The organism is Rhodovulum euryhalinum, from assembly GCF_004342445.1.
GTDB classification, from domain to species: Bacteria; Pseudomonadota; Alphaproteobacteria; order Rhodobacterales; family Rhodobacteraceae; genus Rhodovulum; species Rhodovulum euryhalinum.
The window spans coordinates 1-52,656 of sequence record NZ_SLWW01000008.1 but is presented as its reverse complement, the minus strand read 5'-3'; the positions used below and the strand labels follow the sequence as shown (position 1 = coordinate 52,656).

The 52,656-nt window shown below is 69.0% G+C and carries 47 protein-coding genes; 34 read left to right on the top strand and 13 right to left on the bottom strand.

What is annotated here, in order from left to right; translation table 11 throughout:
• Positions 1–123 precede the first annotated feature (123 nt).
• From EV655_RS10855 to EV655_RS10845, 3 genes are read right to left on the bottom strand one after another with little or no spacing between them, the layout of a single operon-like run.
• Positions 124–1,188, bottom strand: coding sequence for a TRAP transporter substrate-binding protein (locus tag EV655_RS10855; protein WP_132544714.1), 1,065 nt, complete (start codon positions 1,186–1,188; stop codon positions 124–126).
• A 17-nt stretch (positions 1,189–1,205) separates the two neighbouring features.
• The gene (locus EV655_RS10850; protein ID WP_132544712.1) at positions 1,206–2,747 is read right to left on the bottom strand and encodes a TRAP transporter large permease; all 1,542 of its coding nucleotides are present in this window, start codon (positions 2,745–2,747) and stop codon (positions 1,206–1,208) included.
• Positions 2,744–3,250, bottom strand: a complete 507-nt coding sequence (locus tag EV655_RS10845) for a TRAP transporter small permease subunit (protein WP_243645054.1) — start codon at positions 3,248–3,250, stop codon at positions 2,744–2,746. The genes EV655_RS10850 and EV655_RS10845 overlap by 4 nt, the downstream gene beginning before the upstream one ends.
• Before the next feature lie 112 nt (positions 3,251–3,362).
• On the opposite strand from EV655_RS10845, the gene EV655_RS10840 reads away from it, so the two are divergent.
• Positions 3,363–4,979, top strand: coding sequence for an FAD-dependent oxidoreductase (locus EV655_RS10840; RefSeq protein WP_132544710.1), 1,617 nt, complete (start codon positions 3,363–3,365; stop codon positions 4,977–4,979).
• Positions 4,980–4,983: 4 nt separating this feature from the next.
• Here EV655_RS10840 and EV655_RS10835 read toward each other — a convergent pair whose 3' ends face one another.
• The 5 genes from EV655_RS10835 to EV655_RS10815 all read right to left on the bottom strand — a co-directional run bounded on the left by EV655_RS10835 (position 4,984) and on the right by EV655_RS10815 (position 9,730).
• On the bottom strand, positions 4,984–5,622 hold the full coding sequence (locus tag EV655_RS10835) for an aspartate/glutamate racemase family protein (protein WP_132544708.1): 639 nt from the start codon (positions 5,620–5,622) through the stop codon (positions 4,984–4,986).
• A gap of 5 nt (positions 5,623–5,627) precedes the next feature.
• The gene (locus tag EV655_RS10830) at positions 5,628–6,467 is read right to left on the bottom strand and encodes an ABC transporter permease (protein WP_132544706.1); all 840 of its coding nucleotides are present in this window, start codon (positions 6,465–6,467) and stop codon (positions 5,628–5,630) included.
• A 2-nt stretch (positions 6,468–6,469) separates the two neighbouring features.
• Positions 6,470–7,333 (bottom strand): ABC transporter permease, encoded by an 864-nt coding sequence (locus tag EV655_RS10825; RefSeq protein WP_132544704.1) that lies wholly within the window; start codon positions 7,331–7,333, stop codon positions 6,470–6,472.
• Positions 7,334–7,440: 107 nt separating this feature from the next.
• Positions 7,441–8,715, bottom strand: a complete 1,275-nt coding sequence (locus tag EV655_RS10820) for an ABC transporter substrate-binding protein (RefSeq protein WP_132544702.1) — start codon at positions 8,713–8,715, stop codon at positions 7,441–7,443.
• 31 nt (positions 8,716–8,746) lie between these two features.
• Positions 8,747–9,730 (bottom strand): ABC transporter ATP-binding protein, encoded by a 984-nt coding sequence (locus EV655_RS10815; RefSeq protein ID WP_132544700.1) that lies wholly within the window; start codon positions 9,728–9,730, stop codon positions 8,747–8,749.
• A 257-nt stretch (positions 9,731–9,987) separates the two neighbouring features.
• On the opposite strand from EV655_RS10815, the gene EV655_RS10810 reads away from it, so the two are divergent.
• Positions 9,988–10,680 (top strand): GntR family transcriptional regulator, encoded by a 693-nt coding sequence (locus EV655_RS10810; protein WP_424511315.1) that lies wholly within the window; start codon positions 9,988–9,990, stop codon positions 10,678–10,680.
• Complete coding sequence (locus tag EV655_RS10805; protein ID WP_132544696.1) at positions 10,677–11,504, top strand: GNAT family N-acetyltransferase; 828 nt, start codon at positions 10,677–10,679, stop codon at positions 11,502–11,504. The genes EV655_RS10810 and EV655_RS10805 overlap by 4 nt, the downstream gene beginning before the upstream one ends.
• Positions 11,505–11,645: 141 nt before the next feature.
• Here the strand turns inward: EV655_RS10805 and EV655_RS10800 are convergent, their stop codons facing one another.
• Entirely contained in the window at positions 11,646–12,899 is a 1,254-nt protein-coding gene (locus EV655_RS10800; RefSeq protein WP_132544694.1) for a urate hydroxylase PuuD, read from the bottom strand.
• Positions 12,900–13,003: 104 nt separating this feature from the next.
• On the opposite strand from EV655_RS10800, the gene EV655_RS10795 reads away from it, so the two are divergent.
• Positions 13,004–13,936 (top strand): LysR family transcriptional regulator, encoded by a 933-nt coding sequence (locus EV655_RS10795; protein ID WP_132544692.1) that lies wholly within the window; start codon positions 13,004–13,006, stop codon positions 13,934–13,936.
• On the opposite strand, the gene uraH is transcribed toward EV655_RS10795, so the two are convergent.
• On the bottom strand, positions 13,921–14,265 hold the full coding sequence (gene uraH, locus EV655_RS10790) for a hydroxyisourate hydrolase (protein ID WP_132544690.1): 345 nt from the start codon (positions 14,263–14,265) through the stop codon (positions 13,921–13,923). The two genes, EV655_RS10795 and uraH, sit on opposite strands and share 16 nt — an antisense overlap.
• Before the next feature lie 146 nt (positions 14,266–14,411).
• Between uraH and puuE the strand changes: the two genes are divergently transcribed.
• The 10 genes from puuE to EV655_RS10740 all read left to right on the top strand — a co-directional run bounded on the left by puuE (position 14,412) and on the right by EV655_RS10740 (position 25,957).
• Complete coding sequence (gene puuE / locus EV655_RS10785; RefSeq protein WP_132544688.1) at positions 14,412–15,830, top strand: allantoinase PuuE; 1,419 nt, start codon at positions 14,412–14,414, stop codon at positions 15,828–15,830.
• A complete protein-coding gene (locus tag EV655_RS10780) occupies positions 15,827–16,657 on the top strand; it encodes a bifunctional allantoicase/(S)-ureidoglycine aminohydrolase (RefSeq protein ID WP_132544686.1) in 831 nt (276 codons plus the stop codon). The genes puuE and EV655_RS10780 overlap by 4 nt, the downstream gene beginning before the upstream one ends.
• On the top strand, positions 16,654–17,133 hold the full coding sequence (locus tag EV655_RS10775) for an ureidoglycolate lyase (protein WP_132544684.1): 480 nt from the start codon (positions 16,654–16,656) through the stop codon (positions 17,131–17,133). Before EV655_RS10780 ends, EV655_RS10775 begins: the two co-directional genes overlap by 4 nt.
• 31 nt (positions 17,134–17,164) lie before the next feature.
• Positions 17,165–18,598 (top strand): uracil-xanthine permease family protein, encoded by a 1,434-nt coding sequence (locus EV655_RS10770; RefSeq protein ID WP_132544682.1) that lies wholly within the window; start codon positions 17,165–17,167, stop codon positions 18,596–18,598.
• A gap of 128 nt (positions 18,599–18,726) precedes the next feature.
• Entirely contained in the window at positions 18,727–19,539 is an 813-nt protein-coding gene (locus tag EV655_RS10765) for a hypothetical protein (RefSeq protein WP_132544680.1), read from the top strand.
• 117 nt (positions 19,540–19,656) lie between these two features.
• Positions 19,657–21,567, top strand: coding sequence for a trypsin-like serine protease (locus tag EV655_RS10760; RefSeq protein ID WP_207901954.1), 1,911 nt, complete (start codon positions 19,657–19,659; stop codon positions 21,565–21,567).
• Positions 21,568–21,572: 5 nt separating this feature from the next.
• Positions 21,573–22,496 (top strand): S1 family peptidase, encoded by a 924-nt coding sequence (locus tag EV655_RS10755; protein WP_132544678.1) that lies wholly within the window; start codon positions 21,573–21,575, stop codon positions 22,494–22,496.
• The gene (locus EV655_RS10750) at positions 22,489–24,261 is read left to right on the top strand and encodes a S1 family peptidase (protein ID WP_165905325.1); all 1,773 of its coding nucleotides are present in this window, start codon (positions 22,489–22,491) and stop codon (positions 24,259–24,261) included. Before EV655_RS10755 ends, EV655_RS10750 begins: the two co-directional genes overlap by 8 nt.
• Positions 24,240–25,715 carry a peptidoglycan-binding domain-containing protein gene (locus EV655_RS10745; protein WP_207901953.1) on the top strand — a complete coding sequence of 492 codons (1,476 nt, stop codon included), beginning with the start codon at positions 24,240–24,242 and terminating at the stop codon, positions 25,713–25,715. The genes EV655_RS10750 and EV655_RS10745 overlap by 22 nt, the downstream gene beginning before the upstream one ends.
• Before the next feature lie 44 nt (positions 25,716–25,759).
• Positions 25,760–25,957 carry a hypothetical protein gene (locus tag EV655_RS10740; RefSeq protein WP_132544674.1) on the top strand — a complete coding sequence of 66 codons (198 nt, stop codon included), beginning with the start codon at positions 25,760–25,762 and terminating at the stop codon, positions 25,955–25,957.
• On the opposite strand, the gene EV655_RS10735 is transcribed toward EV655_RS10740, so the two are convergent.
• Together EV655_RS10735 and EV655_RS10730 are read right to left on the bottom strand one after the other, a co-directional pair.
• Entirely contained in the window at positions 25,954–27,723 is a 1,770-nt protein-coding gene (locus tag EV655_RS10735) for a hydantoinase B/oxoprolinase family protein (RefSeq protein WP_132544672.1), read from the bottom strand. The two genes, EV655_RS10740 and EV655_RS10735, sit on opposite strands and share 4 nt — an antisense overlap.
• Positions 27,716–29,779, bottom strand: a complete 2,064-nt coding sequence (locus tag EV655_RS10730; protein WP_132544670.1) for a hydantoinase/oxoprolinase family protein — start codon at positions 29,777–29,779, stop codon at positions 27,716–27,718. The genes EV655_RS10735 and EV655_RS10730 overlap by 8 nt, the downstream gene beginning before the upstream one ends.
• A gap of 225 nt (positions 29,780–30,004) precedes the next feature.
• Between EV655_RS10730 and EV655_RS10725 the strand changes: the two genes are divergently transcribed.
• From EV655_RS10725 to EV655_RS10700, 6 genes are all read left to right on the top strand, one after another.
• A complete protein-coding gene (locus EV655_RS10725; protein WP_132544668.1) occupies positions 30,005–31,375 on the top strand; it encodes a hypothetical protein in 1,371 nt (456 codons plus the stop codon).
• A 91-nt stretch (positions 31,376–31,466) separates the two neighbouring features.
• Positions 31,467–32,768 (top strand): ABC transporter substrate-binding protein, encoded by a 1,302-nt coding sequence (locus EV655_RS10720; RefSeq protein WP_132544666.1) that lies wholly within the window; start codon positions 31,467–31,469, stop codon positions 32,766–32,768.
• 53 nt (positions 32,769–32,821) lie between these two features.
• On the top strand, positions 32,822–33,745 hold the full coding sequence (locus EV655_RS10715) for a branched-chain amino acid ABC transporter permease (protein WP_132544664.1): 924 nt from the start codon (positions 32,822–32,824) through the stop codon (positions 33,743–33,745).
• On the top strand, positions 33,742–34,680 hold the full coding sequence (locus tag EV655_RS10710; RefSeq protein WP_132544662.1) for a branched-chain amino acid ABC transporter permease: 939 nt from the start codon (positions 33,742–33,744) through the stop codon (positions 34,678–34,680). The genes EV655_RS10715 and EV655_RS10710 overlap by 4 nt, the downstream gene beginning before the upstream one ends.
• Complete coding sequence (locus EV655_RS10705) at positions 34,677–35,402, top strand: ABC transporter ATP-binding protein (RefSeq protein ID WP_132544660.1); 726 nt, start codon at positions 34,677–34,679, stop codon at positions 35,400–35,402. The genes EV655_RS10710 and EV655_RS10705 overlap by 4 nt, the downstream gene beginning before the upstream one ends.
• On the top strand, positions 35,395–36,090 hold the full coding sequence (locus EV655_RS10700; protein WP_132544658.1) for an ABC transporter ATP-binding protein: 696 nt from the start codon (positions 35,395–35,397) through the stop codon (positions 36,088–36,090). Before EV655_RS10705 ends, EV655_RS10700 begins: the two co-directional genes overlap by 8 nt.
• A 3-nt stretch (positions 36,091–36,093) precedes the next feature.
• On the opposite strand, the gene EV655_RS10695 is transcribed toward EV655_RS10700, so the two are convergent.
• Entirely contained in the window at positions 36,094–36,519 is a 426-nt protein-coding gene (locus tag EV655_RS10695; protein WP_132544656.1) for a MarR family winged helix-turn-helix transcriptional regulator, read from the bottom strand.
• A gap of 104 nt (positions 36,520–36,623) precedes the next feature.
• Between EV655_RS10695 and EV655_RS10690 the strand changes: the two genes are divergently transcribed.
• The 14 genes from EV655_RS10690 to EV655_RS10625 all read left to right on the top strand — a co-directional run.
• Positions 36,624–37,475, top strand: coding sequence for an FAD binding domain-containing protein (locus tag EV655_RS10690; RefSeq protein ID WP_132544654.1), 852 nt, complete (start codon positions 36,624–36,626; stop codon positions 37,473–37,475).
• Positions 37,472–40,204 (top strand): molybdopterin-dependent oxidoreductase, encoded by a 2,733-nt coding sequence (locus EV655_RS10685; protein WP_132544652.1) that lies wholly within the window; start codon positions 37,472–37,474, stop codon positions 40,202–40,204. The genes EV655_RS10690 and EV655_RS10685 overlap by 4 nt, the downstream gene beginning before the upstream one ends.
• Positions 40,201–41,658, top strand: a complete 1,458-nt coding sequence (locus tag EV655_RS10680) for a 6-hydroxynicotinate reductase (RefSeq protein ID WP_132544650.1) — start codon at positions 40,201–40,203, stop codon at positions 41,656–41,658. The genes EV655_RS10685 and EV655_RS10680 overlap by 4 nt, the downstream gene beginning before the upstream one ends.
• Positions 41,655–42,491, top strand: a complete 837-nt coding sequence (locus tag EV655_RS10675) for a UPF0280 family protein (protein WP_132544648.1) — start codon at positions 41,655–41,657, stop codon at positions 42,489–42,491. The genes EV655_RS10680 and EV655_RS10675 overlap by 4 nt, the downstream gene beginning before the upstream one ends.
• On the top strand, positions 42,484–43,065 hold the full coding sequence (locus EV655_RS10670; RefSeq protein ID WP_132544646.1) for an amino acid synthesis family protein: 582 nt from the start codon (positions 42,484–42,486) through the stop codon (positions 43,063–43,065). The genes EV655_RS10675 and EV655_RS10670 overlap by 8 nt, the downstream gene beginning before the upstream one ends.
• Positions 43,066–43,273: 208 nt before the next feature.
• Positions 43,274–45,298 (top strand): methyl-accepting chemotaxis protein, encoded by a 2,025-nt coding sequence (locus EV655_RS10665; RefSeq protein ID WP_165905324.1) that lies wholly within the window; start codon positions 43,274–43,276, stop codon positions 45,296–45,298.
• Between the two features lie 673 nt (positions 45,299–45,971).
• Complete coding sequence (locus EV655_RS10660) at positions 45,972–46,262, top strand: hypothetical protein (RefSeq protein WP_132544642.1); 291 nt, start codon at positions 45,972–45,974, stop codon at positions 46,260–46,262.
• Positions 46,262–46,630 (top strand): response regulator, encoded by a 369-nt coding sequence (locus EV655_RS10655; protein ID WP_132544640.1) that lies wholly within the window; start codon positions 46,262–46,264, stop codon positions 46,628–46,630. The genes EV655_RS10660 and EV655_RS10655 overlap by 1 nt, the downstream gene beginning before the upstream one ends.
• A gap of 2 nt (positions 46,631–46,632) precedes the next feature.
• Positions 46,633–48,867: a chemotaxis protein CheA gene (locus tag EV655_RS10650; RefSeq protein WP_132544638.1), complete on the top strand. Its 2,235-nt coding sequence runs from the start codon at positions 46,633–46,635 to the stop codon at positions 48,865–48,867.
• Positions 48,842–49,309 (top strand): chemotaxis protein CheW, encoded by a 468-nt coding sequence (locus tag EV655_RS10645; RefSeq protein ID WP_132544636.1) that lies wholly within the window; start codon positions 48,842–48,844, stop codon positions 49,307–49,309. The genes EV655_RS10650 and EV655_RS10645 overlap by 26 nt, the downstream gene beginning before the upstream one ends.
• Positions 49,306–50,208, top strand: a complete 903-nt coding sequence (locus EV655_RS10640) for a CheR family methyltransferase (protein WP_132544634.1) — start codon at positions 49,306–49,308, stop codon at positions 50,206–50,208. Before EV655_RS10645 ends, EV655_RS10640 begins: the two co-directional genes overlap by 4 nt.
• Before the next feature lie 2 nt (positions 50,209–50,210).
• Complete coding sequence (locus EV655_RS10635; RefSeq protein ID WP_132544632.1) at positions 50,211–50,597, top strand: response regulator; 387 nt, start codon at positions 50,211–50,213, stop codon at positions 50,595–50,597.
• A complete protein-coding gene (locus EV655_RS10630; RefSeq protein ID WP_132544630.1) occupies positions 50,594–50,971 on the top strand; it encodes a hypothetical protein in 378 nt (125 codons plus the stop codon). Before EV655_RS10635 ends, EV655_RS10630 begins: the two co-directional genes overlap by 4 nt.
• 121 nt (positions 50,972–51,092) lie before the next feature.
• Positions 51,093–52,656: HAMP domain-containing protein (locus EV655_RS10625; protein ID WP_132544628.1), on the top strand; the 1,564-nt coding region annotated here is incomplete at its 3' end.

The following is a 52,656-nucleotide window of genomic DNA, read 5'->3' as shown; positions in this document are numbered from 1 at the left end:
GCGCGCGCGCCCCCTCCTCCCGCCGGCGCCCCCCCCCCGCCCCCCCCCCCCCCCCCCCCCCCCCCCCCCCCCCCCCCCCCCCCACGCCCCCCCCCCCCCCCCCGCCCCCCCGAAACCGGGGCCTTACAGCCGTCCCGCCAGCAGCGGCAGCGTCATCGCCCCGGCATAGTCGCGGGCCTGCGCCAGATAGGCGTCATAGCTCCCGCGCACGGTCGCCACGTCCGGGTTCGCCGCGGTCAGCTCGTCCTGCACCTCTCCCCATGCCCCCTTCAGCGCTGCGATCACGTCGTCGGGGAAGGGCAGGAACCGCACGCCCTGCGCCGTCAGGTCCGCCATGGCGCGCGCGTTGAAATAGTCGAACTGCGCCTGCGCCTCGAGGGCCGCGGCATAGGCGGCGGCCTCGCAGATCGCCTGCAGGTCCGGGGACAGCTCCGCCCAGGCGGCGTCGTTGAACACCACCGCCAGACCCGCGCCCGGTTCGTTGAACGCGGGCACATGGCAGATGTTGGTCAGTTTCTGCAGCCCGAAGGCCTGGTCCAGCATCGGCCCGACCCATTCGGCCGCGTCGATCGCGCCCGATTGCAGCGCCTGGAAGATCTCGGGCGGCGGCATCAGCACCGCGTTCACGCCGAGCTTGCGGTAGATCTCGCCGCCCAGCCCGGCGATGCGCATGTTCAGCCCAGACAGGTCCGCGACCGAGCCGATCTCGCGCTTGAACCAGCCGCCCGACTGGGTGTTGGAATTGCCCGAGTAGAAGGGTTTCAGCCCCCGCTGGGCATAGATCGCGTCCCAGATCTCCTGCCCGCCGCCCCAGCGGAGCCAGGCGAAATGCTCGTTCGAGGTCATCCCGAAGGGCACGCCCGTGAACCAGTGCAGCGCGGGGTTCTTGCCCGCCGCATAATAGGTCGGCCCGTGCCCCACCGGCGCGTTTCCGGCCTGCACCGCGTCCTCGACGCCGAAGGGCGGCACCAGTTCGCCCGCGCCGTAGATCGTGAAGCTCAGCCGCCCGTCCGACATCGCGGCGACGCGGGCGGCGAAGGTCTGCACGTTGGTCCCCACGCCCGGCGCGTTCTTCGGAAACGCGGTGGGCAGGTTCCAGGTGATCCTGCCCTGCGCGATGGCGGGACTTGCGAGCGCGCCGGCGGCGGTCACGCCCGCGCCGGTCTTGAGGAATCGTCTGCGGTCCATCTCGGTCCTCGTGTGTCTCAGCGGAAAATCAGGTCCGGCAGCCAGGTGGCCAGCCCGGGCACGGCGATCAGAACCCCAAGCGCGGCCAACTGCAACAGGACAAAGGGGACGACGCCGCGATAGGTGTCGAGCGTGGTGATGTCGGGCGGCGCGACCGAGCGGAAGTAGAACAGCGCGAATCCGAAGGGCGGCGTCAGGAACGAGGTTTGCAGGTTCATCGCGATCAGGATCGCGAACCACACCGGCGAGATGTCGGTGCCCAGGATCGGCGGGCCCAGCAGCGGGACCACGATATAGATGATCTCGACCGCCTCGAGGAGGAAGCCCATCAGGAAGATCAGCGCCATCACCAGCGCGATCGCGCCGTAGGTGCCGCCCGGCAGCGCGGCCATCCACGCCTCGACCAGGTGGTCGCCGCCGAAGCCGCGGAACACCAGCGACAACAGCGAGGCCGCGACCACGATGCCGAAGACCATCCCCGAGATGCGCACCGTGTCCGCCATCGCGCCCTGCAACAGGCCGACACGCCAGAGCCGCCCCCCGGCCCAGAGCGTGCCCGCCCCGATCAGCGCCGCGGCGGCCAGCGCGGCGATCCCGGCCGCACTGCCCGGTGCCGCCCGCCCCATCCCGGCCATGCCCAGGCCCACCAGCACCAGCGCGGCAAGCCCTGCCGCGGCGATCAGCCAGCGCCCCGCGCGCAGGGGTTCGGCCGCATGGGCGGCCAGCAGGGCCGCACCGACCGCGCCCAACCCCGCGGCCTCGGTCGTGGTGGCGACACCCGCAAGGATCGAGCCCAGCACCGCAAGGATCAGCAGGACCGGCGGCAGGAAGGTGAACAGCACCTCGCCCGCGGGAACCGGGTCGCGCGGGGACGGGGCGGGGCCGGGCGCGGGTTTCAGCCGCAGCGCCACGTAGACGGCGTAAAAGGCCACCAGCACCAGCCCGGGGATCAGCGCGCCGGCGAAGAGATCGCCCACCGACACCGCGTCGGGGGCGAAATTGCCCGCCCGTTGCTGCGCCTCCAGGTAGACATTGCCGATCTGGTCGCCCAGAAGGACGAGAACGATCGAGGGCGGGATCACCTGGCCCAGCGTTCCCGAGGCGCAGATCAGCCCCGCCGCCAGCCGCTTGTCGACCCCGGCTTTCCGCATCGCGGGCAGGCCGATCAGCACCAGCATGACAACGGTCGCCCCGATGATGCCGGTCGAGGCCGCGATCAGCGTGGAAAAGGCCAGCACGCTCAGCGCCATGCCCCGGGCCGACCCGCCGGTCATCCGCGCCAGCACGCCCAGCATCCGCTCGGCCAGCCGGGCGCGCTCCAGCAGCACCCCCATCAGGATGAACAGCGGTACCGCCATCAGCAGGCGGTTCGACATCACGCCCCAGACCCGCGCCGGGAAGAAGTTGAGAAAGGCGAGGTCGAAGACCCCGAAGGCCGCGCCGATCAGCGCGGTCACCAGCGGCACGCCCGCGATCGCCAGCATCGCCGGGATGCCGCTGAGGATGCCCGCGAACAGGCCAAGGCCCATCGCCAGCAGGAACCCCTCGGCCCCGGTCATTCGCCCGCCCTCGGCCCGAGAACCTGCGCCACGCCTTGCAGGATCATCATCGCCGCGGCCACCGGCAGCGCCGTCTTGACGAGGTAGAGCCCGCCCAGGCCCCCGGTTTCCACCGATCCCTCGCGGATCGACCAGGCATAGGCGAGGTCGGGCCAGAACGCGCGGATCAGCAGCCCGAAGACGGGGACCAGGAACAGCACCAGCGCGACCGCGTCGGCCGTGCGCAGATAGGTCCGCGGCAACCGCTCGGACAACACCTCGACCCGGACATGGCCGCCGCGCGCCAACGTCACCGGCAGGCTGAAGGCCATGAGCACCGCAAAGGCATAGCCGGCCGCGTCCTGCAACTGGATGAAGCCCGCGCCAAAGCCGTAGCGCAGCACCACGATCGCCAGCACCGCGCCCGTCAGGAACAGCCCCGCGGCGACGCACAGCGCCAGCGCCGCGCGGTCGAGCCAGCGGCAGAGCACAAGAAAGGCGGAAAGGGCGCGCGGCATCTGCATGGGCGGGGCCTTGCCACAGCCGTGCGATGGGCGCAATCGTGCCTTGCGCCGATTGGCGCTGGCCCATGGCAGGCCATGCGCTATGCTGCGCCGCAGCAAGAAGGAGATCGCCATGGCAGATCGGATCGTCGTCCTCGGGGGCGGCTTCGGGGGCATGTATGCGGCCCGCGCGCTGAAGACACGGCTGGGCAAGGCGGCCGAGATCGAACTGATCAATGCCGACAACTACTTCGTCTTCCAGCCCCTTTTGCCCGAGGTCGGAGCGGGGTCGATCACGCCCGGCCACGCGGTCTCGCCGCTGCGGTTCCTGCTGAAGGGTGTGTTCGTGCGCAAGGCGGTGGTCGACAGTGTCGATTTCGACCGCCGCATCGTCACCGTGTTCCAGGGCATCCAGCGCCGTCCGACCGAGGTGCCCTATGACCACCTGGTGATAGCGCTGGGGCAAGGGGTGGACCTGTCCCGCATGCCGGGTCTGGAAGAGCACGCGCTGAAGATGAAGGGGCTGGAGGATGCAAGGCGCCTGCGTGAGCATGTGATCGAACAACTGGAACATGCCCAGGTCAGCCAGGTGCCCGAGACCAAGCGCGGCGCGCTGACCTTCACGGTGATCGGCGGCGGGTTCTCGGGGGTCGAGACCGTGGGCGAGATGAAGGAACTGATCGACCGGTCACTGAAGTTCTATCCCAAGATCGACCCCGCCGAAGTGCGGGTGATGCTGGTGGAATTCGCCCCCCGCATCCTGAACGAGATGCCCGAGCGGCTGGCGCGCTATGCCGCCGATCACCTGACCCGCCACGGGGTCGAGTTGAAGCTGAACACCGGGGTGGCCAGCGCCACCGGCACGCAGCTTGTCACCACCACCGGCGAGGTGATCGACACCCGCACCATCGTCGCGACCATCGGCAACGCGCCGCTGCCGGTGGTCGCCCGCATGGGTCTGCCCAGCCAGCATGGCCGGATCGCGGTCGATCGCATGCTGCGGGTCAAGGGGCATGACAATGTCTGGGCGCTGGGCGACTGCGCGCTGATCCCGCTGAAGGAGAGTGCCGAGGCCCGCGGCGATTTCGCGCCGCCGACCGCGCAGTTCGCCGTGCGCGAGGCCAAGCGCATCGCCCGGAACATCGCGGCCGCCGTGCGGGGCAAGCCGGTGCAGCCCTTTGCCTATCGCTCGCGCGGGGCGCTGGCCTCGCTGGGGGCGCATCGGGGCGTGGCCGAGGTGTTCGGGGTGCAACTGACCGGCTTTCCGGCCTGGGTCCTGTGGCGGTCCTATTACCTGGCGCTGCTGCCGGGGATGGGCACGCGGATCAAGGTGATGGTGAACTGGACGATGGACATGCTGGGCGCGCGCAGCGTGGTGCAGATCCGGGCCCTGCCGCGCGCGCCGATGCGCTATGTCCATTTCCGCGCCGGTGATCTGGTCTACGAGGCCGGGCACCGGTCCGACGGGTTCTATTCGGTCATCTCGGGCGCGGTCGAGATGGAGCGGACAGATCCCGAAACCGGCCAGCACCATGTGCGCCGCATCGGCCCGGGCGGGCATTTCGGCGAGCGGCTGATCCTCGGCGCGACGCGGCGCAAGACCACCGTGCGCGCGGTCGAGGATACCCGCATGCTGGTGCTGAACCGCGAGGAGTTCCTGATGCTGGCCGAGGGCTTCCCCGCCCTGCGCGAGTATTTCCGTCCCTATATGGAGGCCCGCGGCGCCGAGTGGCCGCCCAGGAGCGGTTGACCCCTCAGAGCGCCGCGATCAGCCGCGCGGCGCTTTCCACGCCGTCGATCACCGGCACCGGCAGCGTGGCGCGCAGATGCCCGGTCAGCCGCGCCATGCCCGCGCAGCCCGGGATTATGGCCCTGATCCCGTCCTCGGCCACGGCGCGCTGCGCCTCTTCGGCGATGCGCGCGCAGGCCGCGTCGGGATCTTCCTCCAGCGCCAGCACCGGCACCTCGCTGGCGCGCACCCGGGCCAGCATGGGACCAAAGCCGTAGGTCCGGATATTGCCCTCGATGATCGGGACGGACACGGCCAGCGTGGTCACGACCGAGAACCGCCAGCCGCGCAGGGCGGCCACGTGGAACGCCGCCTGCCCGATGCCAAGGACGGGGCAGGCCGCCCGGCGCCGCGCCTCGTCCAGCCCGGTATCGTCGAAGCAGCCGATCACGATGCCCCGCGCGCCCCGATCGCTGGCCCGCACGACCAGGTCCAGCAAGGGGCCGGTGGCCGCCTCGCCATCCGCCGCGCCCTGGATCGCGGGCGGGCCGTTCATTGAGGTCCAGCCCTCGAAGACGGCGCGGGGCATCGCGGTTTCGGCCGCGGCGAGGATGGAATTGGTCATCGCCGCGGTCGAGTTGGGGTTGATGATGACATAGCTCATGCCGCTCAGACCATGCCCTGCCCGGCATCCGAGCCGGCCCGCGACCGGCGCCGGTTCAGCGCCCAGACGGTCAGCAGGAAGACCGCGATCACCAGGAAGGAAAACACCGTCGTCAGCGTGCCGAGCGCAAAGATCACCGGGGTCGTCACGTTGGTGGTCATGCCGTAGATCTCCAGCGGCAGGGTGTTGTAGCTGCCCGCGGTCAGCAGGGTGCGGGCGAACTCGTCGTAGGACAGGGTAAAGCCGAACAGCGCCACGCCGATCAGCGAGGGCGCGATGATCGGCAGCACGACGTGGCGGATCGTCTGCCAGGGGCTGGCGCCCTGGTCGCGCGCGGCCTCTTCATAGCTCTTGTCGAAGCGGTTGAAGACCGCGAACATGATCAGCAGGCCGAAGGGCAGGGTCCATGTCAGTTGCGACCCGAACCCGGAACTGGCCCAATGCACGTCCAGCCCCGACTGGCTGAAGATCAGCCCCACCCCCAGCGACACCAGGATCGAGGGGATCACCAGCGAGGTGATGACAAGGTAGAACAGCACGCCCGAGCCCGCGAACCGCTTGCGGAAGGCAAGCCCGCCCATGACCGAGACCACGACCGTGGTGACCATCACCATCAGCCCCAGGGTGAAGGACCGTCCGAAACTGCCCCAGATGTCGCCCACCGCCTGCTGTTCGAACAGGTCGCGGAACCAGTGCAGCGAGACGCCCCGCATCGGGAAGGTCAGGCCCCCGGTCGGCCCCTGGAAGCTGAGGATGCCGATGGTGATGATCGGCCCGTAGAGGAACAGCAGGAACAGCCCGAAGACGGCGGCCAGCACATAGAAGGCGCGGGAACGCTTTTCCATCGTCAAAGCTCCTTCCGGATGTCGACGAAGCGCAACAGGATCGCGATCACGATCAGCACCGTGACCAGCAGCACCACCGCCGTCGCCGCCGCCGAGGGGTATTGCAGCAGGCCGATGTCATTGGAAATCAGCCGGCCGACATTCGCCGATTGCGACCCCGACATGAAGCGCACGGTGATGAAATCGCCCATCACCAGCGTGACCACGAAGATCGACCCGATCATGATCCCCGGCTTGCACAGCGGGATGATCACGTTGGTCAGCGTCTGGAAACCGGTCGCCCCCGCGTCATAGGCGGCCTCGATCAGCGAGCGGTCGATCCGCATCATGGTGTTGAAGATCGGCACCACCATGAACAGCGTGTAGAGGTGGACAAAGGCCAGGATCACCGAGAAATCCGAGAACAAGAGCCAGTCCAGCGGTTCGTCGATCACCCCCCAGGAGATCAGCGTGGAATTGGCGATGCCGTTGCGGCCCAGGAACGGGATCCAGGAAATCATCCGGATGATGTTCGAGGTCCAGAACGGGATCGTGCAGAGCAGGAACAGCGCGATCTGCCAGGTCAGGCTGCGCACATGGAAAGCCAGGAAATAGGCGACGGTAAAGCCGATCACGAGGGTGAAGGCCCAGGTGATCGCCGCATACTTGAAGGTGTTCAGGAACACCGAATAGGTCACGGGTGACCCGAACAGGAATTCGTAATTGTCGAACTGGAACGCCGGGTAGATCGAGAATTCCGTGGCACCCCAGAAGCTGACGATCACGATCATCGCGATCGGCAGCACCAGGAACAGGCCCAGCACCAGCGCCAGCGGCGAGGCGAGCAGCCAGCCCGTCAGATGTCGGTTCTTGCGCAGCGTTGCCATGGCACATCCTGTTCCGGAGGAAGGCCCCTTCCCGCGGACGGGAAGGGGCAACAGGCCAGAGGGCGCAAGGGTCAGAAGCCCCGTCCGGCCCGGTGGCTGTCACGCCGTCAGGCGGCGATGAACTCGTTCCACTTGCGGACCATGTACTGGTTCTCGTCCATCACCGCGTTCCAGCAGGCCACGGCACCCATCCGGTCCTGGAACGATCCGCCGTCGCGGGTCTCGCCCGCCTGCGCCATGGCCTGGCCCTGCGGGTTGGTGATGGTGTCGGTGGCGGGCTTGCCCTCGAACCAGTAGCCCCATTCGTTCTCGGTCATGAAGTTCTTGGACGTCTCTGGCACCGCCGAGTAATAGCCCTGCCGCATCAGGAAGCCGCCGACCCAGCCCGAGAGATACCAGTTGATGTACTCATAGGCCGCATCCAGCGCGAGACCCGACAGGTTCGCGGACAGCCCGATCCCGCCGCCCCAGGACCGATAGCCCTCCTTCAGCGGCTGGTAGACGCAGGGGATGCCGCGCGACTTGACGGCCGTGATCGCGGGCGACCACATCGACTGGATCACCACCTCGCCCGAGGCCATCAGGTTCACGCTTTCGTCGAAGGTCTTCCAGAAGGCGCGGAACTGGCCCGCCTTCTTGGCCTCGGTGAAGATCGCCATGGTCTTGTCGATCTCTTCCCGGGTCATGTTGCCCTTGTCGCCGTACTGCACCTCGCCCATCGCCTCGCAGACCATCGCGGCGTCCATGATGCCGATCGAGCTGATATCCAGGATCGAGGCCTTGCCCTTGAACTCGGGGTTCAGCAGTTCCGTCCAGCTTTCGATCGGCCGGCCGATCAGGTCGGGGCGGATGCCCAGCGTGTCGGCGTTGTAGATCGTCGGGATCAGCGTCATCCAGCCCGATTCCTCGGCCACGAAATCGGTGCCGCCGGGGCCGGAGGTGAAGCCCACGGTATGGGGCGCGGTGCCCTGCGCGATGGTCGAGTCGGGGGTCAGCTTGCCGTCGCGGAAGATGCCCACGATCTTGTCGTAGTTGGCAATTTTCGAGGTATCCATCGCCTGAAGGTTGCCGGTGGGCCAGACCTTCTTGCAGATCCAGTATTCGATATCGGCGATGTCGAAGGACTTGGGCTGGGTCGCGGCGCGCTGGGTCACGGCGTCGCTGTCCAGCGCGGTCATCTCCAGCGTGAAGCCCAGATCCTCCTTCACCTTCTGCGCCACCTCGTTGAGGTTGCTGACACCCGTGCCGAACTGGCGCAGCGTGATGTCCTTGATGTTCTGCGCCCAGATCATCGGCGCGGGGAAGGCGCTGGCGGCGACGCCTGCGGCGGCCCCCTTCAGCAGGCTGCGGCGGCTGAGGCCGGCGGCGGTCTTGTCGGTCATTCGTGGTCTCCCGTGTTGGACGTGAATTGTGTCAGGCGGACAGGGCGTGCAGGTTCTGTTCGTCCCAGCTCAGCCCCACGCCGTCGCCGGGCTGGATGGGTTTGGCGAAATACCGGTCCTCGGGCAGGACGGCGGTGATTTCCTGGTCGCCGGCGCACAGCAACGTCAGCGCGACGCTGGCGCCCTGGTACTCGATGCCGGTCACCCGGCCGTCGATCTGGCCCGCTTGCGGCGCGGTCACCGTCACCTGGTCCGAGCGGATCGCGAAATGGCCGCGGGGCAGGGCGATCACGTTGTGCCCCCCCATGAAGCGGGCGACGAATTCGGTTCTGGGCGCGTTGAACACCTCGCGCGCGGGCCCGGCCTGTTCGATCCGGGCCTTGTTCATCACCACGATCTCGTCGGCCAGCGCCAGCGCCTCGTCCTGGCCGTGGGTCACGTGGACGAAGGTGATGCCAAGTTCGCGTTGCAGCCGTTTCAATTCGCCGCGCATGCGGATGCGCAGGAACGGGTCAAGCGCCGAGAGCGGCTCGTCCAGCAGCAGCACCTGCGGATCGGTGATCAGCGCGCGGGCCAGCGCCACGCGCTGTTGCTGGCCGCCCGAAAGCTGCGCGGGCAGGCGCCCGGCGAATTCGGTCATGTGGACCAGATCCAGCATCTCGCCGGCCTTGCGGCGGCGCGTGTCGCGGTCGACCCCCTTCATCTTGAGGCTGAAGGCCACGTTGTCGATCACCGACAGGTGCGGGAACAGCGCGTAGTTCTGGAACATCATCGCGGTGCCGCGGCGCGCGGGCGGCAGCTGCGAGATGTCGTGCCCGGCCAGGACGATGGCGCCGTCGCTCACCTCTTCGTGGCCCGCGATCATCCGCAGCGTCGAGGACTTGCCGCAGCCCGAGGGGCCCAGCAGGCAGGTATAGCTGCCCGCGTGGAACAGGTGGTGGATACTGTCCACCGCCACGGTCTGGCCGTAGCGCTTGGTCAGGGCGACGAGTTCAAGATCGAGGTCTGTCCGCATGCCTGTTTCCCCAGCAGCCGTCCCCACGTTTCGCCCGGACCCGGCCCGAGGGAATGCGCCGCAGCGCGGCCGGACGCGGATTCCGTCGAACTGCCCAAGGATTGAGCAGGCGTGAACAGAGTTGTCTCACGATCAATCATCTATTGTATACGATCTTGTTGCCGCCCGGATCGGATTTTTCCGAATCTTGAGAAGCGGCGAGAGTTCCGCCAGAACGGGCCCGGATACGGAGTGCTGGTGTGAACGAGGTCAGGACCATTGCCGGAAAGAACGGACGGCGCGCGCCCCGCGCCCGCGAGGTGGCCGACAGCCTGACCCGTGCGATCCATGAACACCGCCTGGGACCCGGCATGAAGCTGAGCGAGGACGAGGTGGGCGAGATCTTCGGCGTCAGCCGGACCATCGTGCGCGCCGCGCTCCAGCAGCTTTCCCACGACCAGCTGGTGATGATCGAGCCGCACCGCGGCGCCTTCGTCGCGCAGCCTTCGGTGCGCGAGGCGCGCGAGGTGTTCGAGGCGCGCGCGCTGCTGGAACCGCGTACTGCCCGGTCCGCGGCCGAGCGTGCCACGCCCGCGGACATCGCGATCCTGCGCCGCCACATCGCCGAGGAACACGCGGCGCTGGCCGAAGGGCGCGACGGGCAGGCGCTGCGCCTTTCGGGGCAGTTTCACCTGGATATCGCGCGGATCGCCGACCAGGCCACCATCGCCGAGTTCATCGGGCAACTGGTGTCGCGTTCCTCGCTGGTGATCGCGCTGTACTGGCGGCGCCGCAATGCGCTGTGCGAAAGCCACGCCCATGACGCGTTGGTCAAGGCGCTGGCCGAGGGCGACGGGCCCCTGGCCGAAGACCTGATGAAGGGGCACCTGCTGGACCTGCTGTCCTCGCTCGACCTGCGCGAGGCACCGGCCCAGCCGCGTTCACTGAAGGAGGCGCTGGGCGGCGAATGAAGATGCGGCAGATGACCCGGGACGAGCTTGACCGCGTTCTTGGCTGGGCGGCGGACGAGGGCTGGAACCCGGGGCTGGAGGATGCCGGCCCGTTCCACGCCACCGACCCCGCGGGGTTCTTTGTGGCCGAGGCGGACGGACAGGTGGTCGCCGCGATCTCGGTGGTGAACCACACCGATGCGGTGGCCTTTCTGGGGCTTTACATCTGCCACCCCGACCATCGCGGGCGGGGGATCGGCCATGCGCTGTGGCGCCACGCACTGGACCATGCCGGGACGCGTACCGTGGGTCTGGACGGGGTGGCGGCGCAGCAGGCCAACTACGCCAGGTCCGGCTTTGCGCGGGCCGGCTGCACGACGCGCCACGCGGGCGTCCTGCCCGGCGCGTTCCATGCCGGGATCGGTCCGGCGGCGGCGCGCGACCGGCCCGCGCTGATCGCGCTGGAGGCGCGCGCGACGGGCTATGAAAAGCCGCGTTTCCTGGGCGCCTGGCTGGCCGATACGTCGACGCGCAAGACACTGGTTGCGCGCAAGGATGGCGAGATCGCGGGCCTTGTCACCGTCCGCACATGCCGCGAGGGGGTCAAGATCGGCCCGCTGGTCGCCCGGACCGAGCCCGTCGCCGCGGCGCTGATCGAGGCGGCGGGCGTCCTGGCCGGAGAGGCCCGCGCGATGATCGACGTGCCCGAGGGTGACCGCTGGCTTGCCGCCCATTGCGCGGCCCTGGGCCTGTCACCGGTTTTCGAGACCGCCCGGATGTACAAGGGGCCTGCGCCGGTGGGGGGCGGCGTGGTCTCGGCGGTGGCGACGCTGGAACTGGGCTAGGGGGCGGGTTTCGCCCCGGCTGACGCCGGGGCGACCGGCCGGGGGCTCTGCCCGTCGCCATTGTCGCTTGGACCAATGGCGCGCCAATGGCTACCCTTGGAGTATTTGGACCAAGAAGAAGGGCGGATACGCGCTGCGGCCCTACTCCGCCCGCGCCATCTGCCGGGCGGTGCCGATCTCGCGATACCATGCGACGATCCGGGCGCGCTCGGCCTGCTCGATCATCATGATGTTGCCGGGGGGCATGGCATGGGTGACGCCCGCCTGCAGGTAGATACGTTTGGCCTCGGCCGCGATCTCGGCATCGGTTTCAAGCTGTACCCGTTTCGGCGCGGTGGCCAGCCCGGGCCAGAGCGGCTCGGCCGCGTGGCACATCGCGCAGCGGGTGGCCACGATCTCGCGCACCTCGTCGAAGCCTGCGGCGGCGACGGCGGGCGCGAGGTGGGCGGGCAGGGCGGCCTCTTCGGCGGGTTCTGCGGTTGTGAGCATTGGCGCGGCCGACAGCGCCACGATCGCGAGGAACACCGCCGCGGTGGCGCCCCAGGTCCAGTTCGGGCGGCCCTGGCGGGCGTGCATCGTGTTGAAATAGTGCCGGATCGTGACGCCCATCAGGAAGACGAGGCTGGCGATGATCCAGTTGTAGTCGGTGGCGAAGGCCAGCGGGTAGTGGTTCGACAGCATCAGGAAGATCACCGGCAGCGTCAGGTAGTTGTTGTGCATCGACCGCAGCTTGGCGATTTCCCCGTATTTCGGGTCCGGGGTGCGGCCGGCCTTGAGGTCGGCCACCACCACGCGCTGGTTCGGCATGATGACGAGGAAGACGTTGGCCACCATGATCGTGCCGGTGAAGGCGCCGAGGTGCAAAAGCGCCGCGCGCCCCGTGAAGACCTGGGTGTAAGCCCATGACATCGAGACCAGAATGGCGAAGAGGATCAGCATGAGCGTGGTGGGCTGCTTGCCCAGCGGACTGCGGCAGAGCAGGTCGTAGAGCACCCAGCCCAGCGCCAGCGAGGCGGCCGAGATGGCGATCGCTTGCCACTGCGTCAGCTCCATCCTGGTGTAGTCGATGAGGTAAAGCTCGGCGCCGACCCAGTAGACCAGCGCCAGCAGCGCGAAGCCCGAGATCCAGGTCCAGTAGGCCTCCCATTTGAACCAGGTCAGGTGCTCGGGCATGTGGTCGGGGGCCACGGTGTATTTCCGGATGTGGTAGAAGCCGCCGCCATGCACCTGCCATTCCTCGCCGAGAACGCCCCGGGGCATGTTGGCGGCCTTCGTCAGGCCGAGGTCGAGCGCGATGAAATAGAAGGACGAGCCGATCCAGGCGATGCCGGTGATGACATGCAGCCAGCGGACGGCGAATTCCAGCCAGTCGAGGATCATCGCGGTGTCGAACATCTCGGGTCTCCTTGCGGTCCTTCGGGCAAGCTATACGGGCCCCGGGCTTTCTGATAATTCCTGAAACCGCCGATCAGTTTCAAAAAGACCCGAACAATCCGGCCATGACCAGTCTCAACAATATCCGCATGTTCGTGCGCGTCTACGAACTGGAGAACATGTCGGCGGCGGCGCGCGATCTGCAGGTGTCGGCGGCGGTGGCCTCCTCGCGCATTGCCGAACTGGAGCGGCACCTGGGGATCCGGCTGTTCACCCGCACCACGCGGTCGATCCAGCCCACGGAACAGGGGCGGATCTACTATCCCAAGGCGGTGAAGGTGCTGGAGGCGCTGGAAGAGGCCGAGGCGGCGGTGCACGAGGTGACGCTGAACCCGCGAGGCTCGATCTTCGTCTCGGCGCCCCTGGGGGTGGGGCGGCGGCTGATCGCGCCCAACGTGACGCAGTTCCACGAGAAGTACCCCGACGTGCATGTGCGGTTGCGGCTGTCCGACCGCCGGGTGGATGTCACGGGCGAAGGGCTGGACGTCAGTTTCGCGCTGGGCGATCTGCCGGATTCGGGGCTGCGGGTGCGGATGCTGGGCGATTGCCCGCGGGTGCTGTGCGCGGCACCCGCCTATGTCGCGCGCCGGGGCATGCCGCGGACGGGGGCGGACCTGGTGGCCGAGGCGCATGACTGCCTGCTGTTGCGCTTTCCCGGCTCGACCGAATTCCGCTGGACCCTGCGCACGCCCGAGGGGGCGCAGAAGTTCGACGTGAAGGGGCCCTATGCCTGCGACGATGGCGATGTGCTGACCGAATGGGCGCTGGACGGGCGCGGGATCGTGATGAAGCCGGTGTTCGACGTGGCCGAGCACCTGGCCTCGGGCGCGTTGGTGCCGGTCTGCGAATCGACCCCGCCCCCCGACGCGCACCTGGCCTGCCTGTTCCCGCACAAGCGCAACCAGGACCCGAAAAGCCGCCTGTTCATCGAGTTCATGGCCGACCGGATCAAGGCCGCGTTGCGCGCGCGCGAGCAGGTCTATCAGCTGCCGCGGTAGGTCGAATAGCCGTAGGGCGAGAGCAGCAGCGGCACGTGGTAGTGGTCGGCCTCGGCCATGGTGAACCGAAGCGGGATCACGTCGAGGAAATCGGCGGCCAGACCAATCCCGCGCAGGTAGTCGCCCGCATGGAACACCAGTTCATAGGTGCCGGGCGCGAAGTCGCCCTGCGGCAGGATCGGCGCATCGGTCCGTCCGTCGGCATTGGTGCGCGTCTCGGCCAGCCGCGTCCGGGCCTCGCCCGCCAGCCGGAAAAGCTCGATCCGCAGCCCCTCGGCCGGGCAGCCGCGGGCGGTGTCGAGCACATGGGTCGTGAGATATCCGGGCACGCTGCGCCTCCTTTGCCGTTTTCCCGGTCATGCCCGAGCCTGTCGGCAGTATAAACGCCCCGTGGCCCGAAACACTTTCAGGATTTCCTTGAAAGACGCCGCGGGTCTTATTGGATTATGCGAAAGTGATGCGTTCCGGAGGACCGATGAACAGATATCCGCGCGATCTCAGGGGATACGGGGCCACGCCCCCCGATCCGAAATGGCCGGGCGGCGCGAAACTCGCCCTGCAATTCGTCATCAACTACGAGGAGGGCGGCGAGAACTGCATCCTCCATGGCGACGAGGCCTCCGAGGCCTTCCTGTCCGAGATCGTCGGCGCGCAGGCGTGGCAGGGCCAGCGCCACTGGAACATGGAGACGATCTACGACTACGGCGCGCGGGCGGGGTTCTGGCGGCTGCATCGCCTGTTCACCGAACGCGCGATGCCGGTCACGGTCTACGGCGTCGCCACCGCGCTGGCGCGCGGGCCCGAACAGGTCGCGGCGATGCAGGCGGCGGGCTGGGAGATCGCCAGTCACGGGCTGAAATGGATCGAGTACAAGGACTCTTCCGAGGCCGCCGAGCGCGCCGATATCGACGAGGCGAAGCGCCTGCACCAGGCCGTCACCGGCGAGGCCCCGCGCGGCTGGTATACCGGGCGCTGCTCGATGAACACCGTGCGCCTGATCGCGGAAGATGGCGGTTTCGATTACGTGGCAGACAGTTACGCCGACGAGTTGCCATTCTGGATGAGGTTTGGAAGCCGCCACCAGCTGGTCGTGCCCTATACGCTGGACGCCAACGACATGCGGTTCGCCACGCCGCAGGGCTTCAACTCGGGCGACCAGTTCTTCGCCTATCTCAAGGACAGTTTCGATCTGCTGCTGGAGGAAGGTCGGGCGGGGGCGCCCAGGATGATGTCGGTGGGCCTGCATTGCCGTCTGGTCGGGCGGCCGGGCCGGGCGCAGTCGCTGCGGCGGTTTCTGGATTACGTGGCGGGGCATGACGACGTGTGGATCGCCCGCCGCATCGACATCGCGCGCCACTGGGCCGCGACCCATCCGCCAACCGCGTGGGAGCGCCCCTCCGGGATGGACCGCGAGACCTTTGTCGCGCGGTTCGGCGGCGTGTTCGAACATTCGCCCTGGATCGCGGAAAAGGCGCACGGGCTGGAACTGGGTCCGGCGCATGACTGCGCGGCGGGCCTGCACAACGCGCTGGCCCGCGTGTTCCGCCTGGCCGACGCCGAGGACCGGCTGACGGTGCTCAAGGCCCACCCGGATCTGGCCGGGAAACTGGCGCAGGCGAAACGGCTGACCGCCGAATCGACCGCCGAGCAGGCCTCGGCCGGGCTGGACGCGCTGACCGATGCCGAGCGCGCGCGGTTCGAGGACCTGAACGCCCTCTACACGGGCCGCTTCGGCTTTCCCTTCATCATCGCGGTCCGCGACCACGACAAGGCCTCGATCCTCGCCGCCTTCGAGCGGCGGCTCGGGAACGACGCCGAGGCCGAGTTCGCCGAGGCCTGCGCCCAGGTCGAACGGATCGCCCTTCACCGCCTGAAAGAGATGCTGCCCGAATGACCCATCCGACCTATTTCGCGCCCCGCGGCGGCCTGCCGGGACAGGAGGCGTTGCACACCCAGCGCGCCGTCTTCACCGAGGCCTATGCGGTCATCCCGCGCGGCGTGATGCGCGATATCGTGACCTCGGCGCTGCCGTTCTGGGAGGGCACGCGCGCCTGGATCATCGCGCGGCCCATGACCGGCTTTTCGGAAACCTTTGCCCATTACGTGATGGAGGTGGCGCCGGGCGGCGGCAGCGACCGGCCCGAGCCCGACGCAAGCGCGCAGGCGGTGATCTTCGTCACCGAGGGCGCCGTCGAGATCGCCTTCGACGAGATCGCCCATCTGGTCGAGGCGGGCGGCTATGCCTACCTGCCGCCCGGGTGCGGCTGGCGGCTGCGCGCCCTGGGCGAGGCCCCGGCGCGATTCCATTGGGTGCGCAAGCGGTATCACGCGGTCGAGGGGATCGACGCGCCCGAGCCCCTGTTCGCCAGCGACACCGACACCGACCCCGTCGCCATGCCCGGCACGGACGGGCGCTGGGCCACCACGCGGTTCGTGGACCCGGACGACCTGCGCCACGACATGCATGTGAACATCGTCACGCTGCAGCCCGGCGCCTCGATCCCTTTCGAGGAAACCCACGTGATGGAGCACGGGCTCTACGTGCTGGAGGGCAAGGCCGTCTACCGGCTGAACCGCGACTGGGTCGAGGTCGAGGCGGGCGACTACATGTGGCTGCGCGCGTTCTGCCCGCAGGCCTGTTACGCGGGCGGGCCGGGGCGGTTCCGCTACCTGCTTTACAAGGACGTGAACCGCCACCCGGCGCTCGCGCCGCTCGGATGAGCGTGCTGGCGGCCCGCCCCCTGACCGCAGAGGCCTTCGCGCCCTTCGGCGAGGTGATCGAGACCGGCGGCGCCTTCGTCACGATCAACGAGGGGTTCTGCCGCCGGTTCACCGACCTTGCCACGCTCGATATCGTGGACGGCCGCCCCGGGCTCAGCCTCTTTCAGGCCGAGATCCGGGCGCTGCCCTACGACTGTACGCTGCTGGAACGCCACCCGCTGGGCTCGCAGTGCTTCATTCCGATGCAGGGCAGCCGATTTCTGGTCATTGTCGCGGCAGATGCGGGCGGGGCGCCGGGAACGCCCCTGGCCTTCGTTGCCGGGGATCACCAATGCGTGAACATCGCACGGAACACCTGGCATGGCGTTCTGTGCCCGATTGCCGGCTCCGGCCTCTTTGCGGTCCTCGACCGCATCGGTGCGGGAGGAAACCTGGAGGAGCACCGCCTGAGCCGGCCCATCCGGGTCACCGCCTGACCGCGGCGACCCCCATAACAGGGAGAAGACCATGGCAGACAGTTCCCTCGGAACGCCGGAACAGCTGCGCGATCCGAACTATATGCCCGCGCTGCACAAGGCTGTGCCGCTCGGCATCCAGCACGTGCTGGCGATGTTCGTCTCGAACGTGACGCCCGCGATCATCGTGGCGGGCGCGGCGGGCTTCGGCTTCGGGTCGGACGCGGGCGCGCAGGGCTTTCCGGACATGACCTACATGATCCAGATGTCGATGCTGTTCGCCGGGATCGCCACGCTGTTCCAGACCATCGGCATGGGCCCCGTCGGCGCGCGGCTGCCGATCGTGCAGGGCACGTCCTTCGCCTTCATCCCGATCATGATCCCGCTGGTGGCAGGCAAGGGCGTGGACGCCTTGCCTGCGCTGTTCACCGGCGTCTTCCTCGGCGGGCTCTTTCACGCGCTGCTCGGGACGGTGATCGGCCGGATCCGGTTCGCGCTGCCGCCGCTTGTCACCGGGCTTGTCATCACCATGATCGGGCTCGCGCTGGTCAAGGTCGGCATCCAGTATGCCGCGGGCGGGGTTCCGGCGATGGACAAGCCGGAATACGGCAGCCTGCTGAACTGGTCGGCGGCGCTGGTCGTTGTCTTCGTCACGCTGGGGCTCAAGTTCTATGCGCGCGGGCTGATCTCGGTGTCGGCGGTCGCGGTCGGCATCCTGGCGGGCTATCTCTATGCGCTTGTAATGGGCATGGTGACGGTCGACGGCATCGCCACGAGCTTTGGCCGCGCCGCGCCCCTGGAACTGCCCCTGCCGTTCAAGTACGGCTTCGAGTTCTCGATCGCCGCGGTGATCGGGTTCTGCCTCATGGCCTTCGTCTCGGCGGTGGAAACCGTGGGCGACGTCTCGGGGATCTGCAAGGGCGGCGCAGGCCGCGAGGCGAGCGACCGTGAGATCGCAGGGGCGACCTATGCCGACGGTCTGGGCACCGCGGTGGCGGGCGCGTTCGGCGCGTTGCCCAACACGTCCTTCAGCCAGAATGTCGGGCTGATCGCCATGACCGGCGTGATGAGCCGCCACGTGGTGACCATCGGCGCGCTCTTCCTGATCGTCTGCGGGCTGGTGCCCAAGGTCGGCGCGATCATCAGCACGATCCCGATCGAGGTGCTGGGCGGCGGCGTGATCGTGATGTTCGGCATGGTGGTCGCGGCGGGCATCTCGATGCTGTCGGATGTGAACTGGAACCGGCGCAACATGGTGATCTTCGCCATCGCGCTGTCGGTCGGGCTGGGCCTGCAACTGGAACCAAGGGCGGTGCAGTACCTGCCCGAGACGCTGGGAATCCTGATGACCAGCGGCATCCTGCCGGCCGCCGTCATCGCCATCGTGCTGAACCTCGTCCTGCCCGAGGAGCTGGCCTCGGAGGCGACCGAGGAGGTCTCGGGCGGCATGGCCGGGCACGGGCGGGGCAGCCTGCGCGCCGACTAGAACCCCGGACGGGCGGCCCGGTTTCAGCCGCCCGCGTCCACCGCAGCCCGGCAGATGGCGGGCGACCGGGCCCGGGCGATGTGCTAGGCTCGGCCCGGTCCATGTAACGAGGGGGAAGGGGGCGGCGCATGAACTGGAAAGCGATCGCCGCGCTGGGCGCGGTCGCCGCCCTGGGCATCGGCGGCTACGTCCTGTTCGGCTATGTCGGCGCGACGCGGTCGGCCACGATCGGCAAGATCCTTGCCGACAACGGGTTCACCGAGTTCAAGCCGCCCACGCAAAGCGCGCTGCCCGGCACGCTGGTGCTGGTCACCGGAACCGATCCGGTCGCGCTGGGCGTGGTCTGCCGCCCGGAGCAGGCGCTGGGACTGACGCTGGCCGAAATCCCGGTCTCGCCTTCGGCCTCCAGCGATCTGTCGGCGGTCCTGAACCGCACCCTCGTTTTGGATGCGGGGCTGCTTGCGCGGCTCAAGGCGGGGGGCAAGCTTGCGGGGGTGCGCGACATCCGGATCACGCTGACCAACGTGCGGGTCCTGGAATTGTCCGACGACGACGTGATTCGCCGCATCGCGAACCGTGATCCGGCCTGCGCCCAGGCGGTGCGGATGCGTCTCGACGCGGGCCAGCCGCTGACCATGATCAAGGCCGCGCTGATGGCCGACGTGACCTATACCGCGACCAGCCGGACCGATGCCGATGGCGAGGTGTCGCTTGACCTGCGCGAGGAACTGGCCGCCTCGCTGAAATCCAGCGTCACGGCCAGCGATGGTGGCACGATCACGCTGGCCGGGCAGGATCTGGTCTGGGGCATCCGCGATGACCAGGTGCTGGCGATGCTGGGCAGCGTGCTGTCCGCGACCGGCACGGAATCGGCCGGATTGGAGGAACGTCCCCTGCTGGCCGGGGGCGCGGTGGTCGAGAGCTTCGCGCCGGTCGACTGAGCGCGGTCCGCGCGTGGCTGTTGACAAGACGCCCTTCGTGGCGCGATGGTTAACAACAGGTTTTATTTAGCGATTGCGCCCTGTTGTCGGCTGGACCCTTGACAGTGGGAGGCCGCCTTGACGCACTTTCTTCTGGTTCGCAGCCTGGCCATGGCGCTGATCCTGAGCCTGTGTTCCGTTGTCGGGGCGGCGACAGCGCGCGCCGAGGGGGCGCTGACGCTTACCGTCGAGGACATCAAGCGCATCTCGCCGAAGGCGCAGGACGTCTATGCCGAGGCGATGGTCGCGGCCGCCGCCGAGTTCGAGGCCGCGGGGATCACCACGCCGCTGCGGATGGCGCATTTCATGGCCCAGGTGATGACCGAGACCGGCGGGCTGGGCCGGCTCGACGAGAACATGAACTATTCCTACGAGACGCTGCTCAGGGTCTTCAGCCGCCGCACCATCTCCGAACCGAAGGCCCGCGAGATCGCCCGCAAGCCGCGCGAGATCGCGAACTGGGTCTACGGCGCGCGGCTGGGAAACCGGGGCCGCGACACCGAGGACGGCTGGAGCTATCGCGGCTCGGGCTTCATCCAGTTGACGGGGCGGGCGAACTTCCGCGCCCGTGGCGCCGAGATCGGGCTGCCGCTGGAGGATGACCCGGAACTGGCACGGCAGGCGCAGGAGGGGCTGAAGGCGGCCATCGCCTACTGGACCGCGCGGGGCATCAACGCCGCCGCCGACGACCATGACCGGCTGCGGGTGCGCAAGCTGGTGAACGGACCGGCCGCCCATGGCTACGAGCAATCCAAGGTCTGGTTCAACCGCGCCTGGACCCAGGTCTTCCAGGGCAAAGAGGCGCTGGGCTTCGAAGGGGCGGTGGGGCTGGCCGAGGCCACGACCGGGGCCGCCGACGAGAGCGCGCTGTTCGAGGATATCCTGGAACGCTCGGGCGTTCTTCCCGGCGATCTGGGGGCCACCGAGGCCGACCAGGCCACACGGGCCGACGCGCTCAGGGCCTATCAGCGCGAACTGGGCCTGTCCGAGACCGGCGTGCTGGACGAGGCCACGCGGGACGCGCTGCTCGATCCGCGCGAATGGCGCCACGAGGACGAGGGTGCCGAGCCGCTTGCCGCAATATCGGACCCTGAGGCCACCGTCGGCTTCGATATGGGCGGCGGTACCGGGACGGAATCGGGGGCGGTGCTGCTGATGCCGTCCGAGGGCACGGGCGCGATGGTTGCCGAGGCCGCGATGCCGCGCGACATCGTGGATGCGCTGTCGGACGCCTCGGCGATGTATTCCGAATACGAGATGGGCGGCCGCTCGGTCACGCCCGAATCCTGGGTGCCGTTCTCGGTGATCGGCGAGGATGACCGGGTCGCGGTCAACGACACCACGACCTTTCCCGACCGTGCCATCGTCCAGATCCTCTTCGACAACGGGTTCGGCGGCACCAGCCTTTGCTCGGGCACGATGGTCTCGGCCGACACGGTGCTGACCGCGGCCCATTGCATCCACAGCGGCACCCTGTCCGGGCGGGCCTATTCCGCCTACCGCGTCTTGCCCGGCCGAAACCGCGCCGTGACGCCCTTTGGCGAATGTGGCGTGCGGCGCGCCTTTGTCCTTCAGGGCTGGACCGGGTCGCTCAACGCCGAGGAGGCGCGCTATTACGACCTCGGGGCGCTGAAGCTCGACTGCCGGGTGGGCGAGGCGACGGGCTGGGCCGGGGTGCGGATCATGGATGTCTCCGAGGTGGGGGAGGCGACCATCGTGCAGGGCTATGCCGCCGACATGGCGCCGCCGGGGCGGCAATGGGTCAGCACGGACAGCCTGCGTATTCTCTGGGATCTCAAGGGGTTCTACCTGAACGACACCTATGGCGGCACCAGTGGCTCGCCGGTCTTCCTGGGCGACGACCGGACCACCATCGTGGGCGTGCATACCAACGGGCTGCACGGCGAAGAACCCTGGGCAAGCCACAACGCCTTCACCCGGATCACGCCCGAACGGATGCAGCGCATCAGCCAATGGATCGCGGAGTAGAGCCCATGAGGAAACCGGTCCTGGGTACCGTGCGGCGGGGCGCACTCTGCGCCGCCGTCGGGGCAGGATGTTTGGCGGCACCGGCCCATGCCATCGAGGACACCATCGTCTACGTCGAATGTACCGCCACGGATGGCACCACCCGGCGCGGCACCGGTGTCGTCGTCAGTCCCGAGGGCCATGTGCTCACCGCGAAACACGTGGTCCCGGACGGGGCGGATTGCCGCGGCAAGATTGGCGTGGCCGATTCCAACAATGCCGAGCGGATGATCCTGCAACCCTTCGCGGCCGGCGTCGACGCGGCCCTGCTGCGCTTTGCGCGCCAGGGGGACTATGCCTTTGCGGGCTATTGCGAACTGGAGCCGTGGATGGTGCGCAAGCGCATCGTCGTGGCGGGGTTCCCCGGTGGCAGCCGCACCGGCGTGCCGTCCTATCGCGAGGGCATCCTCTCGACCGTGGTGCCCACCGCGCAGGGCGTGCTCGAGACCGACGGGCAGACCGTCGCGGGCATGAGCGGCGGCCCGGTCTTTTCGCGCAACCTTGCCGGGCTGGTGGGCACGGTGGTCGGCGCCGATTTCGCGCGCGACGGCACGGTCAGCTATTACGGCATCCTGCCGGCCTCGCTTTACGCGGGCGCCTTCGGCCTGACCCCGGCCGAGCGGCCCTGTTACCACGAATACCGGGAAATCGACCTGACCGACCCCGAAACCGAAGAGTCGATCGCCGTCTGGAGAGCCGGGGACGGTCCAAGGCACCTGGGCGTCTACGAGGACGAAGGGTTCTGTTTCATCGAGGCGATCTGGGGCGAATGGAACCATCCCAGCGACGAGGTCGGCGTCTGGCCGCAGGACGGCGAATACGTCATCAGGGGCGAGAATTTCGGGGGAGGAACCCATGGCGCAACGGCGCGGTGCATCGTCCATGAATGAATCCCCATCGCCGGGCGGCGGGCTTGGCCTGCTGTCCGGGGCCGTGCTGCTGGGAGGGCTGCTGTCCTGGGTGCCGCTGGGGCAGGCCGCCGCGGACGAGATCGCGGATACCGTGGTCTACATCGAATGTACCGATCCCGAGGGCCGCAAGCGGGTGGGGTCGGGCGTGCTGGTCAGCGCCGAGGGCCACGTGCTGACGGCGGCGCATGTCGCGCCAAGGCGCAGCGTGTGCAAGGGCTACCCGGGCGTCGCGGATTCGAACAACGCCCGGGTCATGGTCCTGCAACCCGAAAGCGTGCCGGGCGACTATGACGTGATGCTGCTTAAATTCTCCCAGGATGACGATTATCCGTTCCTGCGGTTCTGTCCCCTCCAGGAGCGGATGATCCGCAAGCGGATCTACGCGGCCGGGTTCCCGAACGGCACGAGAAGCTACAAGCCCTCGTTCCGCGCCGGCATCCTGTCGACGACCGAGACCACGCCCGATGGCATCATCGAGACCGACAGCCTGCTCGCCCAGGGCATGAGCGGCGGCCCGGTTCTGGCCGATGACGAGAAAAGCCTGATCGGCATCGTCTCGGGCGTCGAGACCAACCGGATCGGAGAGCCCGACTATTACGGCATCACCCCGATCGCGGCGATCACCTCGACCGCCTTCCGGCTGACCGAGAACACCGAGGGCTGCTACCCGGACCGCCTGAGCCCGGCCGAGATCGAGGCCCGCCTCGACGAGATGTCCGGCAAACTGGATGCGCTGGGCCAGCAGGTCGCCGAGCTGAAGGACCGCTCGGCCGAGCTGGAACAGTCGATGACCCTGGTCTGGAGCACGTTGAACACGCTGAGCGACGCGTTCATCGGGGGCATGACGGTGTCGCGGACGACCGTCGAAAGCCTTGCCGGCAAGATCGAGTTCGTCGAGCGGCTTGTGGACAAGCTCGAAGGCCTGAACATGGAGCTGCCGGAAACCGATCCCAGCCTCGAACGGACGCTGGCCGCGGCGCTCGAGGGACCGCCGATCCGGCAGACGCTGGACGTGATCTATGAAGAACTGGCCAAGCCGATCTGGCGGTTCTCGGCCAGGATCGAGGGCGGCTGGGAGATGATGGCGCTGGCCTACGAACGCCAGATATCGGCGCCGATCTTCAGCCAGTCGCTGCGGTTCTGCCTGACGCCGATGTTCATGCCGGCGGTCGGCAGCGACGCGACCCTGGCGGAATCGCCCAAGGTCAAGGATTTCTACACCCTTCTCGACGACCGGTTCCGCACCAACCCCGCGATCGTGCGCACCTGCCAGTCGATCGAGCACGCCCCGCTGGCCGGCCGCGCCGCCGAGGCGCGGTCCGGCGGCGGTTCCGGGGGCGAGGCCCCGCGCTCGCTGTCGAGCAGCGGGCAATACATCCATCTTTTCCCGGACAGCAGCGTGCAGCAGCACTTCTTTGCCGCCGAGGCACGGCGCGAGGCGGGCGAGCTCGAACCGTGGAACGGCTGGTATTACCTGCAGGTCGTCAAGGAGACCGTGGCGCCGGGCAATGGCGGCGAAATCACTCCCGAAATCGTGCTGCGCGCGATCATCGACGCCACGCTCGACGAGGATGAGGGCTATGAAAGCCAGGTGATCCTGCCGTGCAAGGTCTACAGCGCGGGCATCGGCGGGCAGGGCGGCGACATGCTGGCCCTCGACCCGGCGCGGCAAATGAGCGACCTTCTAAGCTCGGAGAACCCGAGGCTGGAGCAGAACGAGACATGCTATTCCGACCCCTCATAGCGGCCGCGCTGGCCGCGGCGATCGCCGCGCCCGTCCCCGCCCAGGAACGCGCGGCCGAAGCGCCCCCCTCGGCCGAGGCGGATGCGGTCTTCTCGCTGCGCAACGTGGAAAGCCTTGCCTTCGATTCCGGGCGGGACGGGCTGTTCGCCATTGCCGACGGCCGGCTGATGCACTGGTCGCTGTTCCCGCTGACGCTGAAGGCAAGCCTTCAGCTCGACACGCTGGCCTCGGATCTTGCGGTCAGCCCGCGCGGCGCGCTGTTCCTGGCGGGGCAGCGCTGGAACCCTGACAGCCTGCTGCTGCTGGGCGGCAGCATCCTTGCCTTCCCGGTCGATTCCGAGGCCGGCATCAAGGATTGGGTGCGGCTTTACATGGTGCCGGACAACGCGGTCGGCATCAGCCAGTTCTCTTCGGTCGATTTCGACGACTCGGGCCGGGCCTATTTCGGCAGCCCCGTGTCCTTTTTGCTGCTCGTCCTCCCCGACGATCTGGCGGAAGTCGTGCCCGGGACCGAGCGGCGCACCTTCGAACTCAGTTGCGGGGCCTCGGCCCAGCTTTCGGTGTTCGAGGCCGAGGACCAGGTATTCTATTTCTCGTCGACGATCGAAGGCGCGGCGCTGGAATTCGGCCGAATGGCGGGGCCGGACGAAAAGGCGCCGCGCGCCGAATGTTTCCGCGTGGCCAACATCTACGAACAGAAGGCCTCGCCCGCGACCTTCTACTCGGTGCGCCACGCGGTGATCACGCGCCCCGCCGCCGAGGCGGACGGTGCGCCCTCGCGCGGGGTGCTGGTGCTTGAGCCGAACAATGGCCGGCTCTATTTCTTCGAGGTCGGTGTCGCGGGTGGCGAACTGCTGATCTCGCGCGCCCGCTCGACCGAGATCGACCTGGCCCAGCTTGGCGCGGCCGAGGGCGAGAGCCGGACGGGCAGCTTCGGGCTGCTCGCGGCCAGCGGCGACGGAACCGAGATCTACGTGTCGGGCACGTCGATGCGCCGGGTGTGGCGTTTCGGGGTGGATGCCGGTGGCAAACTGGTGGAGCGTGGCATGTTCGACCTGCCCGCGCCGGCGCAGGCCATCGAGATCGCCGAGGACGGGCGCTATGCCGCCTTCGTGACCGGCGAGAACCGCTTTGGCGCCGAGCGGGTGCTGACGATCCTCGACCATCCCGGCAAGGTCCCCGAGGGGGCGCCGCTGCCCGCCTCGCTGCGGTCGGTGCGGCTGTTGCAGGAATTGCTGAACGCGGCGGGGTTCGATGCGGGGCGCGTCGACGGGATTTTCGGCCCGCGCACGATCGAGGCGGTTCAGGCGTATATCGAGGCACTTGAACGGATGACCAATGGCGATGCGCTGGCGGCCGCCGTGTCGGATCAGGGCGCGGTGCGCGGTGGCGTCAACCTGGACCCGCTGCGCGGGCTGGTCGAAAGCGTGTTTCCGCGCCGCTTTGCCCAGTAGGGCCGGGCGGCGGCGGGGCGTGAAATGGTTGAGGAGGAGCCGCGATGACGACCGTTCTTCTGTTGCTGGCGGCGCTTTCGTCGCCGAACCCGGCGGCGGTGGCGCCGCCCTGCCCGGGAACCGTCCACAAGGTGGCCGGGCGCGAGACCTTCTGCTGCACGACGGTCACCGGCCAGCAATGCTGCTCGCCGCGGCTGGACGACAAGGGCCAGCCCGAGGGCTGTGACTGCCGCCCGCACTAGGCGTGCTGCGGATCAGCCGCCCCCCGGGTGCGTTCGGCGCGCAGGGTCCGGGTGGCCTCGGGGTCGGGCCGTGGTGGCTCGCCCGTCAGCACGACTCCGAAGAGCGCGCGCGCTGCGTCCCGGGTATGACGGCCGAGGCGCACATCCTCGGCCACGGCCTCGGGATCACGGGTCAGCGGATCGCCATAGCCCCCGCCACCCGGCGTTTCCACCCGCACCCGGTCGCCGGGGGCCAGCGGGATGTCCTGCGCCTTGGACAGGTGTTCCGGGGTTTCCTCGTGCCCGTTCCGGGTGACGACGACCCGGTTGGGCGCGCCGTCCGCGCCCCCCAGCGCGCCTTGCGGGCCGAACCGTCCGTGGTCCATCACGAAGCTTGCCCGCGCCATGCCGCGCCTCAGTTCCACCTCGTAGTCGAGCCCCAGGCCGCCCCGGTGCCGCCCGGCACCGCCAGACCCTTCGCGCAGCCGGTAGTGGCGGTAGAGCACGGGGAATTTCTGCTCCATGATCTCGATCGGCGGCGCCTTGGAAATGCCGATCGTCGAACAGCCGTTGGCCAGCCCGTCGTGGTCGGCGTTGCCGCCATAGCCGCCGCCTGAAAGCTGGTACATCACGTAGTCGCTGCCGCGTTCGGGATCGTGCCCGCCCAGCGCAAAGTTCCCCGAGGTGCCCGCGGGTGCGGCGGTGACGCGGTCGGGCAGGGCGTCCACCAGCGCGGCGAACACGGCTTCCGCGATCCGTTGGCTGACCTCGGCGGCGCAGCCCGAGACGGGGCGCGGATAATGCGCGTCGAGAAAGGTGCCCCGGTGGCCGGTAACCTTCACCGGCTCGAACGCGCCCGCGCTGATCGGGAGTTCCGGGAAGATGTGGCGCATCGCCAGGTAGACCGAGGACAGCGTCGTCGCCTCGACCGAGTTCATCGGCCCCGCGCAGGGCGGTGAGGACCCGGTGAAGTCGAACACCAGGTCGTCGCCCGCCCGGGTGACGGCCAGACGGATCGCAAGCGGTTCGTTCACGACCCCGTCGCTGTCGACCCAGGCGACGGAGCGGTGCGGCCCTTCGGGGATCGTGGCGATGAAGGCGCGCATCTGCCGCGCGGCGCGGGTTCTCAGTTCGGCAATGGCCGCGCGCACGGTGTCGTCGCCATAGCGATCCAGCAGCGCGGCAAGCCGTTCCTCGCCCACCGACAGCGCCGCGGCCTGTGCCTTGACATCGCCGATCCGCTGGTCAGCGACGCGGATGTTGGAACAGATGATCTGGTAGATCTCCCGGTCCATCTCGCCGCGCTTGAACAGCTTCACCGGCGGCAGCCGCAGCCCCTCCTGCTCGACGCTGGTGGCGGACGCCGAGAACCCCCCCGGCACCGCGCCGCCCGTGTCCGGCCAGTGCCCGGTATTCGACAGCCAGCAGAAGATGCGGCCATCCCGGTAGAACGGCCGGGCAAAGCGCACGTCCATCAGATGCGTGCCGCCCAGATAGGGGTCGTTGACGATGTAGGTGTCGCCGGGCTCGGGCGGGGCGGTGATCCCCGCCGCGATCCGTTCTATCAGGACGCGGGTGGAATACTGCATCGTGCCGACGAAGACCGGCAACCCGCCCGACCCTTGCGCGATCAGCGCCCCGTCCGCGGCGGCATAGATCCCGTCCGAACGGTCGTTGGCCTCGGCAATCACCGGCGAGAACGCGGCGCGCGAAAACGTCAGGTCCATCTCGTCGCAGACCTGCATCAGCCCCGCCTGGATCACTGACAGCGTGATCGGGTCAAGCATCGCCGCCTCCGATGGTGACGATCAGGTTGCCGTCGGCGTCGGGTTCCACGCGGTCGCCGGGCTCGATCAGGATGGTGCAGTCCATCTGCTCGACGATCGCCGGGCCGGTCAGCGTGAACCGTGCGGGCAGATGGTCGCGCCAGTAGACGGGCGTCGGGTGCCATTGCCCCGCGAACCGGCAGTCGCGTTGCCCGGTTCGCGCCTCCTCCAGGGTCGCCTTGCGGCCCGAGGGCGCGATCAGCCGCGAGAGGTCCAGCCCCGCGCGTTCCCCGATCACCGAGCAGTTCGCGTTGACGACCGCCGCGCGCCCCTCGCCCAGATCCACCCGGAAGCGGGCGAAATAGGCCTCGGCGAACTTGCGGCGCAGGGTGTTCCGGTCGACATCGGGCCCGTCCAGATCGACCCGGAGAAGATGCGTCTGCCCGATGAACTGCATGTCAAGGCTGAAGCGATGCCGCACGGCCCGGATCGCCACCCTTTCGGCCCCGATCAGCGCCGCGCCCTCGGCGGCCTGCCCGGCAAAGACCTGCGCCAGCCGGTCCTCGTCCAGCCGGTCGAGGGCCATGTTCAGCGTGGTGACGAAATCGTGGCGCAGATCGGCGACGACGCAGCCCAGCGCGTTGGTGATGCCCGGCCGGCCGGGCACCAGCACGCGCGGGATGCCCAGTTCGCGGGCCAGTGCGCAGGCATGCAGCGGCCCGGCCCCCCCGAAGGCCAGCAAGGTGAAATCCCGCGGGTCGGCCCCCAGCGACACCGACACCATCCGGATCGCGCCCGCCATCTTCACGTTCGCCAGCCGGATCACCGCCTCGGCCGCCGCCACCGCATCCAGCCCCAGCGGTGCTCCCAGCCGTTCTGCGAAGACCGCCGCCACGGCGTCCCGCGCCGGTCCCCCCGCGGCCGAGGGCAGCTTGTCCGGGTCGAGCCGCCCCAGTACCAGGTTCGCGTCGGAAATCGTGGGGTCGGCCCCGCCCCGGCCATAGCAGATCGGCCCCGGCACCGCGCCCGCGCTTTCGGGGCCGACCTCCAGCAATCCGGCGGCGTTCACCCGCGCGATCGAACCCCCGCCCGCACCCACGGTGCGCACATCCACCATCGGCACATGGATCGGCAGGGCGTAATCCACCTCGATCTCGTTCGACACCGGGGGCTCGGCCCCCCGGATCAGCGCCACATCGGTCGAGGTGCCGCCCATGTCATAGGTGATGAGGTCGGGAACGCCCGCGCGCCGCCCGATATGCGCCGCCGCCATCACCCCCGAGGCGGGGCCCGACATCACGGTCTTGGCTGCCTCGCGGGCCACGGTCCGGGCCGAGACCATGCCCCCGTTGCCATTCATCACCAGCAGGTCGCCCGCATAGCCGCGCGCCGCCAGCTCTGTCCTCAGCCGCGCGACATAGCGTTCCAGCAGGGGCTGGACGGCGGCGTTCACCGCCGCGGTCACGCCCCGTTCGAACTCGCGGCTCTCGGACAACAGCGCATGGCCCAGCGTCACATGCCCGTTCGGCCAGAGTCCGGCCAGAATCTCGCCCGCCCGCCGCTCATGCGCGGGGTTGGCATAGGCGTGCAGGAAATGCACCACCACAGACTCGCAGCCCGCCGCCAGCAGCGCCCGGCCCGCCGCCGCGACGCCGGCCTCGTCCAGCGGGACGACGGCATCGCCCGCGGCATCCATCCGTTCGGCCACCTCGAGGCGCAGGTCGCGCGGGATGATCGGCACGAAGCGGCCCACCATCCCGTAAGGCGCTGGCCGGGTGCGCCGCCCCAGTTCCAGCACGTCGCGAAATCCCGCGGTGGTGATCATGCCGGTGCGCGCCAGCTTGCGTTCGAGCACGGCGTTGGTGGTGGTCGTCGTGCCGTGCACGATCAGATCGACCCGCGACAGATCCGCCCCCGCCGCGTCCAGCGCCGCCAGCACGCCTTCGGCCTGATTCGCGGGCGTCGTCGGCACCTTGGCCAATCGCACGGCTCCGGTCGCGGGGTCCATCAGCACCAGATCGGTGAAGGTCCCCCCCACGTCGATCCCTGCCACCAGGCCGGGTTCCGCTTCGCCCATCCGCCGCCTCCCCGAACCGTTCGCATGCAAATGATTTCCTGCCGTCCCGTGCAAGTCAACGCGCCCGCTTCTTCTTGGTGTGAAATACTCCCGCCGGAGGCCACCCGAGCCTGCGGCGCCCGCCGCAGGCGAGAGGAAAGGCTTGCGCCGCAGGCGCACCTTGAAGAAATCCGGCGCGACCGCTTGTCCGTTTCCAGCGCGACCGGAATCGCCCAGAGTACCGCCATGCGCCGCCTTGTCCTTCTCCTCGGGCTGCTGCCCGCGCCCGTCCACGCCCACGCGACCGAGGGCGGGCTTGTGCTGCTTCTGCCAACCGATTTCTATATCGGCGGCGGTGTCGCCGCTGTGGTGCTGACGATCCTTCTGGTCACCGTGCTTCCCGACCGGCTTGCCACCGGGATTTTCCGCCCGCTGCCGCTGATCCGCAGCCGCCGCCTGCGCCCGCCGCTTGCTCTCGCCCTGCTGTCTTTCGCCCTGCTTGCGGGGTTGGTGGTCCTCGGCCTCCTGGGCGCCCACAACCCGATGGAGAACCCGCTGTCGCTGGCGGTCTGGAGCCTGTTCTGGATCGTGCTCGTGCTTGTGCAGGGCATGGCCGGCGACCTCTGGCGCTGGATCGACCCGTGGCGCGGGCCGGTCGCGCTGGTCCTGCGCCGCCGCCCCGCCCGGTTCCGGTTGCCCGCGGCGCTGGGCCACTGGCCCGCGCTGGCCAGTTTCGCCGGTTTTGCCGCGGTGCTGCTGGCCCATCCCGCCCCCGCCGACCCCGAGCGGCTGGCGGCCATGGTCGCCTGCTACTGGGCCTTTCACTTCGCGCTCGCGCTGGCCTTCGGGCCGAAATGGCTGCGGCGCGGCGAGGGCATCACCGTGCTGATGGGCGCCTATGCCCGCATCGCGCCCCTTGGCGCGGCGCGCGGACGCTGGCGCCTGGGCCTGCCGGGGTGGAAGGTGATGGCGCGCCGCGCGCCGCCCTGGGGCCTTGCGGTCTTCATGGTGGCGATGCTGGCGGTTGGCAGTTATGACGGGCTGAACGAGACCTTCTGGTGGTTCGGCCAGCTTGGCTGGAACCCGCTGGAATTTCCCGGCCGCAGCCTGGTGGTGCGCGAGAACCTTGCCGGGCTTGCCGCCGCGCTGGTCGTGCTGCCCGCCCTCTTTGCCGCCGCCGTCGCGGTCGGCCTGATGCTTGCCGGGGAAATCGCGCGGTTCGGTCCTGCGTTCCGGACATTCGCCCCGGCGCTGCTGCCGATCGCGCTGGGCTATCACGTCGCGCATTACCTGCCCTCGATCCTGGTCGAGGGGCAGTACATGCTGGCGGTGGCCAACGACCCGCTCGACAGCGGGGCGCATCTGCTGGGGATCGACCATGTCCACGTCACCACCAGCTTTTTCAACACCCACGAGACCGTGCGGCTGATCTTCCTGGCGCAGGCGGGCGCCATCGTGATCGGCCACGCGATCGCCATCGCGCTGTCGCACGCGCTTGCCGTGCGTCTTTTCGGCAATCCGCGCAAGGCCGCGCTCAGCCAGGCGCCGCTGGCCGCCTTCATGGTGCTGTACACGCTGTTCGGGCTGTGGCTGCTGGCCTCACCCCGCGGGGTCTGAGCCCGCCCGCCCGCAAAGCCGTGGACAAAGCGGTGGCGCCCCGACAGACTGGCGCCATAACCAGACAACGCCGTCCACCGGGGAACAGACCATGACCGAGACCAAGACGCCTTCGGCCGGCCCGGCCGATCCTTCCCGCCGGTCCGCGATCGCGACGCTGGCGGGCGCCGCGGCGGCGACCAGCCTGCCGCTCTGGGCGCGCTACACCCACGCCCAGACCGCCGCGCCGATCCGCATCGGGTTCCAGATGCACGCCACCGGGATCGGGTCGGCCTATGGCCGCTGGTACGACCGCACCACCCAGGCCGCGGCCCGGCTGATCAACGAGGCGGGGGGCATCAACGGCCGCCCGGTCGAGATCATCACCGAGGATGACGGCACCGACCCCAAGCGCGGCGCCGAGGTGGTCGAGAAATTCGCCACCCAGCATAATTGCGACGTGGGCTACGGCACGCTGTTCAGCCACGTGGTGATGGGCTCGGCCCCGCGGGCGGGCGAGTTGCAACTGCCCTATTTCGTGGTGTCCGAGGGGCATCACGTCGCCTCGGGCAAGCTGAACCGCTGGACCGTCCAGCCCGGCATCACCGACGTGAAAAGCCAGGTGATGGCAATGGCGCCCTTCGTGGCGGAAACGCTCGGCAAGAAGGTCACGATGATCTTCCCCGACTATGCCTTTGGCCACGACCACCGCGATTTCTTTACCGAGGCAATGGCCGCGAATGGCGGCGAGGTGATCGCAAAGCTTGCGATCCCGCCCACCGAAACCTCGTTCACCAAGTATTTTCCCAAGATACCCCGCGAGACCGAGGTGATCTATCACGTCATGGTCGGCCCCGCCGTGCTGACCTTCGTCAAGGAGATGGGCGAGTTCTTCGGCCCCTCGCGCCCCGCGATCTTCGGCTTCATCGACAGCCTTGAGGCGGTGGACCTTGCCAGCCCCGGGCTGGAATTCCTGGAAGGAACCTATTTCTGGGAGGGGATGGCACGCTATGCCCAGCCCGACCAGACCGAGTTCGACCGCCATTACCGCGCGGCCATCGGCATCGACCAGAACGGCGCGTCCACCCGCGATCCGAAGGACGTGTCGACCTATGCTCACATGTTCGGCTGCTGGGAGACGCTTTACGTCATCAAGGCGGGGATGGAGGCGGCGGGCTATGCCGGGCCGGCCGACCGGCAGAAACTGATCGAGGCGGTCGAGGCGATGACCGAGTGGCCGCTGTCCAACGAACATCCGCAGGGGGCGAAGCTGTTCAACGGCAAGACCCACCAGGTGTTCGGGCCGCAATACATCTCGAAGCTCGAAGGCGGGCGGCTTAACGTGGTGCAGACCACCCCCATCGAGGCCGGGTTCTACCCCGACGAGGTGGACTACACGACCCGGTCCTTCTGATCCGTCCCCGGGCGCGGGCCGCGCCCGGGATCATTCCAACCGCCGGAGACCGCATGGATTTCGGTCCCTATCTGATGCTCGCCTCGCTCGAAGGCGCGGTGACGGCCGCGGTGCTGGCGCTGATGGCGGCGGGGCTCAGCCTCGTCTTCGGGGTGATGCGGGTCGTGAACGTCGCCCATGGCGAGTTCTACATGCTGGGCGCGGTGCTGGCCTGGGTCGTGGCCTCGATGGCGGGCGGGGGCGCTGCGGGCTTTGTCCTGGCGCTGGCGGTGGCGCCGCTGGTCGTGGGCGCGGTGGCGGCGGCGGCCGATGTCACCGTGCTGAAGCACCTGGACTACGATCCCGAACGCACCATCGTCGCCACGATCGGCCTGCTCTATATCCTGCAACAGTTGACACTGATGGGCTATGGCCCCGAGGCGCGGCCGGTGGAACCCCCGTTCAACGCGCGGATCGCGCTGCCCTGGGTGGAATGGGGGCAGGGCGGGCCACAGCTTTACTGGCCCTGGGGGCTGTCGATCACCAGCTACAAGCTGTTCGTGATCGGTGCCGCGGCCGCCGTTCTGGCCGGGCTCTGGGCGCTGATGACCCATACCCGCATCGGCCTGATGATGCGCGCGACCCAGCTTGACGGCGAGATGGCGCAGGCCTTCGGCATCCCGGTCGAGCGGGTCTATGCGCTGGTCTTCGGCCTGGGCGCGGCGCTGGCGGCGCTGGCGGGCGTGCTGATCGTGCCGATCCAGCAGGCGCATTACCTGATGGGGGGCGACGCTCTGCTGCTGTCCTTCATCGTGGTGATCATCGGGGGGCTTGGCAGTCTGGCGGGCACGGTGATCGCCGCAATCCTCATCGGCATGTCGGACGGCATCATCTCGGTCTTCTTCTCGCCGACGCTGGCCAAGATCATCGCCACGCTGCTGGTGGCCTTCGTGCTGGTGTTCCGCCCCGAGGGCCTGATGGGGAAACGCGCGCGATGACGGCCCGGGTGCTGGCGCTGCATGGCGGGCTGATCGCGGTGCTGCTGGCGCTGCATTTCCTGCTGCCCGCCTATCACCACGGCAATCTTGCGCGGGTGATGGTGCTGGCCTGCTATGCCATCGGCTATAACGTGCTGTTCGGCTATACAGGTCTTCTCAGCCTCGGCCACGCGATGTTCTTTGCCGCCGGGATGTACGGCATGGGGTTGCCGCTGCATTTTCTGGGCATCGGCGCGGAACTGGCCTTTCTCGCGGGCCTGCTGTCGGCGGCTGCGCTGGCGCTGGTCGTCGGCCTGCTGGCGTTGCGGACCGCGGGCGTGGCCTTCATGATCGTGACGCTGATGTTCTCGGAAGCGGTCTACCTGACCATCCTTCTGGCCGGGAAATGGACCCGCGGCGACGAGGGGGTGGTGCTGGAGCGCGCCGAGCGGGTCTTTTTCGGCCTCGATCTTTCCGATCCGGACATCCGCTATCTGGCGGCGCTGGCGCTTTTCGCGCTGTGCCTGTTCCTCACGCTCTGGCTGGTGCGACAGCCCGCGGGCCGGGTGCTGATCGCGATCCGCGAGAACGATGAGCGTGCCCGGCTCCTGGGCTACGACATCTTCCGCCACAAGCTGGCCGCCGTTGTGATCTCGGGCACGATCTCGGGGGCGGCGGGGGCGGCCTATGGCCTGCTGTTCGGCTATGTCGGGGCGACCTTCGCCGAGGTCCAGTATTCGATCTTCCCGCTTCTGTGGGTGCTCCTGGGGGGCGCGGGCACGATCATCGGGCCGTTCTTCGGTGTGCTTTTCATGTTCTACCTGATCGACCTGTCGTCCGGGATCACCTCGGCCTACATGCTGATCGCGGGGATTGCGCTGGTGCTGCTGACGCTGTTCGCGCCGCAGGGGCTGGCCGGGGAACTCCGCCGCCGCCGGATGCGGTGGCTGCCATGAGCGCGCTGTTGTCCACCCGGGCGCTGTCGAAATCCTTCGGGGGGCTCAGGGCTGTCCACGAGGTCGATTTCGATCTGGCCCCGGGCGAGATCCGTGCGCTGATCGGGCCGAACGGGGCGGGCAAGACCACCTTCGTGTCGATGCTGATCGGGCGGGTCGCGCCAACCTCGGGCAGTATCGCTTTCGACGGCCGCGATATCACGCGCCTGCCCGCCCATGCGCGCGTGGCGCTGGGCATGGCCTATACCTTCCAGATCACCAGCGTCTTCGCCCGGCTGGAGGTGGCCGAGAACGTCGCGCTGGCCGCCCGCCGCCGCCTTGGCCGCGACCGGGCGGCGGTGGCGCGCGAGAGTGCCGCGGCGCTGGACCGGGTGGGGCTTGGCGCCCATGCGGGCGCGCTTCCGGGCGATCTGAGCTATGGCCACCAGCGGCTGCTGGAACTGGCCATGGGGCTGGCGCAGAGGCCGCGGCTGCTGATCCTGGACGAGCCGACGCAAGGGCTTGCCGATAGCGAGATCGAGGCGTTCAAGGTGCTGATCCGCGATCTGGCGGGCGAGACCACGATCCTGCTGATCGAGCACAACATGGGCGTGGTGATGGAACTGGCCCACCGCATCACCGTGCTGAATTTCGGCGAGGTGCTGGCCGAAGGGAGCCCTGCCGAGATCCACGCCAGCGCGGCCGTGCAGACCGCCTATCTGGGGACCGGCGCGGATGCTTGAGGTGCGGGGCATCGACGCGGGCTATGGCCCGGTGCAGGTGCTGCGCGGCCTGTCGCTGAGCGCGCGGCCGGGCGAGATCACCTGCCTGCTGGGCCGCAACGGCGCGGGCAAGACCACCACGATGAAGGTGATCATGGGGCTTTTGCCGCTGAAGGCGGGCCGCATCACGCTGGACGGCGCGGATATCGGCAGCCTGCCCGCCCACGAGGTGCCGCGCCGCGGCATCGGCTATATCCCGCAGGGGCGCCGGCTGTTCTCGGAACTGACCGTCGCGCAGAACCTTGAAATCGGCATGCGCACGCGCCGCAGCCCGCCGCAGGTGCTGGACCGCGTGCTGGAGCTGTTTCCCCGACTGGCAGACCGGATGGGCCAGCGCGCCGAGACGCTGTCGGGGGGCGAACAGCAGATGCTGGCCACCGCCCGGGCGCTGTGCCTTGAGCCCCGCGTGCTGCTGCTGGACGAGCCCACCGAGGGGTTGCAACCCTCGATGATCGAGGCGATCCGGCAGGTGGTGATCCGGATGAAGGCCGAGGGCGTGGCGATCCTGCTGGTGGAACAGCGGCTCGATGCCGTGCTGTCAGCGGCCGACCGGGTGGTGTTCATCGAGAACGGCCGGGCCCGCGAGACGGTGGACGCCGCCGATCTGCGCGCCGATCCCGCGGTGCTGAAACGCTATCTCGGCGTCTGAGCCTCAGCCCAGCCTTGCCAGCAGCCGCAGGAACATCTCCTGCTCGGCGGGCGTCAGCGGCGCCAGAGTCTCGCGGGTGATGGCGTGGGCGGCACGCGCGTGCCCCTCGAAGGCCCTGCGCCCCTCGGCCGTCGCGCGGACAGAGACCCGCCGGCAGTCCGCCGGATCGGGCGCGCTTGCCACCAGCCCCCGCGCGCGCAGCCGGTCCACCACGCCCTTGATCGTGGCCGCATCCATCGCCGTTGCCCGCCCCAGCGCGTTCTGGGTTGTGGGGCCGCGCTCGTACAGCTTGGCAAGGGTGGCGAACTGGGTGGGCGTCAGGTCCGGGATATGTGCGGCAAAGATCGACAGGTGGCGCTGGGTCGCCTTGCGCATCAGGAACCCCACCTGCGCATCCAGCACATAGGGGGCGTCGGTGGTCCGGGCCATGGCGGGTCTCCGTCGGGCTTTGGGCGATCCATGTTGACAGGTGTCCGGGCGCGGCTCAACATCCGTTTGCATACGAACAATCACCATCAGGAAGAGGTGATCGCTTGGCCCCCTATCTGCGGCCCCGCACGCTGGCCGAGGCGCTCGAGGCGCTGGCGGGCGGCGGCTTGCGCGTCGCGGCGGGGTGCACCGACCTGTTTCCGGCAACGCGGGGGCCGGGGCTTTCGGGGGGGATACTCGACATCACCGCGATCGAGGGCCTTCGCGGCATCGGGGAAAGTGCTGCGGGCTGGCGGATCGGCGCCACGACATCCTGGGCCGAGATCGCCCGGGCCGGATTGCCGCCGGGGTTCGACGGGCTCAGGGCCGCGGCGCGCGAGGTGGGCTCCGTGCAGGTCCAGACCGCGGGGACCGTGGGCGGCAACCTTGTCAACGCCTCGCCCGCGGCGGATGGGGCGCCCTGCTGGCTGGTGCTGGATGCCGAGGTGGAACTGGCCTCGCACCGCGGCACAAGGCGGCTGGCCGTGGCCGATTTCCTTACCGGCCCGCGGCAGACCGCGCGCGCGGCCGACGAACTGTTGACCGCGATCCATGTGCCGCGCGCGGCGGGCGCGGGGCAGGGGGCGTTCCTCAAGCTGGGCGCGCGGCGATACCTGGTCATCTCCATCGCCATGGCCGCGGTCCGGCTGGACATCCAGGCGGGCCGCGTCGCCCATGCCGCGCTTGCTGTGGGCGCGTGCAGCGCGACGGCCCGGCGCCTGCCCGACGCCGAGGCGGCGCTGCGCGGGCGACGGGCCGATGCGGGGCTGGCCGATGCGATCACCGCCGGGATTGTCGCCCGCGCGCTGGCCCCGATCGACGATCACCGGGCGCCCGCCGCCTATCGGACCCGCGCCGCCCTGACGCTGTTGCGCCGGGCGGTGGCGGGGCTTTGCGCCGAAAGGGCCGTGGCATGAACCGTCCCGAGACGCTCGCAACGCTTCGGGTCAACGGCGCCGAGGTCCGGGTTTCCAGCCCGCCGGGCCGCCGCCTGTCCGAGGTGCTGCGCGAGGAGTTGCGGTTGCAGGGCACCAAGGTCGGCTGCGACGCGGGCGATTGCGGCGCCTGCACGGTGCTGCTGGACGGCGCGCCGGTCTGCGCCTGCCTCACGCCGCTGGCGCAGGCCCTGGGGCGTGCGATCACCACGGTCGAGGGGCTGTCGGCCGAAGGGCTGTCGCGGCTGCAGGAGGCCTTCCTGCGCCATGGCGCGGCGCAATGCGGGATCTGCACGCCGGGGATGCTGATGGCGGCCTCGGCGGTTCTGGCCGTGACCCCGCGGCCGACCCGGGCCGAGGCCGAGGCGGCGCTGGGCGGTGTCCTGTGCCGGTGCACGGGCTATGCGCGGATTCTCGACGCGGTCTGCGACGTGGCGCCCGGCCCCGAGCCACTGCGGCCGGTGGCCGGTGCCGCGGTCGGCGCGGCGGTCGAACGGCTGGACGGGCGCCCCAAGGTCACCGGGGCCGAACGCTTCGGCGCGGACGGGGCGCCGGTCGATGCGCTGCTGGTCCGGGCGGTGCGCGCGCCCCATGCCGCGGCGCGCTTTGCCTTCGGCGATCTGGCCGGCTGGGCAGCGGCACGGGGCGTGCGCGTGCTGACCGCGGCCGACATCCAGGGCGAGAACCGCTTTGGCGTGATCCCGCCCTTCGCCGACCAGCCGGCGCTGGCCGAGGCCGAGACGCGCTTTCGCGGCGAGGCGGTGGCGCTGGTGGTGGGCGAGGCGGCGACCGTCGCGGGGCTGGACCTGTCCGCCTTTCCGGTGGTCTGGCATCCCGGGGCACCCGTCACCGACCCGGCCGGGGCCGCTGCCGCCCGCCCGATCCACGCGGGGCGGCCCGGCAACCTCCTGACCGCGGGCCGCGTGGTCACGGGCGGGGCCGCGGCGGCGCTGGCGGCGTCGGCCCACGTGGTCGAGGGGGCGGTCGAGACCGGGTTTGTCGAGCACGCCTATATCGAGCCCGAGGCGGGCTGGGCCGAGATCGCGCCCGACGGCACGCTGGTGATCCATGCCTGCACGCAGGCGCCCGTGATGGACCGCGACGACACCGCGCGGGTGCTGGGCCTGCCACCCGCGCGGGTGCGGATCGTCCCAACGGCGGTGGGCGGCGGCTTCGGGTCCAAGCTCGACCTGTCGCTGCAACCGCTGATCGGGCTTGCGGCGCTGGCGACCGGGCGGCCCTGCCGGATGGTCTATGACCGGGCGGAATCGATGATGTCGACCACCAAGCGCCACCCCGCCCGGCTGACCGCGCGGATCGGCTGCGACGCCGGGGGGTGGCTGACGGGGATGGAATTCGACGGGCTCTTCGACACCGGGGCCTATGCCAGTTGGGGCCCCACGGTCGCCAACCGGGTGCCGGTCCATGCCTCGGGGCCCTACCGGATGCCGGCCTACCGGGCCGAGACGCGGGCCATCCACACCAACAACCCGGTCGCGGGGGCCTTTCGCGGCTTTGGCGTGCCGCAGGCGGCGATCCTTCAGGAAACGCTGTTCGACCGGCTGGCCGAGGCGGCCGGGCTGGACCCGCTGGACTTTCGCCTGCGAAACGCGCTGCGCGACGGCGACCGCAGCGTCTGCGGTCAGGAGATGCGCGGGGTGGGCATCGCCCAGTGCCTGACGGCGCTGGCCCCCCGCTGGCGGGCGGCCCGGGCCGAGGCGGCGGCGTTCAACGCGGGCTCGACGGTGGTGAAACGCGGCGCGGGGCTTGCCTCCTGCTGGTATGGCTGCGGCAACACCGCCTTGCCCAACCCGTCGACCGTGCGGCTGGGGATCACCCGCGAGGGGCGGCTCTGGCTGCACCAGGGCGCGACCGATATCGGGCAAGGGTCGAACACGGTGATCGCCCAACTTGCGGCCGATGCGCTGGGCGTGGCGCTGGGCGATATCGGCCTGATCGGCCCCGACACCGCGCTGACGCCCGATTGCGGTAAGACCTCGGCCTCGCGCCAGACCGTGGTGACGGGCAAGGCCGCGGTGCTGGCGGGCCGGGCGCTGAGGGCCGCGATCCTCGCCCGTGCCAACCGGGGCGATGACGCGGCGCTGCGCTTCGACGGCGGGCGGCTTGTGGTGCGGGACGGGCAGGGCGAGACGGTGCTGGACCTCGGCACGTTGCCCGAGATCGCCCATGGCTACGTGCTGCTGGCCGAGGAAACCTACGACCCGCCCACCGCACCGCTCGACGCCGACGGGCAGGGGCGCCCTTACGCGGTCTACGGCTATGGCGCGCAGCTGGCCGAGGTCGAGGTGGATACCGAGCTTGGCACCGTCCGCGTCATCCGGATCACCGCCGCCCACGATGTCGGCCGCGTGGTCAACCCGACGCTGGCCGAGGGGCAGGTGCAGGGCGGCATCGCGCAAGGGCTGGGCCTGGCGCTGATGGAGGAGTACCTCCCCGGCCGCACCGAGAACCTGCACGACTACCTGATCCCCACGACCGGCGACATGCCCGAGATCGAGACGATCCTCGTCGAGGTGCCCGACCCCGAGGGGCCGATGGGCGCCAAGGGCCTGGGCGAACACGCGCTGATCCCGACCGCGCCGGCGATCCTGAACGCCATCGCGCACGCGACCGGAGCGCGGATCACCCGGGTGCCGGCGCTGCCCCACCGGGTTCTGGCGGCGGTCCGGGCGGCGGGGCGCGGGCCATGAGCGACGACAAGATCCGCTGCGACGCCTGCCCGGTCATGTGCTACATCGCCGACGGCCAGGCCGGGGCCTGCGACCGCTACGCGAACGAGGGCGGGCGGCTGGTCCGCTGCGACCCGCTGACCATCCTCGACGCGCGGCTGGCCGCGGGCGACGAGGTGCGGCCTTTCCTCGGCGCGGACTGGGACGACGGACTGATCGCCGACGGGGCGCTGTTCGTCAGCGGCCTCGGCGCGGGCACGACCTATCCCGACTACAAGCCCGCCCCCTTCATCGTCAGCCGCGAGGTCGACGGCGTCGACTTCGTCACCGTGGTGACCGAGGCGATCTATTCCTATTGCGGGGTCAAGGTGAAGATCGACACCGACCGCCATCTGGGCCCCGAGGGTGCCGTGGTGCGCGCGGACGGCGAGGCGGTGGGGCTGGTCGTGACCTCGGAATACGGCTCGCAGATGCTGTCGCTGGGCGGCGTCGATCACCTGACGGGCGGGTCGAAATCCGAGGGGCGCGTCACCTGCGAGACGCTGATGGCGCTTGGCAACCGCGAGGCGGTGACGCTGACGATCGAGGGCGGCGCCGAGGTGGTGGTTCAGGCGGGCCGCCCGCCCGTGGTGGACGGCACGCCCGAGGACCGGATGCGCGTGGGCTGCGGGTCGGCCACCGTCGGCATGTTCGCCGCCCACTGGCAGGGGCTGGTGGACGAGGTGGTGGTGGTCGACGACCACATCACCGGGGTGATGTCCGAACACCAGGCGGGCAAGGTGCTGGGCTGGGCGCCCACGGGCATCCGCATCAAGGGACGCAGGTCGACGCCGGGGCGGTATTTCCAGGTGGCTGCGCCGGGGCTGGGCTGGGGCGGGACCGACCTGACCGACCCCTTGGCGATCCTGGGGCCGTGGGACGGGAAGCGCGGCGCGCGGCCGGGGTTGAGCCTGTTGATGGTCTCGACCACCGGGGAACACGCGGCCTTCTACGTGCTGGACGAGGCGCTGCGGCCCGTCGAACGCCCGATGCCGCCTGCGCTGGCCGAGACGGTGGAGCTGATCGCCCAGAACTGCGAACCGGCGCTGTGCAACGTGCTGTTCGCGGCGGGGGCGGGGGGGTCGCTGCGCGCCGGGGTCACGCGCAACCCGGTCAGGCTGACGCAATCGGTCAAGGCCGGGGCGACCCATGTGACCTGCGGTGGCGCGCCCGCCTGGGTCTGGCCGGGCGGCGGGATCACGCTGATGGTGGACGTCACCCGGATGCCCGCGCGGTCGTTCGGCTCGGTGCCGACGCCCGCGCTGGTGGCGCCGCTGGAATTCACCCTGACGCGCGAGGACTACCGCGCGATGGGCGGCCACGACCACGCGGTCCGCAGCGTCGCCGACATCCTGGCGAACGGCGGCGAATACGGCGACGCGGCGCGGGCGGTCGCGCCCGCGGGGCCGTTGCCGCCAAAGGGCGGAAGGCCATGAGCGGCGTTCAGGCAGCATGGTTGCCTGGCGGGCGGCTGCACCTGCATCACGGGCCGATCGACCTTGTGATCGTGGCCGAGGGGGCGGGGCGCGACGCGGCGTTCTCCCTTGCGATCAGGCGATTCGACGGTCTTCTTGAGGAACTGGTCGAGGAGTTGCCCGCGCTGCGCCTGCCGACCGGCGAGGCGGCGTTTCAGGGGGCAGTCGCCCGCGCCATGGCCGCCGCCACGGCGCCGTTCCACCCCGCCTTCATCACGCCCATGGCGGCGGTCGCGGGTGCCGTGGCCGATGCCGTGCTGGCGGCGATGGTCGCGGCGCCGGGGCTGACGCGCGCCCATGTCAACAACGGCGGCGATGTGGCGTTTCATTTTGCTCCCGGCGAGACCCTGACCGCCGCGATGCCGGGTGGGCGGATCGCGCTGGCGGCCGATGCGCCGTGGCGCGGCGTGGCGACCTCGGGCTGGCGGGGCCGTAGCCACTCGCTGGGGATCGCGGATGCGGTGACGGTGATCGCGCGCACCGCGGCCGAGGCCGACGCCGCCGCCACGATGATCGCCAACGCGGTCGACCTGCCGGGCCACCCGGCGGTCCGGCGCCGCCCGGCCTGCGAGCTTTCCCCGGACAGCGATCTTGGCGCCCGCCCGGTCACTGTCGGTCTCGGCCCGCTGAGCGCGGCCGAGACTGCGGACGCCCTTGCCCCCGGCGCGGCGCTTGCCGGGCGGCTGATCGCACGCGGCCTGATCGGCGGCGCGCATCTGCGGCTGAACGGGCAGGCGTGCAGCCTTGGCCCGGCGCTTTTCCATCCAGATCCAAGGGAGCCGATCCATGCCTGACTTTCCGGTCCGCAAGATGCTGACGATCCTTGAGGAAATCCGCCACGAGAACGGCCCGGCCCCCGCGGCCCCGCGCCTGCGCGGCGCCATCGTGGCGATCGTCCGGAACCCCTACGCGGGCGGCTATGTGGCCGATCTGCAACCGGGCATGGACGATCTCAAGCCGCTGGGCCTCGAGATGACGGACCGGCTGATCGCGGCACTGGGCGGCATCGAGGGGATCGACGGCTACGGCAAGGCCGCGATCGCGGGCGAGGCGGGCGAGGCCGAGCATGCCGCGCTCTGGCACGTGCCGGGCGGCTACGCGATGCGCGAGCGGCTGGGCGAAGCCAGGGCGATCGTGCCCTCGGCGATGAAGGTGGGCGGCATGGGGGCGCGGATCGACGTGCCGCTGGGCCATATCAACGCCGCCTATGTCCGCAGCCATTTCGACGCGATGGAGGTGGGCGTACCCGATGGCCCGCGCGCGGACGAATTGCTTCTGGCGCTGGCCATGGCCAGGGGGCCGCGGATCCACAACCGGATGGGCGGGCTTGCGGCCCACGAGGTCACGGGGCTGGACGGCCTGCGCTAGGTCCGACCGCAGGGGCAGCTGAAAGCGGTAACCGCCCGCCGCGGGACAGCCACGCCCACGCGTCCCGCTCTTAATCGGAGAGTAACATGTATGGCGAATGCTTCTTCCGAATCTGCCGCCCCGCGTCCGGCGCGGGCATCCGGACAAGGAAGAACATTCGATGTCCTTCAGAATTCGAATCATACTGGCAATCGCCGTCTCCGTGATGTTGACGGCCAGCCTGGTCCTTGCGCCGATGCTGATGGGGGTGGGCGGGCTGATCGACCGGGGCACATTGCGCGAACTGGACCAGTTCGAGTTGCGGTTCCAGGCGGCGCTGGACGACCGGATCGGCAGCGCGCTGACCACCGCGTCACTCGTCGCCTCGATGCCCGACGTGCAGCAGGCGGTCGCGACGCGCGACCGTGAACGTCTTGCCGCGCTGTTCGTGCCGGGCTTTGCGCAGATGCGCGACGAACGCGGCATCGTCCAGTTCCAGTTCCACGAACCGCCCGCGACCTCGTTCTTCCGGGTGCACAAGCCCGACCAGTTCGGCGACGATCTGTCGGGGTTCCGCCAGACGGTGATCGAGGCCAACGCGCGCAAGGCGCCGATTGCCGGGCTTGAACGCGGGCGGGGCGGGCTGGGGATCCGCGGGATCAGCCCGGTGGCCCATCAGGGGCGTCATCTGGGAACGGTCGAGATCGGGCTCGACCTCGACGCGGCCTTCTTCGAGGGGTTGGTTCGCGACACCGACACGCAGATCGAGTTCTACGTGCTGCCCGACCGCAGCATCGCGGGTTTCTCGTCCGCGGACATGGCGGTGCAACGGGCCGCGGCGACCATTGCCGGTGACCCGCTTCTGGCTCCGACAGAGGTGCTGGCTGCCGCCGGTGCGGGCGGGTCTGATGCCAGACGCAGCCTGTCGGGGCAAAGTTATGCGGCCCGGGTGTTCCCGGTTGCCGATTTCTCGGGCGCGCCCGCGGGGGTTGTCCACGTGATGGTCCCCCGCGCCGCCTACCTGGAGATCGCGGGGCAGATGCGGATGCTGGCCTTCGGCGCCGGGGGCGTGGCGCTGCTGGCCGGGCTCGGCCTGGCGGTGGTGTTCGGCGGACATCTGTCCCGGGCGCTGCACCGCATGGTCGGCAAGATGAAGCGCCTCGCCGACGGCGATCTCGAGATCGAGCTTCAGTCCGACCGGTCGGCGGGGGGCGAACTGTCCCAGATGGCCGACGCGCTGGCCTATTTCCGCGACTGCATCGCCGAGGAACAGGCCTTGCAGCGCGACCGCACCGCGCAGCAGGCGCACCAGCAGGACGTGGTGGACAGGCTGGCCGATGGGCTTCGGCGGCTGGCCGCTGGGGATCTGGGCGCACGGATCGACGACGATCTCGGCGCGGACTATGACGGGCTGCGCCGCGACTACAACGCGACCGTTGAAAGCCTTGGCGCGCTGATCGCCGACATTTCGGACTCGGCCGCCACCATCGGCAACAGTGTCGGTGCGATCAATGGCTCGGCGCATGAACTGTCGCAGCGTACCGAGAACGCGGCGGCGACGCTGGAAGAGACGGCAGCGGCCCTGCAGGATCTGACCTCGTCGATCGGCACGACCGCCCAAGGGGCGCAAACGGCCGACGAGATCGGCCGCGACGCGATCGCCAAGGCGAAGTCGGGGGCCGAGATCGTGGGCCAGACGGTGCATGCGATGGGCGAGATCGACGCCTCGGCCGAGGAGATCGCGCGGATCGTGCATGTGATCGACGATATCGCCTTCCAGACCAATCTTCTGGCGCTGAACGCCGGGGTCGAGGCGGCGCGGGCGGGCGGCGCGGGCAGCGGCTTCGGTGTCGTCGCCTCGGAGGTGCGGGCGCTTGCCCAGCGCACGGCCGATGCCGCACACGAGATCGGCGATCTGATCTCGTCCTCGGGCGCCAAGGTCAAGCAGGGGGTCGGGCTTGTCGGCCGCACCGGCGAGGCGTTGGGCGCGATCGTAGAGGCGGTCGAGGGTGTCACCGCCCGCGTGACCGAGATCGCGACGCTTGCCGGCGAACAGGCGGTGGGCCTGAACGAGATCAACATCGCGATGGGCCAGCTCGACCAGGTGACCCAGCACAACGCGGCGATGTTCGAGCAGACGACCGCGGCCAGCGACATGCTGCGGGTCGAGGGCGAGCGGTTGCGCACGCTGGTGGCGCGGTTCCATCACGAACGCCACGGCGGTGCTGCCATCCGGCGGGTGTCCGCGGCCTGACGGCCCGCGCCTGCCGCACCGGTCGCTTCGGCCCATGGTCGTGCCGATGCGTGCCCGACATCAATGCTTGGCCCGGCCGGTGGCTTGCTCCACCGGCTTGTCCGTCGCCGCACGATGTCGCGCGGCGGTCCGTTTGCCGGGACAGGCGCTGGCCTTCGATCGGCAAGGCGGCGATGTCAGGATCCGCATGAAGTGCAGGGCGTTCGACAGCCTGCCCCCTGGTTCCGCGCAGACCCAGATGGGCGCCGGCACGGACCGGAAGGGTATGCCGGTCGCGCGGCTGCGCCCGGCTTCGCGGCGCCACCCGCCGGAGTGTCGCCGTGCGGGTACGCGACTCGGGGCAAGTGACCGGCTGCGGGACCGTTCGGGGCGCGCACCCCGCGCTGGATCGCAACAGTTTTTGGCAAAATAATACTGATTTATAAGCACAATTATCCCGCCATCGCGGCGGCAACCCGGCGCGCGAGAGCCCCGGTGAGACATGCCAACGTCACCGCGACGCCCTTCCTCGGCCCAAAAATCGGCCAAACACCGGGCGATATGGCATTTCTCCCCGCGCAGCGCCTTTCTGGCCCGCCTCGACCCGGATGAGAGGCGTTCACCGGTTCTTAGGCTTCGCGGGGGTAAGCAGACCGAGGCATTGCTTGCCATGCATCAACACGGGGAATCGGGAATGGAGCCTGATCGTCATCTCGACCTGGACATCGGCGATCCGGCCTGGGCGCAGGCCCCGGCCGACATCGTGAAGGCCGTGCTCGGGGACGGGCCGCACAGCATTACCGTCCGGGCGGACGGGGCCGCTGCGCCCACGGCGCTTTCGGCACAGCTTCTGGCGTTTCTCAGGCTGCATGTCGAATCCGGCGGCGGCACCTTCTCCGTGGCGGACCCGTCGCCCGGGTTTGTCGATGCGGTGACCCTGCTCGGTCTTGGCGACGCGATCCTCGGCCCCGAAGGAGTGCAGTAATGATCAACATCCTTGCCATCGACGATTCGCTCACCATCCGCGAGATGGTACGCGAGGTGCTGAGTTCGGCAGGTTTCACGGTGACCACGGCGAATGACGGCGTGCACGGCGTCGACGTGTTCCAGCAGGACCAGTACGACGCGGTCATCACCGACATCAACATGCCCAAGATGGACGGGTTCGGCGTGATCGAGTCGATCCGGGGCGGCGGGGTCAACGCCCGCGTGCCGATCCTGGTGCTGACCACCGAAAGCGGCCCTGCGCTCAAGGACCGGGCGCGCAAGGCCGGGGCGACCGGCTGGATCGTCAAGCCGTTCGAGGACGAAGGGCTGGTCAACGTGATCCGCCGCGTGACGGGGGCCCGCTGAAAATGTCCCGAGACGATCTCAAGGCCACCTTCTTCGCCGAGTGCGAAGACCTTCTGGAGCAGCTCTCCGAGGGCTCGCAGGCGATGATCGCCGGTACCGCCAGCGAGGACACCGTTCACGCAATCTTCCGTGCCGTTCACTCGATCAAGGGCGCGGCCGGTGCCTTCGGGCTCGAGAACCTGGTGACATTCGCGCACTGTTTCGAGACCGTGCTCGACCTCGTACGCTCTGGCGACCTGGTGCCCGACACCGACGCGCTGCACACGATCCTGCGTTCGGGCGACATGCTGGCCGACCTTGTCGAGCTTGCCCAGTCCGACAGCGACGAGATCCCCGAGGCGATGCCCGCGATCCTCGACAAGCTGAACGAGCTTGCCGGCATCGAGCCCGGCCTTGAGGCCGGGGCAGGGGGAGAGGAAACCGAGGAGTTCTTCGGTTTCCAGCCGGTTGTGTTCGATCTGATGGACGAGGCCGGCGATCCGGACGAATCCTGCTTCCGGATCCGACTTTCCGCATCTTCGGATCTGTTCCGCAACGGCCATGATCCGGTGCTTCTGTTCTCCGAACTGGCCACACTCGGCCGGGTCGAGACGCGCTGCGATCTTTCCGCCTTGCCCGTCGGCGCGGCGTTCGATCCGGAGCGCTGCTATCTCAACTGGGAGATCACCCTGCACGGACAGGCAACCGAGACCGCGGTGCGCGATGTCTTCATGTTCCTCGAGGATCTCTGCGAGATCGAGGACATCACCGCGCAAGCCGCCGGTGACATCGCTGTGGCCGGGACCGAGGAGGAGGCCGACCACGCCGTCCAGGACGACGTGTCCATCGCCGAGGCCGCGCCTGCCGCCGCCGGGATTGCCCCGATGCGAACCCCGTCCCGCTTCACGCCGATGGTGGCCGACGAGACGCCTGCACCGATCGAACTCGCGCTGGCTGCCGAGGCCGGCTTGGCCCCGGCCGAACTCGCCGACCGGCCCAAGGGTCCCGCGAAGGCCGCCGCGCAGGTGCCGCAGACCACGCTTCGTGTCGATCCCGAACGTGTGGATCGGCTGATCAACACGGTGGGCGAACTGATCATCAACCAGGCGGTGATCGCGCAGAAGCTGCTCGAGACCGGTCTCGCCACGAATTCCGACATCATGAGCGACCTCGACGACTACCAGTATCTCGCGCGCGAGCTGCAGGAAGGCGTCATGGCGATCCGCGCCCAGCCGGTGAAGCCGCTGTTCCAGCGCATGCAGCGCATCGTGCGGGAAGCCGCCGACAGCCTCGGCAAGGAGGTCGCGCTGGTGACCGAGGGCGAGGGAACCGAGATCGACAAGACGCTGGTCGAACGTCTCGCCGAGCCGCTGACCCACATGATCCGCAACGCCGTCGACCATGGCATCGAGAGCCCCGAAAAGCGCATGGCCGTGGGCAAGCCTGCCCTCGGCACGATCCGGCTTTCGGCCGCACACCGGTCGGGCGATGTGCTGATCGAGATCGCCGATGACGGTGCAGGGCTGAACCGCAAGCGTATCCTCGAGATCGCTGTCAGCAAGGGGCTCGTGCCCTCCGACGCCAAGCTCAGCGAGCCCGAGATCGACAACCTGCTGTTCATGGCGGGGTTCTCCACCGCCGAAAAGGTCACCAACCTGTCGGGCCGCGGTGTCGGCATGGATGTGGTCAAGACCGCGATCACATCGCTCGGCGGCAAGGTCACGATCTCGAGCCGTCCGGGCGAGGGAACCCAGTTCGCGATCTCGCTGCCGCTCACGCTTGCGGTGATGGACGGGATGGTGATCCATGCGGCCGGCCAGACCCTCGTCGCACCGCTGTCCAGCGTGCTCGAGACAATCCGCCCGCGCGCCCAGGATGTCGTCCCCTATGGTCGCGAGGGTCAGCTTCTTTCGATCCGGGGCACCTATGTGCCGATCGTGCATCTGGGCAATCTGCTCGGCTTCACCTCTGGCGCCCCGATCACCTCGGACAACATCCTGATCCTGATCCGCTCGGAACATTCCGGCCAGGTTGCCCTTGCGGTGGACGAGATCTCGGACCAGCGCCAGGTCGTGGTGAAAAGCCTCGAGGGCAACTACGGCGCGATCGCGGGGATTTCGGCCGCGACCATCCTGGGCGATGGCCGTATCGCCCTCATCATCGATACCGATGCCACCTTGAACCTGGCCGGCGATCTCGGTCGGGACCTGACGCTCATAGAGGAGACGCAGCATGCCCAAACCGCAGCAATGGGCTGAGGACGACGTTCTGGAGTTCGTGACGCTGAAGGCGGGCGGCCAGAGCTTCTGCATCGAGATCACCCAGATCCGCGAGATCCGGCGCTGGTCGCCGGTCACCGCGCTGCCCCAGGCAGAGCAGGCCGTCCTCGGCGTGATGAACCTGCGCGGCGCGGTCATTCCGATCGTGGATCTGGCCGCCCGGCTGGGCCTCGGCGAATGCGACGCCTCGCCCCGTCACGTCATCATGGTGGTCGCGGTCGGAACCAAGACCGTGGGCCTGCTCGTGGATTCCGTGTCCGAGATCCTCACCGTCAACGGCGAGCAGATCTGCGAGGCGCCGACCATGGGGCGCGGTGACGTCCCCAGCAGCATCCTCGGTCTGATCTCGGTCGAGGAAGGCATGTCGCGCATCCTGTCGCCGGGCGTTCTGCTGCCCAGGGGCATCATGGAGGCCGCATGAGCGTTCAGCCCGCCCATTCCGTGTTTCGCAGATCCGCGGACATCCCGTTCGGCGAAAAGGATTTCGTGCGCATTGCAGGATTCGCGAAATCGGAATACGGGCTGAACCTGGAGCCGGCGAAGAAGGCCATGATCCATTCCCGGTTGGGCAAGCGGATCGTGGCGCTCGGCCTCGAGGATTTCAGTGCCTATCATGCGTATCTGTGCGCCAATCTCGAGGAAGAGGGCGACCATTTCATCTCGGTCCTCACCACGAACGTCACGCATTTCTTTCGCGAGCAGCATCATTTCACCCAGCTCGAAAGCGAGGTCCTGCCGCCGCTGATCGCGCGGGCACGCAACCGCGGGCGCGTGCGGCTCTGGTCTGCGGGCTGTTCGTCCGGTCAGGAACCCTATTCGATCGCGGGAAGCGTGCTGACCCTTTGCCCCGAAGCCGCGCGGCTCGACATCAAGATCCTCGCCACCGATCTCGACCCGTTCGTTCTCGCCCGGGCGGTGGAGGGCAGCTATCCGGCCGAGGATTGCAAGACGCCGCCGGGTGACTGGGAGGGGCGCATCTTCGACCCGGCCGAGCGCAAGAAACCCGTGCGCCGGATCCGCGACGACCTGCGCCCCCTCGTCACTTTCCGGCGCCTGAACATCAACGGAAGCTGGCCGATGCCTGGCCTCTTCGATGTCATCATGTGCCGCAACATGGCGATCTATTTCGACAAGCCGACCCAGCAAACGCTGTGGCTGCGCTTCGCAGAGAAGTTGCCCGAGGCGGGGATGCTCTTCATCGGCCATTCCGAGAGGGTCACCGGCCCGGCCGCCGACCTGCTCGAGACCGCCGGGGTCACAGCCTATCGCAAGCGCCCCGGCACCCAGCCGCGGACCCCGCAAAAACCAGGAAAGGACTGAAGATGTCGCTCAAGGATTCCATTCGCGTCATGGTCGTGGACGATATGGCGGTCAGCCGCGGGCTTGTCACCCAGGCCCTCGAAGAGATCGGGATCTTCCAGGTCAGCGCCGAGAACAACGGAAAATCTGCGCTGAACCGGCTGGTCGCCGACCCGGTGCATCTTGTTCTGGCCGATCACAACATGCCGGGCATGGACGGGCTGCAGCTTCTGGAAGGCCTGCGCCGCAACCGCTCGACCCAGCGGATCGGCTATATCCTGGTGACCGGCACGCCGACGCCGGATCTGATCCAGAAAGGCCAGCAGCTCGGCCTTAACAACCTCGTGAAGAAACCCTTCACGACCGCGACCATGAAAAAGGCGATCGAGGCGGTGGTGGGGCGGCTGTGACCGAGGACATCGAAACGCCCACACCCGGCGCGCCCCCGCGTCTGGGGCTCGCCACGCTGCTTGACGGGCTTGGTCACGAGCTTGACCATGCGGCCGAACTGCTGCGCCGCTACGAGCGTGCGGTGCTCGCCCACAAGAGCCTGCCCGGCGCAGCGCAGGGTGGCGCCCGCGAGTTGCAGCTTGTCGACCTGGTGATCCAGCTCCTGGAGGATCTGGGTCCGCTCACCGGCCGAGTGGCCGAAACGATCCCGCCCGACGCCGCCGTTCCCTGCGCGGTGGTCGAGGGCCTGCGCCTCGACCAGCTTCGCGCCGTCCTCGGTGGCGCGACCCGCCGCGAGAAACCCCATTCCGGCGGGCATATCGACGTATTTTAGTCGAATTGCCCGGAATGGTGCGGGCCGGCATCCTTCTGGCGTAACCAAATCTCAATTGCCGCTTGGCCTTACTGGTCCCGGGCCCCTCGGCGGGGCACCGTGTGTCGAAAAGGTCCCAAGGATGCTGAAGACCCTTCTGGAGATGCCGATCAGCCGGCGCCTGCCGCTGTCGATCGCTGCGATCGTCCTTTCGGTCACGACGTTCATGGGGTTCGTCCTGTACGACCGTGCCTATGACATGCAGCGCGGCACCGTGGTGCATAGCCTCGAGATGCTCGCGCGCGATCAGGCCCTCCGCGTCGAGCAATGGTTCGACGATGCCCGGGCCACGCTGGCCGCCGAGGCGGCGAGCCCCTTCACCGCATCGACGATCCGCAACTTCCGCCTGGCCATTGCCGTGGATGGCGGCGGCATGACGGCACCGCGCCAGGCCTATCGTACGGGCAACGCCACGCCCGAAGACCCGCAACAGGGGCTCGCGGATGCGGGTGACGGCACGGCCTATTCGGCCGAGCACAAGCGCGTCCATCCCCGCTTTGCCAGGGCCGCCTCTGATCTGGGCTATCGCGACATCTTCATGTTCGATCCTGCGGGCGAGCTGATCTACTCGGTCGCCAAGGAACAGGATTTCGGCGAGAACTTTGTTTCCGGTGCCCATGCCGAAAGCGGTCTCGGCCAGGCCTTCCAGGCTGCCCTTGGCGCACCGCAGGGGACTGTCGTCACCGTCGATTTCGCCCCCTATGGACCAAGCGGGGGGGACGCGGCTTCCTTCATGGCGACCCCCGTCTTCGACGCGCTGGGGCTTCGGGTCGGTGTGCTGGCGATACAGCTTTCCACCGCTCATATCTCATCGCTGGTGACCACGGCCTCGGCGCTGGGCGAGTACGGCGACATGTTCGTTGTCGGGGGCGACGGTCGCGCGCGCACTCTATCGCGTTTCGAGGACCGTTTCGGAGTTTTCGATGCCCTGCCCCGCGTGCCCGTCATCGCGGACCTCGTCGCGGGGAAAACGGGCATGTATTACGGCGTGACGGGTGTGTCGGGGAAGGACAGCATTGCCTTTTCCGTTCCCCTCGACCTCGATTGGGCCGACTGGACGCTGGTCGCCGAACTCGACAAGACCGAGTATCTTGCCGGGCTCGTTGCGTTCCGCAACAACGTGCTTGTCTTCGTCGCCCTCGGCCTTGCTGCCGCCCTGACGGTCAGCGCCTTCGGTTCGCGCACCATAACGCGGCCCCTTGCCGGTCTTGTCCGGTCGATGGAGGAAGTCGCCGGCGGGCGCTTCGACGCCGACATTCCCGTTGCGCGGCGCGGCGACGAACTGGGTACGCTGGGCCGGGCGCTGGCCGATTTTCGCGACCGTCTCGCCGAAACCGAAACGCTGGGCGCGGCGCGTGACGAGGATCGGCGCAACCAGGATCGCGTGGTCGGCATGCTGAGCGAAGCGCTGCAACGTCTGTCGTCTGGGGACCTGACGGAGTCTCTGGATGCGCCGTTCCCGGCGGATTACGAGCAGTTGCGGCATGATTTCAACGCGACGGTATCGACGCTGAACGAGATGCTGGCGTCGATTGCGGAGAACGCGACCGAGATCCACGCGCGTGCGGAGGAGATCGGCGGGGCGTCGGACGATCTTTCGCACCGGACCGAGAACCAGGCGGCGACGCTGGAGGAGACGGCGGCGG

Excerpts from the sequence above, each read along its gene's own strand:
- EV655_RS10855 (WP_132544714.1), bottom strand. The coding sequence starts at position 1,188 with ATGGACCGCAGACGATTCCTCAAGACCGGCGCGGGCGTGACCGCCGCC.
- EV655_RS10850 (WP_132544712.1), bottom strand. The coding sequence starts at position 2,747 with ATGACCGGGGCCGAGGGGTTCCTGCTGGCGATGGGCCTTGGCCTGTTC.
- EV655_RS10845 (WP_243645054.1), bottom strand. The coding sequence starts at position 3,250 with ATGCAGATGCCGCGCGCCCTTTCCGCCTTTCTTGTGCTCTGCCGCTGG.
- EV655_RS10840 (WP_132544710.1), top strand. The coding sequence starts at position 3,363 with ATGGCAGATCGGATCGTCGTCCTCGGGGGCGGCTTCGGGGGCATGTAT.
- EV655_RS10835 (WP_132544708.1), bottom strand. The coding sequence starts at position 5,622 with ATGAGCTATGTCATCATCAACCCCAACTCGACCGCGGCGATGACCAAT.
- EV655_RS10830 (WP_132544706.1), bottom strand. The coding sequence starts at position 6,467 with ATGGAAAAGCGTTCCCGCGCCTTCTATGTGCTGGCCGCCGTCTTCGGG.
- EV655_RS10825 (WP_132544704.1), bottom strand. The coding sequence starts at position 7,333 with ATGGCAACGCTGCGCAAGAACCGACATCTGACGGGCTGGCTGCTCGCC.
- EV655_RS10820 (WP_132544702.1), bottom strand. The coding sequence starts at position 8,715 with ATGACCGACAAGACCGCCGCCGGCCTCAGCCGCCGCAGCCTGCTGAAG.
- EV655_RS10815 (WP_132544700.1), bottom strand. The coding sequence starts at position 9,730 with ATGCGGACAGACCTCGATCTTGAACTCGTCGCCCTGACCAAGCGCTAC.
- EV655_RS10805 (WP_132544696.1), top strand. The coding sequence starts at position 10,677 with ATGAAGATGCGGCAGATGACCCGGGACGAGCTTGACCGCGTTCTTGGC.
- EV655_RS10800 (WP_132544694.1), bottom strand. The coding sequence starts at position 12,899 with ATGTTCGACACCGCGATGATCCTCGACTGGCTGGAATTCGCCGTCCGC.
- EV655_RS10795 (WP_132544692.1), top strand. The coding sequence starts at position 13,004 with ATGACCAGTCTCAACAATATCCGCATGTTCGTGCGCGTCTACGAACTG.
- puuE (WP_132544688.1), top strand. The coding sequence starts at position 14,412 with ATGAACAGATATCCGCGCGATCTCAGGGGATACGGGGCCACGCCCCCC.
- EV655_RS10780 (WP_132544686.1), top strand. The coding sequence starts at position 15,827 with ATGACCCATCCGACCTATTTCGCGCCCCGCGGCGGCCTGCCGGGACAG.
- EV655_RS10775 (WP_132544684.1), top strand. The coding sequence starts at position 16,654 with ATGAGCGTGCTGGCGGCCCGCCCCCTGACCGCAGAGGCCTTCGCGCCC.
- EV655_RS10770 (WP_132544682.1), top strand. The coding sequence starts at position 17,165 with ATGGCAGACAGTTCCCTCGGAACGCCGGAACAGCTGCGCGATCCGAAC.
- EV655_RS10765 (WP_132544680.1), top strand. The coding sequence starts at position 18,727 with ATGAACTGGAAAGCGATCGCCGCGCTGGGCGCGGTCGCCGCCCTGGGC.
- EV655_RS10755 (WP_132544678.1), top strand. The coding sequence starts at position 21,573 with ATGAGGAAACCGGTCCTGGGTACCGTGCGGCGGGGCGCACTCTGCGCC.
- EV655_RS10750 (WP_165905325.1), top strand. The coding sequence starts at position 22,489 with ATGAATGAATCCCCATCGCCGGGCGGCGGGCTTGGCCTGCTGTCCGGG.
- EV655_RS10745 (WP_207901953.1), top strand. The coding sequence starts at position 24,240 with ATGCTATTCCGACCCCTCATAGCGGCCGCGCTGGCCGCGGCGATCGCC.
- EV655_RS10740 (WP_132544674.1), top strand. The coding sequence starts at position 25,760 with ATGACGACCGTTCTTCTGTTGCTGGCGGCGCTTTCGTCGCCGAACCCG.
- EV655_RS10735 (WP_132544672.1), bottom strand. The coding sequence starts at position 27,723 with ATGCTTGACCCGATCACGCTGTCAGTGATCCAGGCGGGGCTGATGCAG.
- EV655_RS10730 (WP_132544670.1), bottom strand. The coding sequence starts at position 29,779 with ATGGGCGAAGCGGAACCCGGCCTGGTGGCAGGGATCGACGTGGGGGGG.
- EV655_RS10725 (WP_132544668.1), top strand. The coding sequence starts at position 30,005 with ATGCGCCGCCTTGTCCTTCTCCTCGGGCTGCTGCCCGCGCCCGTCCAC.
- EV655_RS10720 (WP_132544666.1), top strand. The coding sequence starts at position 31,467 with ATGACCGAGACCAAGACGCCTTCGGCCGGCCCGGCCGATCCTTCCCGC.
- EV655_RS10715 (WP_132544664.1), top strand. The coding sequence starts at position 32,822 with ATGGATTTCGGTCCCTATCTGATGCTCGCCTCGCTCGAAGGCGCGGTG.
- EV655_RS10710 (WP_132544662.1), top strand. The coding sequence starts at position 33,742 with ATGACGGCCCGGGTGCTGGCGCTGCATGGCGGGCTGATCGCGGTGCTG.
- EV655_RS10705 (WP_132544660.1), top strand. The coding sequence starts at position 34,677 with ATGAGCGCGCTGTTGTCCACCCGGGCGCTGTCGAAATCCTTCGGGGGG.
- EV655_RS10700 (WP_132544658.1), top strand. The coding sequence starts at position 35,395 with ATGCTTGAGGTGCGGGGCATCGACGCGGGCTATGGCCCGGTGCAGGTG.
- EV655_RS10695 (WP_132544656.1), bottom strand. The coding sequence starts at position 36,519 with ATGGCCCGGACCACCGACGCCCCCTATGTGCTGGATGCGCAGGTGGGG.
- EV655_RS10685 (WP_132544652.1), top strand. The coding sequence starts at position 37,472 with ATGAACCGTCCCGAGACGCTCGCAACGCTTCGGGTCAACGGCGCCGAG.
- EV655_RS10680 (WP_132544650.1), top strand. The coding sequence starts at position 40,201 with ATGAGCGACGACAAGATCCGCTGCGACGCCTGCCCGGTCATGTGCTAC.
- EV655_RS10675 (WP_132544648.1), top strand. The coding sequence starts at position 41,655 with ATGAGCGGCGTTCAGGCAGCATGGTTGCCTGGCGGGCGGCTGCACCTG.
- EV655_RS10670 (WP_132544646.1), top strand. The coding sequence starts at position 42,484 with ATGCCTGACTTTCCGGTCCGCAAGATGCTGACGATCCTTGAGGAAATC.
- EV655_RS10660 (WP_132544642.1), top strand. The coding sequence starts at position 45,972 with ATGGAGCCTGATCGTCATCTCGACCTGGACATCGGCGATCCGGCCTGG.
- EV655_RS10655 (WP_132544640.1), top strand. The coding sequence starts at position 46,262 with ATGATCAACATCCTTGCCATCGACGATTCGCTCACCATCCGCGAGATG.
- EV655_RS10650 (WP_132544638.1), top strand. The coding sequence starts at position 46,633 with ATGTCCCGAGACGATCTCAAGGCCACCTTCTTCGCCGAGTGCGAAGAC.
- EV655_RS10645 (WP_132544636.1), top strand. The coding sequence starts at position 48,842 with ATGCCCAAACCGCAGCAATGGGCTGAGGACGACGTTCTGGAGTTCGTG.
- EV655_RS10640 (WP_132544634.1), top strand. The coding sequence starts at position 49,306 with ATGAGCGTTCAGCCCGCCCATTCCGTGTTTCGCAGATCCGCGGACATC.
- EV655_RS10635 (WP_132544632.1), top strand. The coding sequence starts at position 50,211 with ATGTCGCTCAAGGATTCCATTCGCGTCATGGTCGTGGACGATATGGCG.